General features: G+C 43.4%; 60 protein-coding genes and 1 other annotated feature (2 of these 61 only partly in view). Of the genes, 36 read left to right on the top strand and 24 right to left on the bottom strand.

Annotated elements, in window-relative coordinates:
- On the bottom strand, positions 1 to 383 hold the start of the coding sequence (locus R1T43_RS07860) for an MBL fold metallo-hydrolase (protein ID WP_317354665.1). Its footprint begins 565 nt before the window's first position; the window shows 383 of its 948 coding nt (coding positions 1–383); it begins with the start codon at positions 381 to 383; its stop codon lies beyond the left edge, outside the window.
- 237 nt (positions 384 to 620) lie between these two features.
- Entirely contained in the window at positions 621 to 1,103 is a 483-nt protein-coding gene (locus tag R1T43_RS07865) for a GNAT family N-acetyltransferase (RefSeq protein ID WP_317354668.1), read from the bottom strand.
- Between the two features lie 255 nt (positions 1,104 to 1,358).
- Here R1T43_RS07865 and R1T43_RS07870 point away from each other — a divergent pair, with 255 nt between their 5' ends.
- The 13 genes from R1T43_RS07870 to R1T43_RS07930 all read left to right on the top strand — a co-directional run bounded on the left by R1T43_RS07870 (position 1,359) and on the right by R1T43_RS07930 (position 13,025).
- Positions 1,359 to 2,024 (top strand): response regulator transcription factor, encoded by a 666-nt coding sequence (locus tag R1T43_RS07870; protein WP_317354670.1) that lies wholly within the window; start codon positions 1,359 to 1,361, stop codon positions 2,022 to 2,024.
- A gap of 1 nt (position 2,025) precedes the next feature.
- Complete coding sequence (locus tag R1T43_RS07875) at positions 2,026 to 3,315, top strand: ATP-binding protein (protein WP_317354673.1); 1,290 nt, start codon at positions 2,026 to 2,028, stop codon at positions 3,313 to 3,315.
- Complete coding sequence (locus R1T43_RS07880; RefSeq protein WP_317354675.1) at positions 3,299 to 3,652, top strand: cupredoxin domain-containing protein; 354 nt, start codon at positions 3,299 to 3,301, stop codon at positions 3,650 to 3,652. Before R1T43_RS07875 ends, R1T43_RS07880 begins: the two co-directional genes overlap by 17 nt.
- Positions 3,642 to 4,406 (top strand): FTR1 family iron permease, encoded by a 765-nt coding sequence (locus tag R1T43_RS07885; RefSeq protein ID WP_317354677.1) that lies wholly within the window; start codon positions 3,642 to 3,644, stop codon positions 4,404 to 4,406. Before R1T43_RS07880 ends, R1T43_RS07885 begins: the two co-directional genes overlap by 11 nt.
- The gene (locus R1T43_RS07890; protein ID WP_211072078.1) at positions 4,403 to 5,098 is read left to right on the top strand and encodes a hypothetical protein; all 696 of its coding nucleotides are present in this window, start codon (positions 4,403 to 4,405) and stop codon (positions 5,096 to 5,098) included. Before R1T43_RS07885 ends, R1T43_RS07890 begins: the two co-directional genes overlap by 4 nt.
- An 83-nt stretch (positions 5,099 to 5,181) precedes the next feature.
- Complete coding sequence (locus R1T43_RS07895; RefSeq protein ID WP_317354680.1) at positions 5,182 to 5,919, top strand: glycosyltransferase family 2 protein; 738 nt, start codon at positions 5,182 to 5,184, stop codon at positions 5,917 to 5,919.
- Entirely contained in the window at positions 5,909 to 6,598 is a 690-nt protein-coding gene (locus tag R1T43_RS07900; protein WP_317354683.1) for a VTT domain-containing protein, read from the top strand. Before R1T43_RS07895 ends, R1T43_RS07900 begins: the two co-directional genes overlap by 11 nt.
- Complete coding sequence (locus tag R1T43_RS07905) at positions 6,598 to 8,289, top strand: glycosyltransferase family 39 protein (RefSeq protein WP_317354685.1); 1,692 nt, start codon at positions 6,598 to 6,600, stop codon at positions 8,287 to 8,289. Before R1T43_RS07900 ends, R1T43_RS07905 begins: the two co-directional genes overlap by 1 nt.
- 195 nt (positions 8,290 to 8,484) lie before the next feature.
- Complete coding sequence (locus R1T43_RS07910) at positions 8,485 to 9,237, top strand: thermostable hemolysin (RefSeq protein WP_317354688.1); 753 nt, start codon at positions 8,485 to 8,487, stop codon at positions 9,235 to 9,237.
- Positions 9,227 to 10,735: an AMP-binding protein gene (locus R1T43_RS07915; protein WP_317354691.1), complete on the top strand. Its 1,509-nt coding sequence runs from the start codon at positions 9,227 to 9,229 to the stop codon at positions 10,733 to 10,735. Before R1T43_RS07910 ends, R1T43_RS07915 begins: the two co-directional genes overlap by 11 nt.
- Positions 10,735 to 11,415 (top strand): iron-containing redox enzyme family protein, encoded by a 681-nt coding sequence (locus tag R1T43_RS07920; protein WP_317354694.1) that lies wholly within the window; start codon positions 10,735 to 10,737, stop codon positions 11,413 to 11,415. The genes R1T43_RS07915 and R1T43_RS07920 overlap by 1 nt, the downstream gene beginning before the upstream one ends.
- 46 nt (positions 11,416 to 11,461) lie before the next feature.
- Positions 11,462 to 12,304 carry an SDR family oxidoreductase gene (locus R1T43_RS07925; protein WP_317354696.1) on the top strand — a complete coding sequence of 281 codons (843 nt, stop codon included), beginning with the start codon at positions 11,462 to 11,464 and terminating at the stop codon, positions 12,302 to 12,304.
- A 13-nt stretch (positions 12,305 to 12,317) separates the two neighbouring features.
- Positions 12,318 to 13,025: a tetratricopeptide repeat protein gene (locus R1T43_RS07930; RefSeq protein WP_317354697.1), complete on the top strand. Its 708-nt coding sequence runs from the start codon at positions 12,318 to 12,320 to the stop codon at positions 13,023 to 13,025.
- Positions 13,026 to 13,198: 173 nt separating this feature from the next.
- Here R1T43_RS07930 and hisIE read toward each other — a convergent pair whose 3' ends face one another.
- The 8 genes from hisIE to hisG are packed head-to-tail and all read right to left on the bottom strand — an operon-like array spanning position 13,199 to position 20,375.
- On the bottom strand, positions 13,199 to 13,816 hold the full coding sequence (gene hisIE / locus R1T43_RS07935; RefSeq protein WP_317354699.1) for a bifunctional phosphoribosyl-AMP cyclohydrolase/phosphoribosyl-ATP diphosphatase HisIE: 618 nt from the start codon (positions 13,814 to 13,816) through the stop codon (positions 13,199 to 13,201).
- Positions 13,813 to 14,622: an imidazole glycerol phosphate synthase subunit HisF gene (gene hisF / locus R1T43_RS07940; protein ID WP_211072087.1), complete on the bottom strand. Its 810-nt coding sequence runs from the start codon at positions 14,620 to 14,622 to the stop codon at positions 13,813 to 13,815. Before hisF ends, hisIE begins: the two co-directional genes overlap by 4 nt.
- Positions 14,604 to 15,341, bottom strand: coding sequence for a 1-(5-phosphoribosyl)-5-[(5-phosphoribosylamino)methylideneamino]imidazole-4-carboxamide isomerase (gene hisA / locus R1T43_RS07945; RefSeq protein ID WP_317354702.1), 738 nt, complete (start codon positions 15,339 to 15,341; stop codon positions 14,604 to 14,606). The genes hisF and hisA overlap by 19 nt, the downstream gene beginning before the upstream one ends.
- Complete coding sequence (gene hisH, locus R1T43_RS07950; protein ID WP_211072089.1) at positions 15,341 to 15,985, bottom strand: imidazole glycerol phosphate synthase subunit HisH; 645 nt, start codon at positions 15,983 to 15,985, stop codon at positions 15,341 to 15,343. The genes hisA and hisH overlap by 1 nt, the downstream gene beginning before the upstream one ends.
- The gene (hisB, locus tag R1T43_RS07955) at positions 15,985 to 17,055 is read right to left on the bottom strand and encodes a bifunctional histidinol-phosphatase/imidazoleglycerol-phosphate dehydratase HisB (protein WP_317354706.1); all 1,071 of its coding nucleotides are present in this window, start codon (positions 17,053 to 17,055) and stop codon (positions 15,985 to 15,987) included. The genes hisH and hisB overlap by 1 nt, the downstream gene beginning before the upstream one ends.
- Complete coding sequence (gene hisC / locus R1T43_RS07960) at positions 17,052 to 18,128, bottom strand: histidinol-phosphate transaminase (RefSeq protein WP_317354709.1); 1,077 nt, start codon at positions 18,126 to 18,128, stop codon at positions 17,052 to 17,054. Before hisC ends, hisB begins: the two co-directional genes overlap by 4 nt.
- Positions 18,128 to 19,459: a histidinol dehydrogenase gene (gene hisD, locus R1T43_RS07965; protein WP_317354712.1), complete on the bottom strand. Its 1,332-nt coding sequence runs from the start codon at positions 19,457 to 19,459 to the stop codon at positions 18,128 to 18,130. The genes hisC and hisD overlap by 1 nt, the downstream gene beginning before the upstream one ends.
- A 13-nt stretch (positions 19,460 to 19,472) precedes the next feature.
- On the bottom strand, positions 19,473 to 20,375 hold the full coding sequence (hisG, locus tag R1T43_RS07970; RefSeq protein WP_211072092.1) for an ATP phosphoribosyltransferase: 903 nt from the start codon (positions 20,373 to 20,375) through the stop codon (positions 19,473 to 19,475).
- Positions 20,376 to 20,434: 59 nt separating this feature from the next.
- Positions 20,435 to 20,553, bottom strand: a sequence feature (His leader region).
- Between the two features lie 231 nt (positions 20,554 to 20,784).
- On the opposite strand from hisG, the gene R1T43_RS07975 reads away from it, so the two are divergent.
- On the top strand, positions 20,785 to 21,210 hold the full coding sequence (locus tag R1T43_RS07975) for a hypothetical protein (protein ID WP_317354714.1): 426 nt from the start codon (positions 20,785 to 20,787) through the stop codon (positions 21,208 to 21,210).
- A gap of 93 nt (positions 21,211 to 21,303) precedes the next feature.
- Here R1T43_RS07975 and R1T43_RS07980 read toward each other — a convergent pair whose 3' ends face one another.
- From R1T43_RS07980 to R1T43_RS08015, 8 genes are all read right to left on the bottom strand, one after another.
- Entirely contained in the window at positions 21,304 to 21,435 is a 132-nt protein-coding gene (locus R1T43_RS07980; RefSeq protein ID WP_317354716.1) for a hypothetical protein, read from the bottom strand.
- Positions 21,436 to 21,564: 129 nt separating this feature from the next.
- Positions 21,565 to 21,858, bottom strand: a complete 294-nt coding sequence (locus tag R1T43_RS07985) for a hypothetical protein (RefSeq protein WP_211072094.1) — start codon at positions 21,856 to 21,858, stop codon at positions 21,565 to 21,567.
- A gap of 97 nt (positions 21,859 to 21,955) precedes the next feature.
- Positions 21,956 to 22,450: an arsinothricin resistance N-acetyltransferase ArsN1 family B gene (locus R1T43_RS07990; RefSeq protein WP_247670890.1), complete on the bottom strand. Its 495-nt coding sequence runs from the start codon at positions 22,448 to 22,450 to the stop codon at positions 21,956 to 21,958.
- Between the two features lie 55 nt (positions 22,451 to 22,505).
- Positions 22,506 to 23,105, bottom strand: coding sequence for a thiamine biosynthesis protein ThiC (locus tag R1T43_RS07995; protein ID WP_317354721.1), 600 nt, complete (start codon positions 23,103 to 23,105; stop codon positions 22,506 to 22,508).
- Between the two features lie 344 nt (positions 23,106 to 23,449).
- A complete protein-coding gene (locus R1T43_RS08000; protein WP_317354724.1) occupies positions 23,450 to 24,022 on the bottom strand; it encodes a YSC84-related protein in 573 nt (190 codons plus the stop codon).
- A 160-nt stretch (positions 24,023 to 24,182) separates the two neighbouring features.
- Positions 24,183 to 25,067: a TraB/GumN family protein gene (locus R1T43_RS08005; protein WP_317354727.1), complete on the bottom strand. Its 885-nt coding sequence runs from the start codon at positions 25,065 to 25,067 to the stop codon at positions 24,183 to 24,185.
- A 137-nt stretch (positions 25,068 to 25,204) separates the two neighbouring features.
- Positions 25,205 to 25,456 carry a DUF6482 family protein gene (locus R1T43_RS08010; RefSeq protein WP_129739312.1) on the bottom strand — a complete coding sequence of 84 codons (252 nt, stop codon included), beginning with the start codon at positions 25,454 to 25,456 and terminating at the stop codon, positions 25,205 to 25,207.
- Positions 25,457 to 25,615: 159 nt separating this feature from the next.
- Positions 25,616 to 26,101, bottom strand: a complete 486-nt coding sequence (locus R1T43_RS08015; RefSeq protein WP_317354735.1) for a DUF2244 domain-containing protein — start codon at positions 26,099 to 26,101, stop codon at positions 25,616 to 25,618.
- Between the two features lie 137 nt (positions 26,102 to 26,238).
- Here R1T43_RS08015 and R1T43_RS08020 point away from each other — a divergent pair, with 137 nt between their 5' ends.
- From R1T43_RS08020 to R1T43_RS08080, 13 genes are all read left to right on the top strand, one after another.
- Positions 26,239 to 27,147 (top strand): sulfite exporter TauE/SafE family protein, encoded by a 909-nt coding sequence (locus tag R1T43_RS08020; protein ID WP_317355743.1) that lies wholly within the window; start codon positions 26,239 to 26,241, stop codon positions 27,145 to 27,147.
- A gap of 104 nt (positions 27,148 to 27,251) precedes the next feature.
- On the top strand, positions 27,252 to 28,592 hold the full coding sequence (locus R1T43_RS08025; protein WP_317354738.1) for an alpha-amylase family glycosyl hydrolase: 1,341 nt from the start codon (positions 27,252 to 27,254) through the stop codon (positions 28,590 to 28,592).
- 213 nt (positions 28,593 to 28,805) lie between these two features.
- A complete protein-coding gene (locus tag R1T43_RS08030; RefSeq protein ID WP_317354741.1) occupies positions 28,806 to 30,725 on the top strand; it encodes an ATP-dependent DNA helicase in 1,920 nt (639 codons plus the stop codon).
- A gap of 3 nt (positions 30,726 to 30,728) precedes the next feature.
- On the top strand, positions 30,729 to 31,472 hold the full coding sequence (gene tsaB / locus R1T43_RS08035; RefSeq protein WP_317354743.1) for a tRNA (adenosine(37)-N6)-threonylcarbamoyltransferase complex dimerization subunit type 1 TsaB: 744 nt from the start codon (positions 30,729 to 30,731) through the stop codon (positions 31,470 to 31,472).
- Positions 31,473 to 31,755: 283 nt separating this feature from the next.
- Positions 31,756 to 32,058 carry a hypothetical protein gene (locus R1T43_RS08040; protein ID WP_211072103.1) on the top strand — a complete coding sequence of 101 codons (303 nt, stop codon included), beginning with the start codon at positions 31,756 to 31,758 and terminating at the stop codon, positions 32,056 to 32,058.
- A 404-nt stretch (positions 32,059 to 32,462) separates the two neighbouring features.
- Positions 32,463 to 33,113 (top strand): Slp family lipoprotein, encoded by a 651-nt coding sequence (locus tag R1T43_RS08045; protein WP_317354745.1) that lies wholly within the window; start codon positions 32,463 to 32,465, stop codon positions 33,111 to 33,113.
- A gap of 157 nt (positions 33,114 to 33,270) precedes the next feature.
- Positions 33,271 to 34,110, top strand: coding sequence for an alpha/beta fold hydrolase (locus tag R1T43_RS08050; protein ID WP_211072104.1), 840 nt, complete (start codon positions 33,271 to 33,273; stop codon positions 34,108 to 34,110).
- A gap of 119 nt (positions 34,111 to 34,229) precedes the next feature.
- Positions 34,230 to 35,882: a long-chain-fatty-acid--CoA ligase FadD gene (gene fadD, locus R1T43_RS08055; RefSeq protein WP_211072105.1), complete on the top strand. Its 1,653-nt coding sequence runs from the start codon at positions 34,230 to 34,232 to the stop codon at positions 35,880 to 35,882.
- A gap of 56 nt (positions 35,883 to 35,938) precedes the next feature.
- A complete protein-coding gene (gene rnd / locus R1T43_RS08060) occupies positions 35,939 to 37,096 on the top strand; it encodes a ribonuclease D (protein WP_211072106.1) in 1,158 nt (385 codons plus the stop codon).
- Between the two features lie 21 nt (positions 37,097 to 37,117).
- Positions 37,118 to 37,414: a YcgL domain-containing protein gene (locus R1T43_RS08065; RefSeq protein WP_211072133.1), complete on the top strand. Its 297-nt coding sequence runs from the start codon at positions 37,118 to 37,120 to the stop codon at positions 37,412 to 37,414.
- Positions 37,415 to 37,416: 2 nt separating this feature from the next.
- Positions 37,417 to 38,406, top strand: coding sequence for a lytic murein transglycosylase (locus R1T43_RS08070; protein ID WP_317354768.1), 990 nt, complete (start codon positions 37,417 to 37,419; stop codon positions 38,404 to 38,406).
- 1 nt (position 38,407) lies between these two features.
- Entirely contained in the window at positions 38,408 to 39,070 is a 663-nt protein-coding gene (locus R1T43_RS08075; protein WP_317354770.1) for a fumarylacetoacetate hydrolase family protein, read from the top strand.
- Positions 39,070 to 39,564, top strand: coding sequence for a YcgN family cysteine cluster protein (locus tag R1T43_RS08080; RefSeq protein WP_057790863.1), 495 nt, complete (start codon positions 39,070 to 39,072; stop codon positions 39,562 to 39,564). The genes R1T43_RS08075 and R1T43_RS08080 overlap by 1 nt, the downstream gene beginning before the upstream one ends.
- Here the strand turns inward: R1T43_RS08080 and R1T43_RS08085 are convergent.
- Genes R1T43_RS08085 through nhaB form a run of 3 tightly spaced genes read right to left on the bottom strand, consistent with a single transcriptional unit; the run spans position 39,561 to position 42,226 of the window.
- Positions 39,561 to 40,109, bottom strand: a complete 549-nt coding sequence (locus R1T43_RS08085; RefSeq protein WP_317354774.1) for a GNAT family protein — start codon at positions 40,107 to 40,109, stop codon at positions 39,561 to 39,563. The two genes, R1T43_RS08080 and R1T43_RS08085, sit on opposite strands and share 4 nt — an antisense overlap.
- A complete protein-coding gene (gene dsbB, locus R1T43_RS08090; RefSeq protein ID WP_317354776.1) occupies positions 40,106 to 40,633 on the bottom strand; it encodes a disulfide bond formation protein DsbB in 528 nt (175 codons plus the stop codon). Before dsbB ends, R1T43_RS08085 begins: the two co-directional genes overlap by 4 nt.
- A gap of 9 nt (positions 40,634 to 40,642) precedes the next feature.
- Positions 40,643 to 42,226, bottom strand: a complete 1,584-nt coding sequence (gene nhaB, locus R1T43_RS08095; RefSeq protein WP_057790870.1) for a sodium/proton antiporter NhaB — start codon at positions 42,224 to 42,226, stop codon at positions 40,643 to 40,645.
- 441 nt (positions 42,227 to 42,667) lie between these two features.
- Between nhaB and fadR the strand changes: the two genes are divergently transcribed.
- The 5 genes from fadR to R1T43_RS08120 all read left to right on the top strand — a co-directional run bounded on the left by fadR (position 42,668) and on the right by R1T43_RS08120 (position 47,660).
- On the top strand, positions 42,668 to 43,378 hold the full coding sequence (fadR, locus tag R1T43_RS08100; protein WP_061997782.1) for a fatty acid metabolism transcriptional regulator FadR: 711 nt from the start codon (positions 42,668 to 42,670) through the stop codon (positions 43,376 to 43,378).
- Positions 43,379 to 43,690: 312 nt separating this feature from the next.
- On the top strand, positions 43,691 to 45,796 hold the full coding sequence (locus R1T43_RS08105; protein ID WP_317355747.1) for a S9 family peptidase: 2,106 nt from the start codon (positions 43,691 to 43,693) through the stop codon (positions 45,794 to 45,796).
- A gap of 116 nt (positions 45,797 to 45,912) precedes the next feature.
- Positions 45,913 to 46,305: a VOC family protein gene (locus R1T43_RS08110; protein WP_317354783.1), complete on the top strand. Its 393-nt coding sequence runs from the start codon at positions 45,913 to 45,915 to the stop codon at positions 46,303 to 46,305.
- A gap of 90 nt (positions 46,306 to 46,395) precedes the next feature.
- A complete protein-coding gene (locus tag R1T43_RS08115) occupies positions 46,396 to 46,755 on the top strand; it encodes a phasin-related domain-containing protein (protein ID WP_057790879.1) in 360 nt (119 codons plus the stop codon).
- A 149-nt stretch (positions 46,756 to 46,904) separates the two neighbouring features.
- Positions 46,905 to 47,660, top strand: a complete 756-nt coding sequence (locus R1T43_RS08120) for a hypothetical protein (protein ID WP_317354788.1) — start codon at positions 46,905 to 46,907, stop codon at positions 47,658 to 47,660.
- Positions 47,661 to 47,802: 142 nt separating this feature from the next.
- Here R1T43_RS08120 and R1T43_RS08125 read toward each other — a convergent pair whose 3' ends face one another.
- Both R1T43_RS08125 and R1T43_RS08130 read right to left on the bottom strand, forming a co-directional pair.
- Positions 47,803 to 49,236 (bottom strand): hypothetical protein, encoded by a 1,434-nt coding sequence (locus tag R1T43_RS08125; protein ID WP_317354790.1) that lies wholly within the window; start codon positions 49,234 to 49,236, stop codon positions 47,803 to 47,805.
- Positions 49,237 to 49,298: 62 nt separating this feature from the next.
- Positions 49,299 to 50,756, bottom strand: a complete 1,458-nt coding sequence (locus R1T43_RS08130) for a DUF3336 domain-containing protein (protein ID WP_211072114.1) — start codon at positions 50,754 to 50,756, stop codon at positions 49,299 to 49,301.
- A gap of 215 nt (positions 50,757 to 50,971) precedes the next feature.
- Here R1T43_RS08130 and R1T43_RS08135 point away from each other — a divergent pair, with 215 nt between their 5' ends.
- From R1T43_RS08135 to R1T43_RS08145, 3 genes are read left to right on the top strand one after another with little or no spacing between them, the layout of a single operon-like run.
- On the top strand, positions 50,972 to 52,180 hold the full coding sequence (locus tag R1T43_RS08135) for a DUF445 domain-containing protein (protein ID WP_211072115.1): 1,209 nt from the start codon (positions 50,972 to 50,974) through the stop codon (positions 52,178 to 52,180).
- On the top strand, positions 52,181 to 52,855 hold the full coding sequence (locus R1T43_RS08140) for a TetR/AcrR family transcriptional regulator (protein WP_211072116.1): 675 nt from the start codon (positions 52,181 to 52,183) through the stop codon (positions 52,853 to 52,855).
- 3 nt (positions 52,856 to 52,858) lie between these two features.
- The gene (locus tag R1T43_RS08145) at positions 52,859 to 54,298 is read left to right on the top strand and encodes a wax ester/triacylglycerol synthase domain-containing protein (RefSeq protein ID WP_317354798.1); all 1,440 of its coding nucleotides are present in this window, start codon (positions 52,859 to 52,861) and stop codon (positions 54,296 to 54,298) included.
- Here the strand turns inward: R1T43_RS08145 and R1T43_RS08150 are convergent.
- On the bottom strand, positions 54,295 to 55,008 hold the full coding sequence (locus R1T43_RS08150) for a DUF1439 domain-containing protein (RefSeq protein WP_317354801.1): 714 nt from the start codon (positions 55,006 to 55,008) through the stop codon (positions 54,295 to 54,297). The genes R1T43_RS08145 and R1T43_RS08150 overlap by 4 nt on opposite strands.
- Positions 55,009 to 55,301: 293 nt before the next feature.
- Between R1T43_RS08150 and R1T43_RS08155 the strand changes: the two genes are divergently transcribed.
- Positions 55,302 to 56,868, top strand: partial view of a choline dehydrogenase gene (locus R1T43_RS08155; RefSeq protein WP_317354803.1) — the 5' portion only. It continues 80 nt past the right edge of the window; 1,567 of the gene's 1,647 nt are visible here — the first part of the coding sequence; its start codon is at positions 55,302 to 55,304; its stop codon lies beyond the right edge, outside the window.

Here is a 56,868-nt window from a genome sequence, read left to right on the forward strand (position 1 = left end):
TCGCTGTGACCATGAGTCACTATCACGGATTTGATATCTTCAGGGTCTAAGCCTAATTTTTTAAGACCTGGAACAATGACATGTTCGGCGTCGTGAGGAGTCCACATAGTATCAATTAAGATAATACCTTCTGGCGTGGTGACAACAAAGCTACCTACACTGACGTAACCTACAAAATAAAGATTATCAAACAGCTGAGTTGGTTCGAGAATGCTTGTATCAAACAAATCGCCAGAGGTAAGTGATGTCGGTAGTTTATCTAATCGCGTTTCAATTTCCTTGTCACTCAACCCCTTAACATTGCCTTCGTTTGATGCTGTGCAACCGGCCAATAAATAAATTAATACTGTGATAGAGGAAAAGCCTCTCAGCATTTTCTTCATATATTTCTCCTCAATAAATTAGTCCTATCGAAACTTTATACGACAAATTTCACTGTTGGCTTACATTCAATAATTAAAAGCGGCCTGTGAACTTATAATTGTTAATGATGGATTTTCCAGCACAACATAAGCTTGGGGAACTATTTCTTTAAACAATAGTGAATTGCATTTTTGAACGTACGCCATAACGACAGTCATCGTCATGCATGAAAAATAATGTGTGGAACGTCATTTACGTTATTTAATTTCAAGCTCCATCACAACACCATCCTCGTCGTCTTCCTCGGTTACGACAAAGCCGAACTGTGAATAGAACTTTCGCATCGCATGGTGTCCTGGCATATAGAGAATTGTTATTTTTTTACATTCAGGAATGGCGCTCATTTCCTTTATAACTTGTTCGGTCGCGACTCTTCCAATGCCTTGCCCCTGATGTTTGACGTCAACCATGAATTGCGCAATATAAAACTCGTCAGGTAGGTTTTCTTCTAACTCCTGATAATATTGGATAAAACCTACGGCCTCATCACCTCGATAAATGGCTCTATTCACGTAATGGGGATAGAAATTTGATTCGGCGATAGATTCCGAATTTAACGCTACATAGTTTTCTTGTTCTTCAGTAATTTCTAAATGAATGATATCCAGCCAATTGTCTTTAGTGACTTCCCGTAAACTAATGTCCATATAAACCTCAGTAATTTCGAAAAGAGATAACAACGTTTAGGCGTAATAATAAAGAACAACACGGCGAGGGGAGAAAAATAGATGATGAGAAGCAAGCTGTTCATTTTTCTATGCAAGGGTATTGCTGTTTTAGGTCATGGCAACCATGGCTTTATTTCTCGTGTATTTACTCAAGTTTCACACCGAACGTTGATTGTCTTATACTTCGAGCTTGATTATAAAAAAGCTTAAGGTTTTCTTAATATTGCTAATGTACCCTTAAATTTATTAGCTAATTATAGGAATGATATGCGCATACTGTTAGTAGAAGACGATAGGCCATTGTCCAGTGCGCTTAAGGTTTCATTGAGTAAAGCAAACTACGTCGTAGACTGTGTCTACGACGGTGCTAGCGCATTGAACACATTTAAGATGTCGCAAAGCGACATTGTCATTCTCGACCTAGGTCTACCAGATCAAGATGGATTGAACGTGCTTAAGCGTATTCGCAAAACCAACCCAGTACTGCCAGTCTTAATTCTTACAGCAAGAGACAAAACTACCGACAAAATCTCTGGGCTAGATGCGGGTGCAGATGATTACCTCCCAAAACCCTTTGAAATTGATGAGTTACTAGCACGCCTGCGGGTGTTGGAGCGTAGGCTAGGTACTGCATCCCAAAGTGTGATCACTGTAAAGAACGTCAGTCTTGATACCGCGCACCATACACTGACTATTGAGGGAGATAAGGTGCATCTTCCTCGAAGAGAGCTTATGCTTTTGAAGGCGCTAATTGAAAACGCTGGGCGTATACTGAGTAAGCATCAGCTTGAGAGTAAGCTCTATGAGTGGGGGGAGGAAGTAGCAAGTAACACGATAGAAGTCCACATCAGTCATTTGAGAAAAAAGGTGCCAGAAAACTTTATTCGAACAATTAGAGGCGTGGGGTATTGCATATCCAACTCTGGAGAATAACGTGACGTCGATTCGTCGCTTTCTTATTTTAACCCTTACCAGTGCCCTAGTACTTATTGTCTTCAGTGCGGCGCTGCACGGGTATCGTGCCACAATCGATATATCAACTACGTTACTTGATAATGAGCTAACAGCGTTGAGTCGCGCTATTGCTTCTTTTAATGGAGAGGCATCAAATAAAGACCACACTTTGTTATTTCAAATTTGGCAAGACGATAAGCTGATAAAAAGCTCAAGCGAAGTGTTAAAAGCGCCACTTTCTGACTTTAAAGAGGGGTTCTCAGAAAAAAATGTTTTAGGAACACGATGGCGTGTGAATACCTCTTATGTAAAAGGTGAAAGCTCTTGGTACATGGTGGCTCAACCATTGAGTCATCGCTTTACCTTAACAGATGCATTAACCGTTGCTTCCATAACACCTTTTATTATTAGTGTTCCCCTCCTTGCTGTAATTTTGTTCTTGGGAATAACGTGGGGACTTGCTCCTCTAAAACAGCTTTCCCAAAAGCTGGCTAAGCGAACAGGTAATGATCTTTCTACCATTTCACTTGATAGAGAACCCAGTGAGCTTGAACCTGTTGTTTCTACGCTCAACTCCATGTTTTCTCGTCTTAGTGCCGCGTTTGATAGAGAGCAGCAGTTTGCATCTAACGCAGCACATGAATTGCGTACACCGCTAAGTGTGATGAAAATCAATATCCATAATATCGCTGAGGATTTAGGTGATAGCGGTAAATTACTTGAAATACTTCAACGGGATACCGATAGGATGATTCACGCGGTGAATCAATTTTTATTACTAACACGCACCAGCCCAGAGACTTTTGTAGAGCAAAAGGAGGCAGTAAATCTGCACTATGTAGCCCAAGAAGTTATTAGTGACCTGTACGGGAAAATTGAAGCTAAACAGCAAGAAATATCCTTGGAAGGTGATGAGGTTTGGCTAAACAGTGTCCATTTTATGTTGTACACCTTGTTGCAGAACCTGATCACCAACGCGAGTAATTATTCTCAAGAGGGAGCACAAATTGTTGTTCGAATTGAAAAGCTAGCATCGAAAGTGATTTTAAGTGTTGCGGACTCAGGCCCTGGAATCCCCGCAAATGAAAGACCCAGTGTGCTAAAGCGATTTAACCGTGCAACACAAGCTAAGACCACGACGGGTAGTGGCCTTGGTTTGGCCATAGTGTCTCAAATTGCTGCTCTGCATGATGCTTATGTTGTGCTTGATGATGCTACATTGGGGGGCCTTGTTGTAAAGGTAGAGTTTAAAAATGAACTTCTACGTTAAAATTTCTCTGGCCCTTTTCTCATTTGCCTCTTTTCGAGTGTATGCGCTACCTGAAGTAGTGGTAGAAATTAAAGATCATCTTTTTTACCCTCAAAATGTAGTGGTTCCAGCAGGAAAAAAGGTACGTCTTACTTTTATCAATTTTGATGATACCCCTGAGGAAATAGACAGCTTTTCGCTTAACAGAGAAAAAGTGATTTTTGCCAACAGCAAAGGCATTATTTATATAGGGCCGCTGGCTCCAGGGGAGTACCCTTTTTTTGGAGAGTTCCACCCTAACAGTGCGGTAGGCAAAGTAGTTGTGCAATCGCAAAAGGAGGAGCCAGATGCTCATTAATACCGTGGTACTTTTCCTGAGAGATACATTGCCCATTTTTTTATTACTTAGTTTACTTATTGCGATACCTAGCGTGTCTCGCTTGTCACTAATGTGGCGAATAGTCTTATTGCTTGTAATCGCCGTAATTTCTTATTCATATTTAGGCGTTATCTCTGAATTGGCCGAAGGCGCTGGTTTTGAGTTACTAAAATCCTCGCTATTAGTAAGTGCGTGGATAGGCATCTGTGTACTTGTTATCTGTCCTTTTTCAAAACGTAGCGTAAACAGTATGGGTATTACGTTGCTTATGTTTGGGATAGGGCTACCTAACAGTCTGCACTTTATGGTGTACTTTGTATCAGAGTTCTCGCATAGCAGCGATAGTACGTTGCTTTTTCTTGGCACTACCATTGGGCTGGGTATCAGCATTAGCATCGCTATTTTGCTCAATATCGTACTAACTCATTTTGTAAGCCAAAAAGCGACGTTTCGTTTAACCACCATTTTTGTTGCCGCGCAAGTTGCAAACGTAGCGTTACTTCTGGAGCAAATAGATATATTTCCTACTCCCCAACAAGTTTGGGATAGTAGTCACATCATTAGCGACAAGAGCGAGTATGGGCATTTATTGAACGCATTAATTGGCTATGAAGCCACTCCTTCGATGAGTTACATATTGTTATTTCTATTTACCCTAGCTGTGCCCAACGCCATCGCTGCAATAAGGAAGCGCATACCTGCACTGTGGCAACAGGTGGAGGTTATACAATGACGCGTATAGTTATATTGCTATTTGTCCTTCTTACCACTTTTTCCGTAAGTGCTGACAACTTTACCGTAGACCGTGTCTACCAACCCTATGTATTACCTTTTGAACGGGAAGTTGAGTGGCGTCTAACCTCACGCCAAAATGATAACGGTAATGTCCTAATGCAACGCTTCTCGTTTGGGTACGCCCTTTCTGAGTTTGTGATCTTAGAAACTTACCTAGTGGGAGCTCGCGATGAAAATCAGGATTTTGGACTAGATTCTTATGAGCTTGAGCTTCGCTGGATGGTCACTGAACGTGGAAAGTATTGGGCTGATTGGGGAACCCTGTTTGAGTTAGAGAAACAACACAATACCGATGACTGGGCAGCAAAGGCGGGCATACTCACTGAGAAAGAGTTTGGCCAGTTTAGCCTGACCACCAACGTAAGTTTGGTATACGAATGGGGAGAAACTGTTACCAACGAATGGGAGGGGGAATTCAAAGCAAAGTATCGCTACCGGTGGATCCCTGAAGTTCAGCCGGGTATTGAACTATATGTAGCTGAGGACTATGTCGGCGTTGGACCAGCTTTTATGGGTATTAAACGCTTTGAAAGGCAAAAGCAATTAAAATGGGAGCTTGGCTTTATCGCGGGACTTAATGGAGACAGTAAGGATCATACTTTGAGAATGTCACTAGAATTCGAGTTTTAATTAACAAAAATGAATTACCTTAAGATTTTCTTAAGGTTTCTTTTTTACCGTATTGTGCATAGTTACTTTTAGACATCAACCTTATGCACCAGATTGAAGTTAGTGTGGTAATACCCGCAAAAAACGAAGCGAAAAACCTTCCTTTCTTATTAAAAGAAATTGCAAATTCATTAACGCCTGAACTCACCGAAATCATCGTAGTCGATGACGGTAGTGATGATGACACGTCGGCATTACTTGTTTCCTTGATGGACTCACTTTCCCCTGCTTGCAAGATAATCACGCACCCTAGTAGCTGTGGACAAAGTACATCTGTTTATCACGGTGTACTCTCGGCTCGTGGAAAGTGGGTGGTTACATTAGATGCTGATGGTCAAAACGATCCTGCGGATATCCCTAAATTAATAGCAACAGCTAAACAAGAAAGTGGCGTGCATTTTTGCATCATCGGTCATCGTCAAAAAAGGAAAGATACGAAATGGAAACGTATTCAATCCAAAGTGGCAAATCGAATACGACAGTGGATTTTAAAAGATGATACATCTGATTCTGGGTGCGGGTTAAAGCTGCTTCCACGAAGCACATTTTTACTGCTCCCTTATTTTGATCATATGCACCGGTATATACCTGCGCTTACTAAGCGTCTAGGTGGCAATATAGTTTGTGTGCCAGTGAATCACCGAGCGCGGCTTGAAGGTCAGTCAAATTACAATGCCTGGAATAGAGGTTTAGCCGGTGTTATAGATATGCTCGGCGTGAGATGGCTGATGTATCGCAATAGACTCGATACCATTAACAAGACAATGACGTATGAAAAGTAATGGCTTTCCTTTTAGAAGTACTCTCAGTTTCTTGGTGGGTACATTGATGATGGGGGGTGCTTGTTATCTATCACTTCAAGTAACCAGTGAAGTTTTCATACACAGCACCGATCCAAACTGGTTAACATCATATATAACGGAGCGTGAAACAGAAGAAGTACTCTTAGTATTGTTTGCTTTTGTTGTATTGATGACATTAGGTGTCCCCCGGCAAGCAGTTAGCTTTATTTGTGGTGTTGGCTTCGGCGCTTTTGAGGGGGGCTTAATAGCGCTATTCCTTACCTGCGTCTCTGCAAGTACAGCCTATCTATTAGTTCGCCGTTTTCTGAGAAAGCGCATAGCCAAACTTATTAAATCAGATGCTTACGCGAGCCGTTTTTCACAACTGCGTGAGAAACTCGTTCGAAACAGCTTTCGAACAGTACTCATGGTTCGATTGTTTCCAATAGGTTCCAATGTTGCAACCAATGCTATTGCAGGCGCGTTTCGAGTACCTTTTACCTCCTTTATTACGGCCAGCGCATTAGGTTTTATCCCGCAAACCTTACTTTTTTCAATGCTCGGAAGTGGCTCACGGTATATTAATGCTTTCGAGCAATCTGTCCATATAGCAGGTCTAGTGGTTAGCGTTATGCTAATACTTTCTATGATGCGCTTTACTCGTAAGGATAATGCGTAGTGACAAACATATTTCGTCACGAGCGTACCGCTTTCGTACTTTTCGTTGTTGCGGCTATCATTATTTTCAGTGGTATGGGCCTTCGCGATGCTTGGCCGCCCGACGAGCCTCGTTTTGCTTTAGTTGCCAAGGAGATGGTAACAAGCGGTCAATGGCTTATTCCAATGCGTGGGGGCGAAATTTATCCTGATAAGCCTCCTTTTTTTATGTGGAGTATCGCACTTTTCTACCTTTTGACTGGTAGTTTAAGCGTTGCCATGCTTCTACCAAATGCCATCGCAAGTCTCGTAACGCTGACAGTCACTTATCGATTATCACGAGCTCTTGCTGATGAGAATGCAGCGATACTGAGCATGGTACTACTATTAATAAGCCCACAATTTCTAATTCAAGCTAAGTTTGCTCAAATAGATGCGTTGGTTGCTTGTTTTGTTTGGGTTGGCGTTTATGGCTTTGTTCGCCATTTTTGTGTAGCAGAAAGTTGGCGTTGCTATTTTATCGCTTGGGTTGCAATGGGGTTGGGAATTATTACTAAAGGTGTGGGTTTCTTACCGCTTTTTCTCCTAGTCCCTCTTTCTTTTTTTGCCATTAAAAAGCAACTCCCCACCACAAGATGGAGAAAACGCGCATTACTCGGGCCGTTGATAATGCTGAGTGTAGTTTTGGCTTGGTTAGGACCTGTACTTTATCTAGGCGCATATAAGCAAGATCCAATAATTCAACAGTACTTATCTAATATTCTGTTGAAGCAAACTGCTCAGCGATACGCAAATGCTTGGCACCATATTGAGCCATGGTATTACTACGCCATCGAGGTTATTCCACTGTTTTGGTTTCCCCCTCTTATGGTGATGGTAGTCAAGAGAAAGCAAATTAAACGGGTTTTGATGAAGAGCCCAGCCTACTTTTCGCTAGCGATATGGGTGGTGTTAGTGGTAGCGTTTTTCAGTTTTAGCCCAGGGAAACGAGGTGTTTATATACTTCCTGCACTGCCTGCTGTTGCTATGATTGCAGGGCTTCTACTGTCTCGTGACGGTGTTTCAAAAACTATTAGTATTTTGGCGCGTTCAGTGACGCTTCTGATTTCGCTAGGGGCAATCGCAGCTGCCGCTGTACTTATATTTAACGAGCAAACAGTAAACGCATTAATGTTACGCTTTCACTGCACATTAAGCATGATAACCACATTAGGTGCTATTTTCTTCTTAGTCGGAATAATGGGTGTGAGCACGCAGTTTATAAATTTCACTAAACATCTTATTTTGTGGTTAGTGATAACAACTGTTGTTCCGTCGACAATTGGCGTATGGGTGCTCAATGATTTGCGCACGCCAACGCAGTTGCTAATGCGTGTTCAAACCCAAAGTAATATTATTTCACCCGACATCGATATTTTGGATGTAGGTATTGTCAGTTTTAAAGAGCAATACCTACTTTTTGCTCCGTTTTCCGTCACTCACTTTGGTTATCATACTGAAAAAGATAGAGAGAATGGCACTGCATGGGCATGGCTCAAAGCCCAGCCCATTCGCTATTTGTTAGCGCCTAAAGACTACCTATTTCAGTGTGTCAATTTAGACAAGGCAGTATCGTTGGGCTTTGCACATCGAGAAGAGTGGTTACTTATACCTTCAACAGCCGCTGATGTGGAATGTAAACTGCTTTCAGATGGCCCTATTTACCGTTCATAAAATGGGAACAACATTAGACTATTATTGTTCGATATGATGGTCGTAAACGTTAGTGTAGCGCGCTGCGTTACACCGCCACTGTATTTTAGCGTGATAATTTCTTTATCTAGCCTTACTAAAAACAATGATTAACTTAAGGTTCTCTTAAGCTAGCACGTCAATACTCATACTATCGAAGAGCACAAGAGTGTATGTATGAGCCTTAATTTATCGGTAGCACCTAATCTAAGCAATGATGGGTTTACTTCCCAGCAGAGAAGATTGCACTCACCGCTTACTTTTGTTGCTGCAAATGTCACTCACTCAGCAAGACAGTCAATCGAAACCTTTATTACTAATGGCTTTGCTGCGCGCTATAACGCGCGAATCACTTCATTCATGCCTATGTTGTTTGCACTTGAAGTTAATGGAATTAAGGCTGCAGTCGGTGCGAGATGTGGTGCTACTGGAAGTATGAACCACGTACTCTTCATTGAGCAATACCTCGTTATCACTATTGAAAGCGTACTGCTGCACCACGGAATTAGTGCGAAAAGACACGAAATTGTGGAAGTGGGTAACTTATTTAGTAGTTCATCGAGATACACGCTAACTCTTTTACTTTCACTGTGTTTTTTATTCTCTCAAGTCGGTAAAAAGCACCTTGTTTTTAGCGCAACCAAACAACTAAAAGAACTTCTACAAGGCGCCGGTATTTCGCTTACTGCCTTGGCTAACGCGGATGCTAAAAAGCTGGAGTCCAATCATGACGATTGGGGGACGTATTACGACACGGCACCGCAAGTAATGACTCTATCTCTTAGAAATGTGACTCATCATGTAATGCGCAGTGCACCGCTTCGTAAATATTATCTACAAGCGATTGGGCTCATCGCTGGTTCTGATAACGAACAGCAGTTAAGCGATACCTTAGTTTGTAACCAAAAAGGAGCATCCCATGTTGCTTAATCACTATTTAAACGGTGACGACAACGCCATTGCACTGAAGCATAAAGGTAAATCGTTAACGTACTCGGCACTTAAAGAAGCAGTCGCAAAACTTGCCAATTGGATTATAAACAACAATGTTAGTCGGATAGGCATCGCTATGGACAATAGTTTTGCTTGGGTGGTAAGTGATCTTGCGTGCCAGCAAGCACAAGTTTGCTGTGTACCTATTCCACTTTTTTTCAGCGAAACACAGCAGCGACATGTTATCGAAGAAAGTCAGTGTGAATACCTACTCACAAGCGAAGCATTAACGTTATTTCCTTCTTCGAAGAGGGAGATTTTAAGTGATAGCTTAAACATTATTGGCTATGCCCTTGTTTCAAACTCTACGGCAGTTTTTATGCCGACGGGTACCAATAAAATCACCTTCACATCGGGGTCAACAGGCACGCCAAAAGGTGTATGCCTTTCTAGTGAATCCCAGTGGCGGGTTGCAAAGTCTATTGATAGCGCTTTTGATCAAGATGATGTCCACCATTTGTGCTTACTGCCTTTATCTACATTGCTCGAAAACATAGCGGGTATTTACGCACCACTATTTCATGGCGGTACTGTGCAGCTTGCGTCAGCGAGTGCCAGAGGGTTTGAGGGGAGTCGTCTTGTGAATCCACAGGCATTATTAGATCTCATAGACAGTGTCCAGCCAACCTCAATTATCTTAGTACCAGAATTACTTATGATGCTTCTACAAGCCTGCTTAAAAGGCTGGCTTCCACCGGTGTCGTTGACTTTTATCGCTGTGGGCGGTGCGCATGTTTCACCTATTATACTGGCTCAAGCAAGAGCGAAAGGTCTACCTGTCTATGAAGGATACGGCCTGTCTGAGGCTGTTTCTGTCTCTACGTTGAATACGCCACAGTGCAATATGGTGGGGTCTGCAGGTAAAGCGCTAGGCCATAATACACTTAGTATCGACAACGGCGAAATTGTCGTGACCGGCAACCACTTTTTAGGGTATTTGAATCAACCAGAAAGTTTTTATCCTACACAGGTGAGAACCGGAGACCTTGGCACAATTACCGACGGGGTACTGACTCTAAGCGGGCGTAAGAAAAATATTATGGTTAACAGCGCAGGCAGAAACGTATCGCCTGAATGGATTGAGTCCTTACTAATGGGGAGTGGGGTATTGCGACAGGTACTTATATTCTGTGAGGCACGTCCTTATTGTATTGCCCTGCTAGTACCGACGTCCCCGGATATTTCAATTGATGAATTACACAAAGCCACAGCATCAATTAATCAGCATCTACCAGATTATGCACAAGTAGAGGACTTTGTGGTCGTTGCGCCCTTCACATTAGAAAATGGGTTACTTACTCAAACGGGTAAGATCAAACGAGACAGCGTGCTCGCTTATTACAGTAGCAATATAAGTGCGCTGTATGCGACATCTAGTTTTTCTCACACGCTTAAAAAAGTGCGATTCAACACATTACCCCTGGAGAGTAAATAATGTCTTTTTATCAACAACTGCAAGATAGTACCGAGCAAGCTAGAAGCAATTTTCTACAAGCGCCAATAATTCAGCGCTGTTTTAGTGGCGACTTTTCGGTTGATGATTATATCGCTTTCCTGCAGCAGGCCTATCACCACGTTAAATTTACGGTGCCACTACTTATGTCAACCGGCGCTAAATTAGATGAAGACAAAGAGTGGCTTCGTGAAGCTATTGGTGAGTACATCGAAGAGGAAATGGGTCACCAAGAGTGGATTCTAAACGATCTAGCTGCATGTGGAGTAGACAAAGAACAAGCACGTCATGGCCATCCCGCTCCGGCGACCGAGCTTATGGTTGCCTATGCGTTTGACGCAATTGCACGTAAAAACCCACTTTATTTCTTTGGAATGGTATTCGTACTTGAAGGCACAAGCATTGCGTTGGCTGATGCTGCGGCTCAACAAATAAAGGATAAGCTATCGCTACCAATATCTGCTTTCAGATACCTGACCTCACACGGCAGCCTCGACCAAGAACATATCGTTTTCTTTGAGGGTTTGATGAACAAAATATCAGATCCCCAAGAGCAAGCCTTGATAATACGTAGCGCCAATATGTTTTATCGCTTATATGGTGATATTTTTCGCGAACTTACCCCTCATCATGGCTTACATCCCATTGCGCAAATTGCATGATTCGTTCAGCGCGGTTTTAGTTTAGGTTAATTCAAGGCAAATCATTATGAATATTGAATGGCACAATCAAGTGATACTGATCACAGGTGCAAGTGGTGGCATTGGGCAGGCCTTTGCCAAAGTGCTTGATGAAAAAGGCGCACACCTTATTTTGACTGGCAGAAATGAAGCAAAGTTGAAACAGCTAAAAAAGTCCCTCAAGCATCATCATACTTTTTTAGCTGCGGATATTTCGCTTCACGAAGGGCGAGAGAAACTTATTCACGCATGTGAGCGACTACCGATAAGTATGTTGGTAAACAATGCAGGTACAACTCATGTCGGTGAATTTACAAGTGCGCCAGTGGAGTCAGTGGTAACAACGAATCTATTGTCTCCGATGTTACTTACCCAAAGGTTAATTCCATTTTTAGCGTTGCGAGCCAACGCACATGTGGTCAATGTAGGATCTGCATTTGGCAGTATTGGTTTTGCTGCTCACAGCACCTATTGCGCGACTAAGTTTGCACTTAAAGGCTGGACCGAATCACTGCATCGTGAATATCACGACAGTAATATTCGGTTTCACTATTTAGCCCCCCGAGCCACATCTACGGCTATTAATGACGAAAGAGTAGTGGCGCTTAATCAAGCTTTGGACAATCAAGTTGATACACCTGACATTGTTGCTCAAGCACTCATTAAGTTGCTAGAACAAGATAAAGCGCGGCTTAGCATTGGCTTTGCTGAGCGATGCTTTGCCAAATTAAATGCCATTTTTCCAAACGTAGTAGATAAGGCGTTGGCAAAACAGCTGTCCACTATTAAACGTCACACTTTCAGCAAAAGTGAATCGAACCAGCACATAGATAGTGTCCAACACAATGACTTATCCCACAAGTTGGTTTAATACCGGAGTGATCATGATGAAAAATATAACCCCCGTAACCCAAGTCGCTTTACTTATAATATCTTTAGGCGTTATGAGTGACACACTTGCACAAGATGATGTAAATCAATCCTCAAGCGATACATTGAAATCGTCATTCCAGCAGGCGGTTCAATCTCCGCTTTCCGAGCTTCAACATGAATGGGCGCATATCAATTATGCGTTGGCGGACAAGCAAAAAGAAAACGCCTTTTCTCCGCTTATTGAAAAAGCGAAGCTTTTTATTCAGCAAGATCCTAGCAACCCTGAATTGATCATTTGGCTGGGAATTATTCAATCAAGCGCAGCAGGGGCTAAAGGTGGATTAGATGCGCTTAGCTACGCTAAAGCCGCGCGTAAGAATTTTGAGCATGCAATGCGACTAGATGAAAAAGCCTTGGCAGGGTCGGCCATGACCAGTTTAGGAGTGCTTTATCACAAGTTACCGAGTTGGCCTATTAGTTTTGGGAATGATAAAAAAGCGAAAAAGCTGTTGGAGCACGCTTTGGAAATAAACCCTGATGGTATTGACCCAAACTATTTCTACGCCGAATTTTTGTATGATAACGGAGAGTACGATAAAGCTCGAGCGTATGTTAAAAAAGCGAGTCAAGCCCCTGCTAGAACAGATCGTCCACTTGCCGATTTAGGTAGAAGACAAGAAATTTCTCGACTTGAAGATAAATTGCTACAAAAGAGTTAACGTTTCCATTGGCCAAACAACACGGCGAGGGGAAATAACTATTGGTACTGTGCTTGAGTAGAAAGCGCGGTTGATTAAAATAAAAAGAGCAAATTACGAGAGTAATTTGCTCTTTTCTTTAGTGCGTTATATTACAGTACGTCGAACTAAACGAAGGCGGATAGCCTTAACACTTATTTTTGACGTTCACGTAATACCGATAAGGCATCATCAAGGGACATATCGCTAGCTTGTAGCAATACCGTTAGGTGATACAACAAATCAGCAGCTTCGTTTTTAAGCTCTTCTTTGTCGTGTACCGTAGCAGCAAGTGCGGTTTCCACCCCTTCTTCACCCACCTTCTGTGCAATACGCTTAATGCCTTTATTGTACAAGCTGGCGGTGTAGCTGCTTTTCGGATCTGCGCCTTTTCGGGCAGCTAATAAGCGCTCTAAATCAGCTAGAAAAGTAAAGCTTGGGGTATTACCCTTGAACCAGCAGCTTTCAACGCCAGTGTGGCACGTTGGGCCGTTAGGATGTGCTAATACTAATAGCGAGTCGAAATCGCAATCAGCGGCTACGCTCACCAAATCTAGCGTATTGCCTGATGTTTCACCTTTTTGCCATAAACGCAGCTTAGAGCGACTGAAAAAGGTCACTTTACCGCTCTCTAATGTGGTAGCTAGGGCGTCTTGGTTCATGTAACCCTGCATCAGTACTTTGCCTGAAAGGGCATCCTGTACAATGGCGGGAAGCAAGTTGTCCATTTTTTCCCATGCTAGGGTGTTACTATTTTCGGTAGTGACAATCATGGCTTTATTCCTTGTGCGTTTGGTAGGGCGTGACGCTTACGCATAGGTACGCCATTAGCGGTTAAGTTGGCTTTTAGGTCATCAATGTTAATAATGCCTTTATGGAATACAGAAGCGGCTAATGCGCCATCAACATCGGCTTGCTGAAATACGTCATTGAAGTGTGAAATTTCACCCGCACCGCCAGAGGCAATAAGGGGTACTTCGCATACTTCACGAACCGCGCTTAACTGTGCTATGTCATAGCCTTTTCGTACACCGTCTTGGTTCATGCAGTTAAGCACAATTTCGCCAGCCCCACGCGACTGTACTTCTTTAATCCAGTCTAAGGTTTGCCATTGACTCTTTTGGGTACGGTTTTCATCGCCAGTAAACTTATATACTTCGTATTGGCCAGTGGCCTCGTTGTAAAAGCTGTCTACCCCAATGACAACACATTGCTGGCCGTAAACGTCGTGCATGGCATTAATTAATGCTGGGTTATTAAGGGCAGGGGAGTTAATTGAAATTTTATCTGCGCCCATCTCTAATATACGCCCAGCATCTTCAATACTTTTAATGCCGCCAGCTACACAAAATGGAATATCGATAACTTGTGCTATGCGACTTACCCAGCTTTTATCTACCACGCGCTCATCTGAGCTTGCAGTAATATCGTAAAATACCAGTTCGTCAGCGCCCGCTTTTGCGTATTGCTCTGCTAAGGGGACAATGTCGCCAATAATCTCGTGGTTTCTGAATTGAACGCCTTTAACCACTTTGCCATCGCGAACATCCAAACAAGGAATTATGCGTTTTGCCAACATGCGATAGCCTCCTTCACGGTGAATTTACCTTCAAGTAAGGCACGGCCTAAAATAACGCCGCCAACGTTAGTAGGTTTCAACGCTGAAATGTCATTTAAGCTGCCAATGCCGCCAGACGCTTGCCAGCTAACATTAGGGAAGCGTGCACTCATCTCTTCGTAAAGCTCTACGTTAGCACCTTGTAGCGTACCGTCACGGCTAATGTCGGTGCAAAGCACATGTTTAGCGCCTACCGATGCAAAGTCGTTTAGCAAGTCTTCCAGGGCTACCCCTGAATTCTCCTGCCATCCGTGAGTGGCAATTAACTTTTCGCCATTTTCACTAATGTTAATATCTAAGGCCAATACGATATGCTCGGCACCGTATTTGGTCACCCAGGATTTCACCAGTTCAGGCTGTTTAACGGCCAGTGAACCAATTACCACACGGCTTACACCGATATCGAGTAATTGGGCTACTTCTTCTTCGCTACGAATACCGCCGCCCGCTTGAAACTGCATGCGCTTGGTATCTACCATTGATTTAATCAAGGTAAGTTGGCGTTTACTAGTATCTTTCGCGCCAGTTAAATCAACAATGTGTAACCAAGTAGCGCCTTGGTCTGCGTAGTCGTTTACCACGTCTACTGGGTCAAATTCGTATTTTGTTTTTTGCTCGTAGTCGCCCTGATACAAACGCACTACGCTGCCATCGATAAGATCAATTGCTGGAATAATCATTATAGGTTCACAAAGTTAGTCAGTAGTTGCGCACCAGCATCGCTGGAACGTTCAGGGTGAAATTGCACGCCAAAGAAGTTGTCTTTGTTAATGGCCGCTGAAAACGGGTTTCCGTAATTACAGCTAGCTAGCGTATGGGCGTACTCTGGTACGGCAAAGCTGTGCACAAAATAGAAATAGGTATCTTGCGGAATGCCTTTAAACAAGGTGTCGTCGTTATGAGAAACCGTGTTCCAACCCATGTGCGGTAAACGCAAGCCATTCGCTTCCATACGCGCCACACGACCAGGCATGAGTGACAAGCAAGGAATATCATCCTGCGTGTCTCCTAGGCGGTTCTCTAAGCTACCTTCAGCACTACTTTCTACCATCAATTGCATACCTAAGCACACGCCTAATACAGGCTGGGTAAGGCTTTGCAATGTGCTTGATAAGTCTTTTTGCGTAATGCTTGCCATGGCAGCAGCGGCAGTACCTACACCAGGTAAAAAGACTTTGTCAGCGCGGGTGATCACATCTTTGTCGTCAGATACTTCAACGGTTACACCTAAACGCTCTAGCGCAAAGCGAACCGATGAAATATTTGCGCAGCCTGTGTTCACAATGACAATTTTCTGTCTTTGCGATTTTTGTATGTCAGGCATTAAAGCGCTCCTTTACTGCTAGGTAATGCATCGCCTTGTCGCGTAATGGCTTGACGTAACGCACGGCCAAATACTTTGAATAAACTTTCTACCTGGTGGTGAGCATTCCCTTCGCTGGTGGAAAGATGAAGCGACAGCCCCATGCTTTGCGCCAATGAGTAGAAAAAATGCGGCACCATTTCAGTGGCCATTTCGCCCACTTGGTCGCGACTAAAATCGGCCTCGAATTTAAGGTGAGGGCGGTTTGAGATATCCATGATACATTCAGCGCGGCACTCATCCATAGGCAGAGCAAAGCCAAAACGGCCAATACCACGTTTATCACCTAGGGCTTTCTTAAGGGCTTCACCTAATGCCAGTGCGGTGTCTTCCACACTGTGGTGGTCATCTATGTGCAAATCGCCATCTACGGTCACGTTTAATTCAAAACCACCGTGGGTCGCAATTTGGTCTAGCATGTGATCGAAGAAACCTAAGCCAGTGTGAATGTGTGACTTTTCGGTAGAGTCTAAATCTACGCGCACTTTAATATCGGTTTCCGAGGTAGTGCGGATAACTTCAGCAATACGTGAAGACGACAATAAGATTTTTTGAATGTGGTCCCAGTTCAAGGTTTCAGGGTTATATTGCAACCCTTTAATACCCATGTTCTCGGCAAGTTGCATGTCAGTCATGCGATCGCCAATAACGTATGAGCGAGTGAAATCCACTTTACCTTGTTGAAGGTAGTCTTTTACTAGCCCTAATTTAGGCTTACGGCACGTGCAGTTATCTTCTTCAAAATGCGGGCAAATAAGCACGTCGTCAAACGTAATGCCTTGGCTTTTGAATATGGCCATCATAGCATTGTGAGGCGCATCAAAATCTGCCTGAGGAAAGCTATCTGTGCCTAAACCGTCTTGGTTGGTGACCATCACAAACTTAAAGCCTGCTGCTTTTAGTTTTAATAGCACAGGAATAACATTTGGCTCGAAAACCAGCTTCTCTAAACTGTCTAGCTGTTTATCTACTGGCGGCTCTTCTACTAACGTGCCGTCGCGGTCGATAAATAAAATGGCTTGCTGACTCATGCCGCTAGCTCCTTTTTAAATTCGTTGATCAGTTGCAATAAACGCTGGTTTTGTTCTTCAGTACCAATGCTTACTCGCAAGCAATTTGTAAGGTTAAGCTGTTTAGATTGGTCGCGTATTAATAACCCTTTGCTCACTAAATATTGCATTAGCTCGCTGGCTTTCTCGTAGCGAAATAGCACAAAGTTAGCTTTTCTATCGCCTACTAATTCAAAGCCGTCGATATCAGCAAGGGCCGCTGCCAATAGGTCTTTCTCTCTATTGATGGTATCTACCTGCAACTGAATTAATGTCAGTGAATCAGTAGATAACGCTTGTGCAGCAATTTGTGCAACAGGCTCTGCAATAGGATAGGGTGCAATCACTTTTAGTAGGGCTTGAATAACTGGCGCTTGGGCTAACGTGAACCCGCAGCGAAGTCCCGCTAGCGCAAAGGCTTTTGAAAGTGTACGCAATACTACTAGGTTAGGGTAATCCGCTATTTCATTTGCCCACGTATTATCAGCGTCAAACTCAATATAGGCTTCGTCTACCACCACTAAAGCTTTGTCGGTAAAGTGTGTGAGGACCTTACGAATGTCTTCTCTGGCAACCTGTGTACCCGTTGGGTTGTTCGGTGCACAAATAAAGATAACATTAGCGTTATCAATTGCGCATACTCCATCAACGTCTAGGCTAAAATCGCTGTTAAGTGGCACCGTTGTAATACCGACATCACAGGTTTCTGCGCTAATTGCGTACATGCCGTAGGTAGGCGGGCAAATCACTATATTATCTTTGCCTGGGGTGCAGAAAGTACGAATTAGTAATTCAATACCTTCGTCTGCACCACGGGTAACAATCAATTGTGAAGTATCGATGCCTGCGTAAGCTGCATAGCTTTCTACTACCGATGAAGGCTGACATGACGGGTAACGATTAAAGTTACTTGCATCTATTTCATACTCATTGGCATAGGGTGATTCGTTTGCATTTAGCCAATCTTGGCCGCCTGAATATAAACGCCTTGCCGACTCGTAGGGCTTCAATGGCACCAAGTTATCGTTAATGAGATTATTGATAAGAGTAGACATTATGAATCTCCCTTATCGCTAACGTTTGCTTGTTTTTGCATACCTAATTTTTGCATACGCAGTGCTACGGCTTGTTCGTGTGCATCTAGGCCTTCAGCGCTGGCTAAGGCCATAATAGCGGGGCCTAAATTGCGCATGCCATCGGCTGATAATTCTTGAATGGTGTAACGGCGCATAAAGTCGAGCAAACCCAAGCTAGAATAGTTCTTCGCATAACCGTAAGTAGGTAATACGTGGTTTGTACCCGAGGCATAATCACCGGCTGATTCGGGTGACCAAGGGCCTAAGAATATTGAACCTGCGTATTTGATTTTCGGCAGTAAGCTGCGAGCATCTTCAATTTGTACAATTAAGTGTTCAGGCGCATAGGCATTGCTTACTAAAATGGCGTCGTCTACTGAGTCAGCCAAAATATAGCGGGCATTCTCCATTGCAGGGCGAGCAATATCAGCACGTGAAAGCGTAGACAATTGACGTTCAACCGCTGCTTTTGCTGCCTCAATTAACGTTTCGCTGTTAGACACTAAAATGGCTTGAGAATCTGGGCCATGCTCTGCTTGAGAAAGTAAGTCTGAGGCAACAAATTCAGCATCGGCAAATTCATCTGCTAATACCAATACTTCAGATGGGCCTGCTGGCATATCAATTGCCGCACCATCAGCACGTAAACTTACCTGCTGTTTGGCTTCAGTCACAAAACTATTACCTGGGCCAAATATTTTATCGACTTGCGGTATAGAGTCTGTACCTAGTGCCATGGCTGCAATGGCCTGTGCACCGCCACAAAGATATATGGCTTCAATGCCGCATTTTCTTGCGGCATACGCAATTTCAGGGGCAATTAAGCCTTGCTTGTTTGGTGGCGTACAAAGCAGTTTGTTTTCACAACCTGCTACTAGTGCAGGCACACCTAACATCAATACCGTAGAAGGCAAAGGAGCACTGCCACCTGGAATATACAAACCTACTGCATCTAGCGGCGTGAAGCGCAATTCGCAGTTCACACCAGGTGTAGTAGTTAGGGCAATATCACTTGGCAACTGCGCATCGTGAAACGCTTTAATATTGTTAAATGCAATATCAATAGCGCCAGCCACTTCTGCGGTAACCGAGCTTGCTAACGTGTCGATGTTTTCTTGCGATAACACCAGCGATTGCAAATCAGGGCAATCAAACTTACGAGTGAAGTTGATAACGGCTGCATCGCCTTCACTTTCTACGCTAGCGATAATCTCGCCCACGGTTTGTTTTAACTGTTGGCTATTGGCCATAGCCGGGCGCGAAAGCGCTGTTTTTTTCTCAAGCTTTGATAGAGATGACCAGATAATCATAATCTTTTGCCTTTTAGCCCATCATTTTTTCGATAGGCATTACTAATATTGAAGAGCAGCCTAATGCTTTTAGTTTTTCCATCGTTTCCCAAAATAGGGTCTCAGTAGAAACAACATGAATAGCCACATGCTCTTCATTGCCAGACAAAGGCAATACGGTTGGGTTTTCCGCGCCCGGTAACAAGCTTTTCACTTGTTCTAGGTAAGCTTTTGGTGCGTGAAGCATGATGTACTTGCTTTCTTTCGCTAGCAATACACCGTCTACACGAGGCATTAGTCGGTTGATAAGGGTTTGCTTTTCATCGCTCATGTTGCCGTCGGCGCGTTGAATTAACACTGCTTTAGAGCGGAAGATGACATCTTCTTCAACCAAGCCGTTAGCTTCAAGGGTTGCGCCTGTGGATACCAAATCACAAATTGCATCGGCAACACCTGCACGAGGTGCAACTTCAACCGAACCGGTAAGCATGACTGCTTTGGCGTTAATTTTTTGCTCTGCAAAATAACGCTCTAAAAGGAATGGGTAAGTGGTAGCCACTTTCTTGCCTTCCAAAGACTGAATGTTGGTGTAATCCATTTCAGTAGGAACGGCGATAGACAAGCGACAACCGCCGTAGTCTAAACGACGCAATACTTCATAATCAGAAGGCTTGTTAGCCGCTTTGCGTTCTAACATTTTTTCTTCAAGCTCGTTTTCGCCAATGAAGCCAAGGTCGGCTACGCCGTCCATCACTAATCCTGGAATGTCGTCATCGCGAACACGTAACAAATCGATAGGCTCGTTGGTAGAATGCGCAATCAGCAGGCGATCACGAATGTTCAATTTTATGCCAATAGCCTTAAGTAGTGCGATGCTGTCATCGCTTAAACGGCCTGATTTCTGTATGGCAATTCGAAGTCTTTTGCTGTTACTCATTGAAACGTTCCTTACACGTTGTACTACTTTTTACTGTCTTAACGATTACGCCTAAAACGAAAAACCCCCGGAAGTTTCCTTCCGGGGGTCGAGAATTTTTTCTATCTGCGCCACTGAAAGGAATAATAGACCTTCCAGCACGAACCTGAAAGGCTATGCTTTATGATGGTGGTGATGTTTTACAGCGCAGTTAATCATTTAATTTATTTAAACCTATTTTTGAACGGCTGAAACATTAACGGTTTGCCCCCAGATTTGCAAGGCGAAAGTGAACTCTTTTTGCAGTTTGAGTCTAAATAAATATGTATATAGTAAAACTTTTTGATCTGAGCCAATGTGATCGTTTTCCCTATTAGTTAATGTACGGGATGAAATATCACAGAATTGACCCTAACGGGTTGGGGTAGCCATGAGTAATGACCTAATTTTTTCCATTTTACCGCGCAACACCAAAGTGCCCATCGAAACTGATAACCGGGTAAAAAAAGTGGCGCGCAGCGAAAAGTCAGAAGCGCTCAATCACGATGAAAAAGAGCAGCACGATGAAGTGCATATCGTTGATGAAATGGAACAGCGTGAACGGCACGAGCAAAACAACGAAAAGAATGAACACCCGAGCGAACAAGAGAGTCGCCAACAAGGGGATCGTCAACAAGAGAGTCTTCAACAAGAAGACAGTCAAGCTAATACACAAGAACTCAAGCAAAAAAACAAGCAAGACGACAAATCAATAGGGCAGCAATTGGGCGAAACTGAAAGCCGCGAATTAAATACCGCAGATGCAACGGGCACTAAATTACCGCGGGGCATTAAGCATGTGGATATTACTATTTAACTGTGCAAGTGGCTTTCGGGTTCCTTCCCGTTACTTCTTATATGTTGCCTCAAAGTAACTCTGCAGAACAAAATTACATTCAGTAAACTTATATTATTTTCTGCCGCTGCTTTTAATTGCGCGCTTTAGTTCAGTTGGCAGTAAAAACGCATAACTGATAAACATAAGCGCAATACCCGTAACGATAAATAAATCATCTGCACTTAAAGAAAGTAGCGTTGTCATAGTAATACCTATAAGCGGTTGAGAAGGAATGTCATAATTCACAACCAAATATTATCATTTCGGTGGCTACAAAATAGGGGCTGGGCACTCAACTTTAGTTTAAAAATCAAGCGTTTTTAGACTAATTGATTAATCGCAGGTTATTGGTGGTAAGCGAGGTGGTTGAGGTGGTAATTTAACGTCGTCACTAAGCAGTAAATCTAGAGCAAGGTTAACTTTCCCATTAGAACCCTTATATCGATCTGGATCGTCGGTCTCTAAAAATAAGTCGTTCTCATACACTTGCTCATCAACAACCTGTTGACGCATTTCAAAGACTCGCGCTGAGCAATCATCCATGTCATTAATTGAATGACAGCCGCTAGATAGCAGGCTGAACCCGGCAAGCACAAACAAATGAGAGCTTTTTGAACGCTTCTTCATAAAATACCATTCCCTTTTTTATGTAACCTTTAACTTCTAGGTTTGTACACAATTTACTTAATAGCGAACTTGAACATTAAGAAAGCTTCTTAAATCCCTAATTGTGAAGGCTCAACTGCCAATACCCAACATCTAACCATTCACCAAATTTAAACCCGACCTTAGGGAAATGTGCCACTTTTTTCATACCTAATTTTTCGTGTAAACCAACGCTGGCTGAGTTAGGTAACGTTATACCACCGATTACACTGTTGATACCCAGAAGTTTGAGTTTATCTAAAAGTACTTCATATAGTTCAGTGCCTAACCCTTTTCCTTGGGCTTCGTTAGAAAGGTAAATCGTAGACTCTACAGAAAAACGATAAGCCGTCCTTTCTTTCCATTTAGTCGCATATGCATACCCTATAACTGCTTCGTCTTCGACTGCAACTATCCATGGTAAGGTAGATTCTGACACTTTCCTCAATCTCTTAGACATTTCTTCGCTTGAAACTTCAGTTTCTTCGAAAGTTATACAGGTATTAGCAACATAGAAATTATAGATTTCAGCTATTTTGGGCGAGTCTTCTAAAACCGCATCTCTAATAATCATGAAGTCTCCAAGCAGTAAAAGCACATTAAAAGAACAACAATAGGGCGTATTTCACTTAATCTTCGCGAGCAACATTCATCAGACAGAAGGCTAGAAGCAAGGTTGCGAGTACACCAAACCCACCAGCAACCGCCGAAGGTAAGAAGGCGTTACGGCCAAATACAATTAATATCCCATTGGCGAGCATAGCAACAATACCCACTAGCGCAGTAACTCCACCTAAAGGCTTAGCACCATCTTGCATTTTTGCGATGCCAAAAATAAGTGCCGCAAAACCTAGCAAGAGCTTTGCTGCGTAATAGATCATGAAAGACAAGGCCACTACTGCACCCGCTAATGGCCCTAGGCTTTCGTTTTGCGTTGCAGCTTCGCGAAATGGTGTAAACAGAGTAAGACCGACACTCACTTGTACCAAGTTAAGCGCTGCACTAAATGCAATGGCAGACCATCCTACGTGGTAATGTTTTGCGCGCACCATCGCGGCGCCAGCAAATGCCATAAGGAAGGTAAAAAGAATACTTTCCGTTCCCCAGAATAGCTGGCGTGGAAAATCGATGTCGGCCACGCGAAGTAGGGTGTAAATCGCCTGCGTAGCGGCCAGTAAAAAGAGTAAATACGACGTAACCCTAACCGTGTGTTTATTTGTAAAATCCATGGTTTCCCTTTGTGTGTTTGTCTAAGACTGCTCAAGGTCAATTATTGATGTTTTAAAAGACGTTAACCTAGTTCAACGCTTCAAATAAGGTGTCGCGTGCGTGTTGATCTATAATCGCTGAATGGTGATGCGAAGGCAGAGCCTGAAATTTTCTCAGTACTAATATGTTGTATTTTGGTAATGAAATCAACGTTCGAGATTGGTAGCAGAGTATAAGCGTAATATTGCGATATGAAGCTTGCTACATACAGGTAGGTTGGGGGGGCGATTTTTAAAAACTGGCGCTGAACTTTTAAAAATTTAAAAGGGTCAGCACCAGGTTATTATTGTTAACTCAGTTTCAATTAGTTAAGTTCTTTATCTACCCAAAACTTGGTACCTTTCACGGTAGCTTGTAGGGCTAAACCACTTTCAGTCATGGTGTACACAGTAACATTGCCTAAATAGCCTTCGCCTTCTGCTGACATGCCTTTGTTACCCGCTTTAGCCGCAGCATCAGCGTTGCCACCTACTGTCCAACCATTTTCGATAAAGTAGTTCATGGCTTTTTGCGTGTGGAAAACCATCACAACGCGGTAGTCTTTCGCACCTAGTCCAAGACCAACACCGCCTTCGGCCATATTCATGTAAGTTTTCGTGCCAGTAACTTGGTTGTTCACTACACCGTAACCCGTACCGGCCGCAAAGAAAATGACGTTAATATTTGCATTCGTGAATACCGCGTAGCCTGCTGCATCTCGCACTTGAGAGCGGGTATCTGGCTTTTCAGTGTATAGCCTTGCTAAGGCGTTTTGCTGCATATCTAATATAGCTTGTCGCTTTTCCGCAACACTACCGTCACCCATTGAGGCGCAGCCAGTTACAGCCAGTAAAACTAAACCTACCAACGAAAATGAAGTTAAGCTTTTGAAATTCATATTTTTTCCTTTGATTCAATTTTAAAACGTACTATCTAAACTTTGGGCTCAGGTATTAAAGAAACCTAAGCGGGTCGGTTTAATCGTTTATTGCGTGTCATTACAATCCTAGTACGCAAAAAATGTGCTCAAAGGTTAGTTTTGAATGTAAATGTAATTGCTATTGCACCTTCTCAACGCTGAAACCTTGCTGTTCTAGCATGTTCAATACACCCAATTCACCTGGCAAATGCAATGCGCCTACTAGCACAAATTCAGTGGACTTAGTTGCCAACGCTTCTACTAAAAATTGCATCCAGGATTTGTTTCTAGATGATAAAAGTGTATCGAATATATCAGGGTATTCGGACTTGAAATCGGCCATGCTTTCTTCGTACATTTTATCGATGTCGCCTGCTTTCCAACTCGATTTCATTTTTGGTAAAACCTGTGGGAGTGTTTCAATGTCTTCAAGGGTGTATTGAATAAACGCATCTTCATCGCCATTACCCATTTTCTGAATAAACGAAAGTTGCTGTTCGGGGCTTTCTAACCAAAGAATGGTTTTATTGTCATTTTTGCCACGATTAAAGAAATGTTTATCTACGCCTTCACTGGTTAGCCCCATGATTTGAAGTTCAATCATGCTTAAGGTAATACTCAAAAATGCAGGCTTATACATCATAAAGTTAGACAGTGATAAACCACGCGCTTCCATGTGTGCTGATAAATTGGCTATGGTTTTTTCTGAAAGATCATCAGCAAGGCTGTTACCTTGGGTATAAGTTAGCTTTTTCATCATAGACTGCGCAAATTCTTGTGTTTCTAAGGCGTCTAAGTCTGTTTCAAACACTAACGTTTCTGAATGTTGGTAAGCCGTGTCGTAGGCATTTGGAAGAGGGTAATCACTTTCGCTAAGTAGGTGAAGTGTACCGCCAATATAGAGAGTGTTTTCGCCGTTACTCACCTTGAAAACCGAAGCTGAAAAGGCAGGCGTGGTGAGCCCTACTACACAAGTTGTAAGTAAAAGCGCTAAGCTAAAAGCACGGGGGCTGAACTTCATCATATTGTCCTGTTAGATGATAATCAGCCACTTTACCGAGTAAGTTACATCTATTCAACTGGGACTATTTACCCAGTACAGCTCACAACAAAGCCGTTGATCGATGGACAGTTAAATAGAGAGCTATTAAAAAGAGCTAACTATCGATGCCAATCAATTTCGAGTTCCAACGCATCTGGAATCTGTGACTGACCTACCATTTCCTCGTAAGGGGTGGATTGACGCAGCCATACATGTTCAAACTCCTCAGAATTAAAGTGGTCTTTAATCTCATTTAGACAATGAAAAGTTTTTGGCCGAGACGTTTTGTCTCTTACTAACGTGCGAGATGCACCTAGTCCTGTTGCCGCTAAATAACTACCGCCTTCAATTGACTCTATGTACAGATTCATAGTTGTTCTCCGATATAACACGAGTAGACATTACTATTTGTAGTTCATAGGCAGAAAAACGGATATTAAATTTAATTTAAACTTTGCTTCAATTCACTAAAGCTAGCGCTAAACGAAAGCAGCACGCACAAGCTAGACTGCAAAAAGTAAGAACCAAGGCTACGTTTTCCACCAATGATTACGGCATACCATGATGCCTTCGTTATCGAGTGTTTCTTTCAGTAATGCGCGATCTTCAAGATTAAGGAACGCTCCCAAGACAATACGTTGTTCATCATCCACCAAGGTGACGATGGGAAGGTGCCAATCGTTTTCAGATTCGGTAAATACAATATGCGCTGACGGACGAGTGAAAGAGAGTGTGCGGTGGCGGGTACAAAAGTGAATCTTGTGGGGCTCAATATCAAGGGTTTCCCACCGGTACGTACTGCGGGAAACCTGGTACATGATAAAAATAAGCAATACGACTTCTATGCCAGCAAAGGGTAAAATCACCCACACTCCCACCACCGCCCAACCAATAGCGATAGTGAATACAGCAACGGCAAATATCAACATCAGCCATTTAGTATCTTGCCAGCTGGCTGAACGGTTAGGCGTAAGCCTTAACCTCCTCTTACCTTGGAGTGAAATGGTTTCTAACATAAAGTTCAAAGGATAAAACGGTGACTACCTAGTAATATTAGTAGGCATTGGGCATTTTGCCGTCGTGATTTGTTTAAATAAAAGCACTAGCCGTACACGAGAGTTTCATCTCTATGCGCCATTTGAGGGGGAATGTGTTGAATCGCTTATTGCAGTGGGTAATAAAAAGCCCATTTAAAATTCTTTTGCTTGTACTGTGGATAGTGGTGATTTTTTCTCAGTCCACGCCGCTAGTGCTCATCGCCGAGAATAGCCTTTTTAGTTTGCTTGGCATCATTGGCGCTATTTTCGCAAACGCTACCGGTGCGGGTGGGGGCGTGGTGTTTGTTCCTTTCTTTAACCACTTACAGTTTTCATCTCAAAGCGTGGTGGCTACCAGTTTCGCTATTCAATGCTGCGGCATGACCGCGGGCGCTATTACGTGGTGGCGTTACAAATGCCGTCATCATCAAACCGATAGTCAATGGTGCGCGTTACCTACAAGCTTATTGCTAAGCGTACCAGCGTCACTGTGCGGCGTCTGGCTTGCGCAGTTTGGGCCAGATACGTTTACTGCTCTTTCACCTTTTAAAGGGGGAATAGAACAAATTCACTTGGGGTTTGGCGCGTTTTCTATATTGCTTGCCGTGGCTATTTTTGCCTCTATTCCTTTTTTAAAACGGGTTGCCTTAAAACAAGACGCTAATCAATTTGATATTGTGGCGCTGCCATTGGTATCTTTTTTTGGTGGAATTGTTACCGCTTGGCTTTCGGTGGGGGTGGGTGAGCTGGTGGCTGTCTATCTCATTATCAGAGGGTTCAATGTCACTATGGCCATCGCCGCTGCTGTCATCTTATCAGCCTTCACCGTATGGGGCGCTGTGATTTATCACGTGTTAGTAACCCATGCCGTAGTTTGGGACGTAGTGATATTTGCAGGCGCAGGCGCAATAATTGGTGGCATGCTAGCCAAGTTTGTTGTGTTGGCTTTTTCACCCCAAAAACTTAAGCTTTTCTTTGGCACTTGGGTGCTCTTGCTCGGCGTATCTGGTTTGCCTATTTTCTAACTGCTCAGTTTAAAGAGTCCGTTTTTAAAGATCTCAGTTTTAAAGAGCTAACTTTTTGAATGCATAGTTTTAAACAGGAATCGTTTGTCAAAAAGGAAGTATGGATGACATATCAGACAACCCCTAAGAAAATTTATCGTGTAACGCAGCCTGAATGGTCGAAACATGCCGTTATATACCAGGTAAATACTCGCCAGTTTTCTGTATCTGGTACATTCAAAGAAGTGACAAATAGCTTAAGTCACATTTGTGATTTAGGTGCCGATATTCTCTGGCTTATGCCTATCCATCCTATTGGTGAAAAAAATCGCAAAGGTGAGCTTGGTAGCCCCTATGCGGTGAAAGACTACTTAGGCATAAACCCTGAATTTGGTAATGCAGACGACTTTAAAGAGTTGGTAAAAGAGGCGCACAAACGGAATTTGAAAGTTATTTTAGACTGGGTGCCTAATCATAGTGCTTGGGACAACCCTTTAGTCGACACGCATCCGCATTGGTATGCAAGAGATCATCACGGTGAATTTCGCCCGTCTCCTTGGTGGGATTGGTCAGATATTATCGAGTTTGATTACGACGAGCCTGCGCTACGTGAGTATATGATTAACGCCATGCGCTATTGGGTAGAACGCTTTGATATTGACGGTTTTCGATGTGATGTCGCGGGTTATGTTCCAAACGACTTTTGGCATCAAGCGCGTGTTGCCTTGGATGCGATAAAGCCGGTATTTATGTTAGCCGAGTGGGAAAATCGCGATTTACACGAAACTGCTTTTAACATGACCTATGCATGGAGCTGGAATGAAACCATGCACGAGCTCGCCCATGGACGATGTTCTCTCGACAGGTTAAGAAAATACTATTCATGGAATGAGCGAGCGTGGCCGCACAGTGCTTATCGAATGACCTTTGTAAGCAACCACGATAAAAATGCGTGGGATGGTACCCAACGTGAACAGTTTGGTAATGCCCTAGAAGGCGCTATCGTGTTATCTGTTTTAGGTGAAGGTATGCCACTAATTCATAATGGCCAAGAGGCAGGGGAAACAAAGCGTTTAGCGTTTTTTGAACGTGACCCTATTGAATGGCAACCTCACTGTATCGGTGATTTGTACAAAGCCTTAATTAAGATAAAAAAATCCATCCCTGCTTTAGGCAATGGCGAATTTGGTGCCCGTATGATTCAGGTACCTAGTAACTGTATGTCACAGGTATTTAGCTTTGTGAGAATGGATGAACACAATAAAGTATTAGTTATCATCAATTTTTCCAGCTCCCAATGCAACGTTACTTTTAACGACCCCATACTGAATGGCACTTATTCTAAGTGTACGCTTGATTCAAATACCTCCCATCACGAGCCAATAAGCGAACCAGAACACTTACATATCGAGAAGCCTGTGCAAATTGGCTCGTGGGGTTATCAGGTATGGATTAGTGCTCGTTAATCGGTATGAGTATGGCTAACACGCTATTACTTCTTGATGGATGTGACAATAAGTATGAATTGCGAGTGTTTGAACCGTCGGCTTCAGAGGGGCATTAAATCTGTCATTCGGTATGGAATTTTCGCGAATACTAACCATTTTTCGAAAAACTTTGGCATAATGCACCGCTTTGTGGCCTAGCGGCCAAATCTTCACTTTTACGTTAAGTACACTATGCCAACTATCGATGACATCTTTTCTTCCACGGGTTTACTTGCTAAAACCATCAATGGCTTTGTTCCCCGAGAAGCGCAGACTGAAATGGCGCAAGCGGTAAAAGAAGCCATTGATGAAACCGGCAGCCTAGTGGTGGAAGCCGGTACAGGTACAGGGAAAACCTTCGCTTATCTTGCCCCAGCGCTGTTAGCGGAAGGCAAAGCGATAGTGTCGACGGGAACCAAAAACCTGCAAGAGCAGCTATTTCATCGCGATTTACCTTTGGTGAAAAAAGCCCTTAGCAGTAGGCGTAAAACGGCGTTGTTGAAAGGCCGTGCTAATTACCTTTGCCTACACCGGCTAGAACAACATGGCGGTAACTCCACGTTAGTGGAAAAAGAGGTGTTAGGGCAACTCTCAGAAGTGAAGCTGTGGTCTACCACCACAAAAACTGGCGACATGGGCGAGTTAAAAAGTTTGCCTGAGGATGCGCGAGTGTTGCCATTGGTTACATCTACGGTAGATAACTGCCTTGGGCGCGACTGCCCCGATTATGAAGAGTGTTATTTGGTTAAGGCACGGCGTAAAGCGTTGGATGCCGATATTATCGTGGTAAATCACCACTTGTTTTTCGCTGACATGGCACTAAAAGATACCGGGTTCGGTGAGCTTATCCCAGAAGCTGACGCCATTATATTCGATGAAGCCCATCAAATTCCCGATATTGCCGCAGACTACTTTGGTGAATCGCTTTCTACTCGCCAAATTCAAGATTTAGCCAAAGATATTACCCTCATTTTTAGAACCGTTTTAAAAGACGCGGCACAATTAGACAAAGCAGCAGATAAATGCCGCATGATTGCTGCCGATTTACGCTTGTTGTTCCCCGATACTACCCAACGAGGAAACTGGGCTGAAGCCTTGATGCGTGACGAAGTGCGCTTAGAAGTAGGTAAACTAGCAGAGGCGCTAGGGGTACTGCATGAAGTGTGTAAGCTGCATATTGGTCGCGATAAAGATTTAGATAATCTGTACGAGAGAATTGTGTCGGTGAGGGAACAACTCGACTCGTTAAGTGATGAGAAGCAAGAAAATGTGAGCTTGTGGTATGAAACCACCACTCGCCACTTAATTATGCATTTAACGCCGTTATCGATTGCTGCTAAGTTCCGCCGTTTTGTGGCATCGCCTCCTCGCGGTTGGGTTTTTACCTCTGCAACACTAATGGTTAACGGTGGCTTTGAGCATTTTCAGCGCCGAATGGGATTAGAAGACTCAAGAACATTAGGCTTAGATAGCCCTTTTAACTACCCCGAACAAGCCATGTTGTGTGTACCTCGTTATTTGCCCGAGCCGAACAGTTTTTCTATGCGGGAAACCTTGTTGAATACGGCCAAAAGATTGATTAAAGCCAGTAAAGGCCGGTGCTTTTTGTTGTTTACCAGCCACGCCATGCTGCGTGAAATTGCTGGTAAGCTGGAAGATGAAATCGACAACCCATTATTAGTACAAGGCACGACCACCAAGCAGGCACTATTAGATGCCTACTTGGCTGACGAAAAAGCGGTATTAATGGGCACGGGCGCTTTTTGGGAAGGGGTGGATGTGCGAGGGAATGACTTGGTGTGCGTCATGATAGATAAACTGCCATTCGCATCACCAGATGATCCGCTATTACAAGCCCGAATGGACGACGTTAAAAAGCGCGGCGCAAACCCCTTTGGCGTTATTCAAATACCCCAAGCCGTCATTGCTTTAAAGCAAGGTGCTGGGCGCTTAATTCGCGACCCTACCGATAAAGGAGTATTGGTTATTTGCGATAATCGTTTAGTGACCAAACCCTATGCGAAAACTTTTATAGGTAGCTTGCCGAATATGCGCAGAACCCGCAGTTTAGACGAAGTAGAGTCTTTCCTTGCAAAAATTGATGAAGAGTAAAGAATGAAAATTTTAGCCATAGACACGGCAACAGAGGCCTGTTCAGTAGCACTTAATACAGGCAACGGTATTGTATCTCGTTTTGAAATTTGCCCACAGCAACATAGTCAGCGTTTACTGCCTATGTTGGATGAAGTGTTAAAAGACGCAGAGCTTGTACTGGCCGATTTAGACTTACTGGCATTTGGTCGAGGCCCAGGCAGCTTTACCGGCGTGCGTATTGCCACTGGTATGATTCAAGGTTTAGCCCTTGGCAGTGGTTTAAAGGTAGCTGGCGTAAGCACCTTAGCCGCCATGGCGCAACAAGCGCTAACAGCTAAGCCGACGAAAACTAGGCAAACGGAAACCAAGCAAGCTTCATGGGTTGTGTGTGCTACCGATGCTCGCATGGGCGAGGTTTATTTTGCCATCTACAAATCTGAAAATGGCTCATTGGGGGAAGTGGTTGCTGAGCAAGTGTGCCCTCCTGAAATAGCCGTAGCGCATATCAATGACACAATAGTTTCTAATGAAGGTGAGGCTACGGGTGAATTTGAGCCTGTTGGTACAGGCTGGCTGGCTTATCCGGCACTTGAGGCATTGCTGCCTGAAGATCATGAGGTGTCTATTCAATTTCCTGACGCGGTTTATATGTTGCCTCTTGCTGAGCAACGAGCGCAGGAAGGCGATGTACAAGTGGCTAGTGATGTAAAACCTGTTTATTTGCGTGACAAAGTGACGTGGAAAAAGTTACCTGGCCGCGAATAAGAGTATAAACCTCAGGCCTGAACACCTTTTTAAGCGCCTGCTGCGCCATTAACTGCAGAATATAGTGTGACATGTAAATCAAGATTTAGAGCTAGGCTCTCGAGTGAGCAGGTAAGCGTTGCAGTATCTGGGCGCGATTCTTGCAATATTCTTTAAATATAGAATGCAATTTAGCGCTTTGTATCGTTAAGGAGATGGCGCTTACAACATAAACATTCGTTGTAGTCATCTCATTACGTATTTACCTATTTGGTTTCATTTAAAAGACTGACACGTTTTTGGTATGCATATAACTAACAATTTTTCGATACCTTCATCGCATCAATCAGAGCCCTCACAAGGGCGCGTTGCTAAAGTTAATAAAGATGCGCAGCAGCAAAGCAATGGTGAAGGTAAGCAACAGAATAATCATATTGTGGTGGCCCCAGACGCACAGGGCACCGACAATGCACAGGCTTATCAACGTTTCGTACGTGAAGATAGTGCGGGCTATTCTCAGCAAGCTATTGCCTCGTATACCAGTTTTGAAAAACAGCAAGAACGTGAGTCGGTACAAAGCATGTTTGGTGTAGATATTTACGCTTAATGCTTAAACTAATATAGCGTGTTGTTAGTGTTATCTTTGCGTTGTATTCGCCTGTTATAAGCAGTGAAATCTGTACCACAATGCGTTAATTACGCGCCTTCCAATCACGTGTTATCAATCTCAACTAAACTTTTTGCCTAAAATCCCGTCTAAAGATTAACAATCGTTTAAATCAATGTTCTTTATGGTATTTATTAATTATCAGTGCTAACTTTTAGGGCAAAGTATCCCACTAGTAATGTCACTTTTAATGATTATCTCTGGTGAATGTGCGGGTTAACAGTGTTACACCGTTACTCAGCGCAATATGGTTTGATTCATTACTATTTGTAGTACTATATATTTTCTCGGCGCTTAGTATCAGCTCCAAGTTAAAAGTGCTTAGGCGGCCAAAAGGAGGCTTCATGCTGGTTAGAATGTTAGTGATAGTAAGTGTGGTACTTTTCGCAGGTTGCGCGATTGTGCCAGAAAGCGTAGAAGTGCCTAAAGGTACTGAGCTAGTTTCTTATTCTAAAGCCGTTACTTCGGGTGCCAATGCACAAGGTAAAATGGCTCGGTGGGGCGGCGTTATTGTTGGGGTTGAAAATAAGCCAAACAAAACGTTCATCGAACTTGTTCATTTTCCACTAAATAATTACGGCAAGCCTAATAGTGGTGGCGAAACCATCGGGCGCTTTAAAGTGCAAATAGACGGTTTTGTTGATCCTATTGTTTTTGAAGAAGGTCGTTCTGCCACGTTTGTGGGTAAATTAGTTCCACCTACATCGGGCATGGTTGGCGAACAACCCTATATGTATCCTACGATATTGGCTGACGACTACCACATGTGGCGTAAACAAGAGGTTTACGACGTGAACATGTACTATTTTGATTATGGTACAGGTTGGTATTCACCGTTTATGCGACACAGACCTTGGGGCTACCCAAGCTACAGAAGAGTGCGGGTAACACGCTACGATAATTCTCCGTCTAGTCCTAAACCTTCAAAAAATAGGTCGAACGTTAATACCATTTCAAGTCCGAATGAAAAAATGCGCAAGGATAAAGCGAAATAAGTACGCTAACAGATGAAAATGTTCGTAAAGATAATCGTATTTGAATAAAAATATGTATTTACTAGGGAGGCAAGATTTTGCCTCCCTATTTTTTTATCAGGCAGTATTTAGTTCTTTATGGGCAAATAATTGCCGCCGTATTGTGTGAGGGAGCGACATGATAGAAACTGAATTTACAGCAGGAAATTTACACTTAGCCGCGCTAGAAAACCAGGGCGCTGGTACTGTAGTGATAGGGCTACATGGGTATTTAGATAACGCAGAAAGCTTACGGTTACTGGCTCCATACCTGCAATCTCAACGCTTTATTGCTCTTGATCTTGCCGGCCATGGTCGTTCATCCCATCGACCGATAGGCATGCACTATAATCAAGCTGATTATTTACAAGACTTGCATGCGTTGATAGAAGATCAAGAGTGGGAACAGGTTATACTGCTCGGGCATTCTATGGGCGGTATTTTAGCGTCATTGTATGCTGGGTTATTCCCTGAAAAAGTGAAGGGGGTTATTAGCCTTGATGCATGCGGCCCGTTAACGTTAGAGGCGAACACCAGCCAAGCGCAGATGCGGGAAGCCATTCTTAGCAGGAAGAAAAAACAGCGTAATAAGTTAACCTTGGTTAATTTAGATGATGCGGTGAAAGCCCGCTGTAAGGTCTCTGATATTCCAGCTGATCATGCGCGCGCAATTCTAGAAAGGAATCTTACGCAAGATGCCGGTGGCCATTGCTTTTGGTCGAGCGACCCGCGTCTTCGCACCAAGTCTGTCCTTCGATTAACCGAAGAACAGGCAGAAAACATTATGAGTGCGATAGTTTGTCCTATACTTTTTGTAGGCGCGTCAAGCAGCTTTAAAACCTTGGACAGTGTTTATGACAAAAGGCGATCTTGGTTTAAAAACGCTCGGTTTGAGCAATTAACAGGCGGCCATCATATTCACATGGAAAAAACTGATGAAGTTGGCATGTTAATCCGTCAGTTTGTTGAGCAAATGTAAACTGTATAGTTTATTTTTTTTTACACTTCCTATACTATTCGCAAGTTATTAGACCAGTTGCTCAAACGCGCGTGATACCTCATGCGCCTTTGTGTTAAAAATAAGTGAAGGAGGTTTTGGTGGAAAAAACCTGGCTCAAGTTTTACGACCCTCGTGTATCTGCAGAAATTGATGCAGATCGTTACGCATCCGTTGTCGATATATTCGAACAATCAGTAAAAAAGTTTAAAGACAAAGTTGCGTTTATCAACATGGGTCAGTCGATGACCTTTGGCGAACTCGACAAATTATCTGCACAATACGCTGCTTACCTACAAAATAGTGGGTTGAAGCGCGGCGATGCCGTGGCAATCATGATGCCGAACTTGCTTCAGTACCCTGTAGCCATGTTTGGTGTACTTCGTGCTGGTATGGTTGTGGTTAATGTTAACCCGCTGTACACAGCAAGAGAGTTGAAGCACCAGTTAAACGATGCGAATGCTAAGGCAATTGTTATTGTTGAAAACTTTGCGTGCACCCTTGAAGAAGTGATCAGTGAAACAAACATTCAAGAAGTGTTTCTTACTTCGCTAGGCGACATGCTGCCTGTACCAAAACGTTGGGTAGTGAATGCGGTAGTTAAGTATGTGAAGAAAATGGTGCCGGCTTTTAATTTGCCAGCGACCACGTCTTTCACCAGCGCAATAAAGCAAGGGCAATCGTTAACCTATACACGTCCAGATTTAACCAACGATGAACTGGCCTTCTTGCAGTACACCGGTGGTACCACGGGTGTATCTAAAGGCGCTATGCTGACACATCGCAATATGATTGCGAATCTTGAGCAAGTTTCTGGCATTCTGGAAACCGTAATAGATGAAGGCGAAGACTTTGTGGTAACTGCGTTGCCGCTTTATCATATATTCGCCTTGCTTGCGAACTGCCTGATGTTCCTTAAATACGGTTGCCAAAACTTACTGATTACTAACCCGCGTGATATGCCAGGGTTTGTAAACGAATTGAGCAAATACCCTTTCACTATTCTTCCAGGTGTAAATACCTTGTTTAACGGCTTGTTAAACACACCAGGGTTTAGTGAGCTTGATTTTAAAAACTTCAAGTTTGGCTTAGGCGGCGGCATGGCCGTTCAACGACCTGTGGCTGAAAAGTGGGAAAAGGTTACCGGTACTGTACTGCTTGAAGGTTATGGCCTTACGGAATGCTCGCCTGTTGTAACAGTAAACCCACCACAAATTGACGCGTACAAAGGCGCCATTGGTATGCCAGTGCCTTCTACCGACATCAAGCTTCTTGATGATGACGGTAACGAGGTAGAAAAAGGTGAACCAGGTGAGCTTTGGGTGAAAGGCCCGCAAGTGATGAAAGGGTATTTAAATCGCCCAGAAGCCACTGACGAAATTCTTAAAGATGGTTGGCTTGCCACCGGAGACATCGCCACGGTAGACGATGAAGGTTATTTCTATATTGTTGACCGTAAAAAGGATATGATCCTCGTCTCTGGATTCAATGTGTTTCCAAACGAAATTGAAGAAGTGGCTGCTATGCATGACAACATTGTTGAATCAGCAGCAGTTGGTGTACCAAATGAAGCCAGTGGTGAAGTGGTGAAGTTATTTGTTGTTCGCAACAACGACTCGCTAACTGCTGAAGCGGTCATTGCACACTGTAGAGAACACTTAACGGGCTATAAAGTGCCCAAGCAGGTAGTCTTCAAAGAAGATCTACCTAAAACCAATGTAGGTAAAATTCTGCGTCGGGAACTACGAGATTAATTCGGAAAGTGAATTAGGAAAACTGTAGAGCCGGCGTAAGCCGGCTTTTTATTATTATGCAATATGAATTAGTAACCACCTTTGAAAAACTCGATAGCGTGTGCACGCTTGCTCAACAACAAAAAGCGGTAGCGCTGGACACTGAATTTGTTCGTACCCGAACACTGTCACCGCATCTTGGTTTAATCCAGTTGTATGACGGGCATCAGTTAGTACTTATCGATCCTCTTGCAATTGATGATCTCTCGCCATTTATTGCCTTAATGGAAAATACCAGTGTGGTAAAAGTGCTGCACTCATGCTCAGAAGATCTTGAAACTTTCCTGACTGCATTTAATACCGTACCAACACCCGTATTCGATAGTCAATTTGCTGCCAGTATTCTAGGCTTAGGCGCATCGCTAGGCTACGCAAAGCTGGTTGAGTTATTGTGCGATGTAAGCCTAGATAAAGGCGAGTCTCGTACCGACTGGATAGCCCGTCCTTTAAGGGAAGCACAGCTTAGCTATGCGGCCAACGATGTACTGTATCTATTACCTTGCTATGAACATTTAGTCGAAAAAATAAATGATGTAGGCAAGTTAGATTGGGTATATCAAGAGATTGCCCAATTAGCCGATAAAAAGCGCAGTCAAATGCCGGAAGAATTTGCCTATATGCAGATTAAAAACAACTGGCGTTTATCAAAAGAGCAGCTTACCGTGCTTCAAGCACTTGCCGCGTGGCGACTCGCTACCGCGCGTAAAAAAGACATGGCATTGAATTTTGTATTTAAAGAAATACATCTTTATGAAGCTGCGCGTCTTATGCCTTCAAGCAAATCGGGGTTGTCTCAATTTGAAGGAATGAATCCACAGTCGGTAAGGCGTTATGGTGACACCATTGTGACACTCATAAGCCAAGCACGAGAAAAGTACGCGGCGACTTCTGAGTCTCTTAGGTTGCCGAAAGTCAGTCGTTTGATTGACGTAGCAAGCTACAAACAAACATTAGCAGCGCTAAAAGCCGTGAGCGATAAAATTGCCAGCGAAAATGATGTATCGCCAGAAGTTATTGCATCTAAAAAGCAGTTGAACCAAGTGCTAAAATGGTACTGGTTCGACAGTGACGAAACCCGAGTGCTAGGCCTCAAACCAGATGTTTTATCTGGCTGGAGAGCGCCATTGTTTGAGCCCCATTTAGAAAAGTTACTAGGCAATAAACCTAGTCTCTAACGTTAAAGAGTTTACAAAATGATGTTGTGCGCGATTTATAAATCACGAAAACGCCCAGGTACGTATTTATATGTGCCTAACAAAGACAAATTTGATGATGTGCCTGAGGTGCTAAAAGACATGTTTGGCAAGCCGGAGTTGGTCACTGTGCTATCGCTAGATAAGCATGAAAAGCTGGCAGGTGTGGACAAGCAAAAGCTTATTGCTGAGCTTGAAGAAAAAGGCTTTTACCTTCAAATGCCACCTAAAGAAGACGATTTATTGATGGCCCACCGTAAGTCTTTGGGGTTACAAGCCACGCCAGATAAAAAGTTTTAAGCATGGCTAAATGGTTAACAACATCGCTACTTGCAGTAGCGGGGTTTGTGGCAAGCATTGCTCTTGCCCAAGCCGAAGAAAAAACAGCACAAGGGTTTGCCGAATACGTAACAGCGTTAAAAGCCGAAGCCAAACAGAAAGGCTTTGATGAATCATTACTTAACGACGCCTTTAACGATATTAGTTTTCGCCCAACGGTTATCAAATCAGATAAAAACCAACCTGAAAAGAAAATTACACTCGATAGTTACTTAGCCAGTCGTGTGCCTGACTGGAAAGTGCAGCAAGCGGTTGAAATGTACAACAAGCACAAGTCATTGCTTGAAGAAATAGGCCAGAAGTTTAAGGTTCAACCTCGATTTATTGTTGCGCTATGGGGTAATGAATCAAATTTTGGACGCATTCAAGGTAATTACAGCGTGCTGTCTGCCTTGGCCTCACTTGCCTATGAAGGCCGCCGAGAAAAACTGTTTAAAGATAACCTCTTTGCCGCGCTGACTATTCTTGATGAAGGCCATACTAGCGTTGATGCATTAAAGGGGTCTTGGGCTGGTGCCATGGGGCAAAGCCAATTTATGCCAATCTCGTTTTTAAATTACGCGGTAGATTATGATGGTGATGGCAGAAAAGATATTTGGCAAACCGAAGCCGATGTATTTGCCTCTATTGCAAACTACCTTTCATCAGAAGGGTGGGATAACAACGGCACCTGGGGTAGGCAAGTGTCTTTAACCCAGCCTATTAAAGCCTTCGGCCTTTCAAAAAGCCTTTATAAGCCCTTAGCCGAATGGCAGCAAGCAGGCGTTAGACGCTTCGACGGTAGCGATTTGCCTACCGCTGATATCCAAGCTTCTCTTATTATGCCTGATGGCAGCGAAGGGCGGGTTTATCTTGTCTATAATAACTTTCATACCTTAATGAAATGGAACCGCTCCAGTTACTTTGGCGTGTCCGTAGGTTACCTTTCAGAACGCATCAAGCGAGGGTACTAATATGTATCAACATCAAGAATATCAAGGTGGGCCAATTTCACTGCCAGTAGGTAAAGTGGCATGTATTGGTCGCAACTATCTTGATCATATCGAAGAAATGAAATCGGTTGTATCAGAGTCGCCCTTGTTGTTTTTAAAGCCTAAAGCGGCATTGTGCGATATGGCCACACCGCTTGTTATTCCTACCAATCAAGGTGAATGTCATAACGAGCTTGAAGTCGCTGTATTGCTTAAATACGCGTTATGCAAAGCCACAGAAGCTGAAGTGTTAGCGGCCATTTGGGGTATAGGGCTTGGTTTGGATTTAACCCTGCGTGATGTTCAGCGCGAGCTTAAGGCGCAAGGCCAACCTTGGGAGCGAGCTAAGTCCTTTGACTTAAGTTGTCCAGTGTCAGGCTTTGTTCCAATAGATAGCACCACAGACTTACAAGATTTACATTTCACGCTGAGTATAAACGGTGAAATACGTCAGTCTGGGCATACTGCGATGATGCTGCACAAAATAGTGCCGTTAATTGCGCATATGTCTCAAACCTTTACCCTAGATGCGGGTGATGTGGTGTTAACGGGCACCCCTAAAGGGGTAGGGCCGTTACTTGCGGGTGACACCATTGAAGCCACCTTACATGATAAAATTACTGTTAATACAAAGGTTGTTCGCTAATGACTGCTCCTTTTTGGGAAACCAAAACCCTTGAAGAAATGACCCAAAAGGAATGGGAGTCATTATGCGATGGCTGTGCAAAGTGTTGCTTACATAAGTTTATTGATGATGAAAACGAAGAAGCGCAAGCGCCTACGGATTACATCAATGCCAATGAACAAATTCATTACACCAATATTGTCTGTTCGCTGCTTAATACGAAAAAATGTGAATGTACCCAGTATGCAAAGCGAACTGAGCTTGTGCCAGATTGCGTTCAGCTAACAAAAGCCAACTTAAAAGACATTTTCTTTATGCCCACAAGCTGCGCTTATCGCCGTCTTCATGAAGGACGAGGGTTACCGTCTTGGCATCCACTGCTAAATAAGGGCAAGAAACATGTGATGCACAAAAACGGCATGTCTGTACGCAATAAAACGGTGTTTGAAACCGATGTGGATTTAGATGCTTTTGAAGACTATATTGCGATTTGGCCGTTGGAAGATTTAGATTAAGCGGTAATACTGTAAAGCAGCGCATCTCGTCCGAAAATACGCTTGCGGCAAAGCCCTTCCTTTTCAGCACCAATACGTTCGGCCACGCGCAAACTGGCTTTGTTGTTAGGCTCGATTAGGCATTCTAGTCGGTGTAGATTCATTTGCGTAAAGGCTAGCTTCTTTAGTGCTTCACAAATGGCAGTGGCAAGACCTTTTCCACATGAGTCTGAACGAAGCCAATAACCCAAATTCGCGGTTAAATGGGTGTGGTGGATATAATTGATAATTCCCATGCCCAAACAGCGCTCATCGTGCATTAGCAAGTAGGTTAACCCATAACCTGACTCTCGTGCAGCCTCCATCGATTGAATACATTGTTTCGCCAATGCTGGCGTAACGGGGCACAGTGCGCTGCCTAGCCAAGGTTTAACATGATGAATAGATTGCTGTGAAGCCTCACATAAGGCTTCAACATGCTTCAGGGCTATACGCTGTATTGACACAGGCCCTTGCTCTGTATGAATAGAAGGGAGCCTAGATGGCAAAATAGAAAGGTCTATCAAAAGGGTTTCTTATCTAACAATCGACATGCAAATACTATTGCGAACACCACAAAATAAGCGGCAAAGATAATTTGCATCCAATGTGCCATTCCCATTGAAAGGAACTGCCAACTATCTGCTAAGCAATCGCCCTCGGCGGCAAATATAGCAGGTATCCACTCATGTAATTGAAGCCATGTTGGAAAGTTCGGTACTATTTCACAGCTAGCGAAAAAGGGGTTGGGTGCATTGATAATACCAAGGTGTTCTTTGGCAATTAAAAAGCCCCAGCCAGCAGATACTGCCCAGCCGGCAAAACCTACCATGCGAGTAAGGCCGTTATTTTTAATCAAAACAAGCAGTGCGGACAACACAATGCCGTACATGGCAGTACGTTGGTAAATACACATAATGCAGGGTTTTAAGCCCATGCCATATTGAAAGTAAAGCGCGGCTAATTCTAGCCCTAATGACGTGGCGAAAAGCACAAGCCATGAAGACTTGTGCTCTGCCCAGCGACTAATGCGATGTACTACTGAACGCATGTCTAATTCCTAGTGTGAAACAGCACCGCCAACAGCTTCTGTCGCGGTATGATGTTCAATTAAATGCATGTCGTACAACCATTGGGTTGCATCGGCTAAGCCTACATAGGTAGCCACCAAACCCACAATAGTAAGTACGATGGTGTATGGCAGTGCCATCATTACCATGCGCCCGTACGACAAGCGTAGTAAAGGTGCAATCGCAGAGGTTAACATGAACAAGAATGCAGCTTGACCGTTAGGTGTCGCAACACTAGGCAAGTTAGTTCCTGTGTTAATTGCAACTGCTAGCATATCGTATTGGTCACGTGTGATTTGGCCGGCTTGCAGGGCTGCGGTAACTTCTGTGATATACACAGAGCCTACAAACACGTTATCACTCACCATAGATAACACACCATTGGCGAGGTAAAACATCACCATCTGAGTTTCACCTTCAAAGCTTAGTACCCAATGAATAACGGGTTGGAATAAGCCTTGGTCGATAATCACTGCCACAACACCAAAGAATACGCAAAGCAAAGCAGTAAAAGGCAGCGCTTCTTCAAACGCTTTACCTAACGCATGCTCTTCAATAATGCCGCTCATCGATGTTGCCAATACAATAACAGAAAGGCCGATTAAGCCCACTGATGCCATGTGCGTGGCCAAGCCAACCACTAACCATACGCCAATTAGAGCTTGAACTACTAGCTTAGCCTTTTCACGTTTGCTGCGGCTTTTATCCATATGTTCGCTGTAGTCGGTAAGAATTTTTCTCACTGAATTTGGCAGTTTTGCACCATAGGTAAACCAACCTGTTTTCTCTAAAACCATGGTGGTTAATAAACCAAATACAAAAACTGGTAAGCTAACAGGCGCCATGCGGATAAAAAATTCAACGAAATCCCAGCCAGCTTTATCAGCAATAATTAGGTTTTGTGGTTCACCTACCATTGTCATTACGCCGCCCAGTGCAGTACCAACCGCAGAGTGCATCATTAGGTTACGAAGGAATGCACGGAAGTTTTCTAGGTCATTACTGCCTAGTGAATCTACGCCGTCATCACTTGTGTGGTCATGATCTGAGTGAAACTCTTTACCCGAAGCTACTTTGTGGTAAATGGAATAGAAACCCAAACCTACACTGATGATTACTGCGACCACGGTCAGAGCATCAAGGAATGCCGACAAAAAGGCTGAGGCAAAGATAAACGACAATGACAAGACCATTTTGTTCTTAACCCCAATAACTAACTTGGTGAATAAAAACATAAGTAGGTCTTTCATAAAGTAGATACCGGCAACCATGAAGACCAGAAGTAATAGCACTTCAAGGTTAACCTCAATTTCGTGCATCATGTGTCCGGGCGTTGTCATCCCAATGAACATGGCCTCAATGAGTAGTAAGCCACCTGGCTGCAGCGGGTAGCACTTTAACGCCATTGCGAGAGTAAAAATAAATTGGATCACTAATGTCCAACCCGCCAAGTAGGGGTCAACCATAAACAATACTGGGTTTATAATGAGGAAGGCGATGATGGTTTGCTTATACCAATTGGGTGCGTGTCCCAGAAAGTTACTAAAGACCGCCGAGATCATTGAGGTTTGCATGAGTTCCTATTCCTTTTACAACAAAGGCGCTAACGTTGCGTCTTTACGTTTTGAATTTCTGGTTATTGCAAACATAAACTGACTTTCATCGAGGGCAAGTGATTGCAAGTTGTCGATAATCGGGCAGTTTTGTTGCTTTCATTATAATAGTCCGAAATTAAGCGTACATGATATTACAACCTTGAGAAAGCAATTCACAGACCCCATAAAAGGAAAGTTAGCGGAATTACTCAAGTTAGGTTGATAATCAACCTAACAATGTAGTTTATTGCGTTGAGTAAGTCTGCTTTTGTGTGATAAAAAACCATTAATGCAAAGGTTTTGGGATTATTTTAATGAAATGTTAACAAATGTTGTTGGCAGGGGATTTTTCATTGTGATAATAAAAGCGCATCTGGTACAATCAGTCGCAGAATAACAATAACGTGCAGGCGATTAGTTATGATTTATAAGGCGCAGAGTCCCGCTGGATTTGCCGAAGAATACATTGTTGAATCGATTTGGAGTGGACGCTTCCCGCCGGGTACAATTTTGCCTGCCGAAAGAGAGCTTTCAGAACTTATTGGTGTAACACGCACAACCTTGCGTGAAGTTTTGCAACGTTTGGCTCGTGACGGTTGGTTAACCATTCAACATGGTAAACCTACAAAAGTGAATAACTTTTGGGAAAGCTGTGGCTTGAACATTCTAGAAACCTTAGCGCGTCTCGATCAAGAAGGCATTCCTGAGCTAGTGGACAACCTCTTAGCGGCCCGTACTAATCTAAGTGCCGTGTTTATTCGAGGTGCAATTCGTAACAACCCCAAGGAATCCGCTGAGATTATTGCACGTTATAAAGACGTGGAAGAAGATGGCGCTGCTTTTGCGCAATTCGATTACCAAATGACCCATGATTTAGCATTGGCATCAAATAATAATGTGTTTGTGTTAATGATGAATGGCTTTAGGGGCATGTACTCACGTATTGGTGGTTTCTACTTCGATCATCAGCAAGCGCGAGACGTGGCCAAAGCGTATTACGCTAAATTGCTCGATGCTGCAGAAAACGAAAGACACGACAAAGTACCTGTAGTGGTAAGAGACTATGGTATTGAAAGTGGCAAAGTTTGGCAGCAAGTGCGAGACAGCATGCCTAAAGATATTGTCGATTAATACAAAGGCGATTGGGAGAAGCGAATTCCCCCTCAAGCTAAATACGAAAGTTATTTCAGTATTATCAAAAACGTCCTATTCAGGGCGTTTTTTTGTTTTTGACACAGCTTGTAACTATTTAGTCCCAAATTCGATCTGGTTAGTGCTTTTTAGCCCTATATTAACGTTAGAAATTACCTATACTTTGGGGTTAAGTTTTATCACTTATCATCTTCCGCAAAAGGACCTATCATGAAATCTCTATGGATAGCATCGTGCATAACGTTAACGGCGAGTCTTTCGCTAGGCGCGTGCAGCGATAATAGCACTAGCATGGAACAAACCTCACAAGTAGAAAAACAACAAGGCGTTAAATTGATTACTGATATTCCAGCACCTGTTGCACAGAAAATTCCTTATGAGCTAGCGGCTCACGGTACCGTCCGCAATGATGACTATTACTGGATGCGAGATGATAGTCGTGAAGACGAGAAAGTGTTGGCGCACTTAGAAAAAGAAAATGCGTATTTAGAAACTGTTATGGCGCCATTGAAAGATAACAGAGAAACCTTGTACGAAGAATTGATTGCCCGAATAGAGAAAGATGACACGACGGTTCCTTATTTAAAAAATGATTATTGGTATTTCACCGAATACTCAGGGGAAAATGAATACCCAATTTATCTGCGCAAACCATCAATGGATGCAGAGGAAGAGGTTTTACTAAATATGAATGTGATGGCCGAAGGTCATGACTATTATAATATTGGTGACTACTCAGTAAGCAGTGATAATAATTTACTCGCGTATTCTGAAGATACGTTGAGCCGCCGCGTTTATACCATTTTTGTGAAAAATTTAGCCACGGGTGAGTTACTGTCAGATGAACTGACAGGAACCTCTGGCGCTGTAGAGTGGGCTAACGACAATAAACACCTTTTCTATGTGAAAAAAGATCTGCAAACCTTGCTAGGATTTCAGGTTTATCGTCATGTGCTTGGTACACCTCAAGCAGACGATACGCTAGTGTTCGAGGAAACTGATCCAACGTTTTATACCTACATTAGTAAAAGCAAAGATGATGACATGATTTACATTCATCATAGTCACACAGACAAAAGCGCAGTGACCTTAATAGATGCGAACCAACCTACTAAGGCGCCAGTCCCATTCTTGCCGATTAGAGAAGATGAGGAATACAGCATTGAAAAGTCGGGTGATAGTTATTTTGTTTTAACCAACAATAAAGCAACTAACTTTCGCGTCATGAAAGCGCCAGCTTCTGCAACCGATGACATGTCCAAATGGGAAGAGGTGATTGCCCATAATCCTGACGTATTCATTCAAGATATAGAAGTGCTGGGCGACTTTTTGGTGGTAAAAGAGAAGCAAGAGGGTGTTTTACGTCTTGTTGCGCACAATCTTAAAGCTGATAAAGCCACAGTAATACCTACTGATGATCCTATTTACGGTGCTTACTTCACAGGTAACACTCAGCAAAATACCAATACCTTACGTATTTACTATAGTTCGTTAACTACGCCCGCCAGCATTGTAGATATCGATTTAAACACCTTTGATAAAGCGGTTCTTAAACAAACTAAGGTCTCTGACTCGTTTTCATCAGCGGCGTATACCTCTGAACGTGTCATGATTAAAGCACAAGATGGAGCGAATATTCCTGTTTCGTTGGTGTATCGTAACGATATGTTTAATAAAGATGGCACCAACCCACTGTATCAATATGCGTATGGTTCTTACGGTGCCACGATTGAGCCAACATTTAGAAGCAGCTGGTTATCGTTAGTCGATAGGGGCTTTGTCGTGGCGATTGCTCATATTCGTGGCGGCCAAATGTTAGGCCGACAGTGGTATGAAGACGGTAAAATGCACAGCAAAATTAATACATTTACCGACTTTATCGACGTATCAAAAGGCTTAATTGAAAAGCAATATGCCGATCCTAACCGTGTGTTCGCCATGGGCGGCAGTGCGGGGGGGCTGTTGATGGGCGCAATTGCAAATATGGCTCCTGAGCTTTATTTGGGGATTTCTGCACATGTGCCCTTCGTAGATGTTGTTACTACAATGAGCGACGACACTATTCCTTTAACCACTGGGGAATATACAGAATGGGGTAACCCTGCGAATAAAGACGAATTCGACTATATTTTATCTTATTCACCTTACGATCAAGTGAGTGCCCAAGATTACCCTCACATGTTAGTGACCACAGGGCTTCACGACTCACAAGTACAATACTTTGAGCCGATGAAATGGGTAGCTAAGCTACGTGACTATAAAACGAATGATAATTTGTTGTTGTTTCAAACGGATATGGAAGCAGGCCACGGTGGTGCATCTGGTCGGTTCAAACGTTTTGAGTCTACAGCGCTAGAATATGCATTCGTGTTTTACCTGGCAGGTATAGAAATCTAGCTATCGAGATTTAAGCTAGCATCACTATGTTTTACTGACATAACGAACAGGCAAGTGCTTCAGCATTTGCCTGTTTTTTACATTTAGCATTTGTTAACACTAAAAGGAAACATGCTATGAACAGTAATCCCGTTGGTTGGTTTGAAATTTATGTTGAAGATATGCCACGCGCGCAGGCTTTCTACGAAAGCGTACTGAAGGTCTCTTTAGAAGCACTAGAAGACCCTTCTGCCGATAAATCACAAGGCGCGTTCAGTATGATGACGTTCCCTTCTGACATGGAGCATTATGGCGCCAGTGGCGCACTAGTTCACATGGAGGGCGCACCAGTAGGTAAAAATAGCACCTTAGTCTATTTTGCATGTGAGGACTGCGACGTTGAAGCGGGTAGGGTAGTTGACGCAGGGGGCGTTCTTGAGAAAGAAAAAATGTCGATTGGTGAATATGGGTTTATTGCGTTAGCGATTGATACTGAAGGGAATATGATTGGGTTTCATTCCCAAGCGTAAACTTTTTGTGGTTTTGTTTTTTATTAGTATGCGGTTTCTAATTGTACTTTGTATAGTGATTCTGTAATCGAACATTCACAGGAGCTGACGATGACAACCACTGATACCATTAAAGGTAAAATTAACGAAGCAGAAGACATGGCTCGCAAAATTTGGCTAGCAGGGCTTGGCGCGTACGGAAAAAGCGTAGAAGAAGCGCAAGGTCGTTACGAAAAGCTAAGTGAAGACGCGAACAAAATGTTTGATGACTTAGTCACCAAAGGTGAAACGCTAGAAGACGATGCGCGTAGTAAGTTTAAGTCGACCACTAATGATGTTGAAAACCGTGTGGCAGATGTACGTAAAAAACTGGGCCTAGATACCGACCCCGCCGATCATCGTATTGAAGAGCTTTCAGCAAAAATTGACGCGTTGACGGAAGCCGTAGCTAAGTTAGCGGCGAATAAATAGCACACGCGTTTTATTGTTGCTATTTTTCAGCAAGGTAGTTGTTGTCGTTTTTTGTAGTACGGTTACTGACAAAGGCGTTAGTGCAAATGCTAGCGCCGATGCGACTGTAAAACTACCTTGCCCTATTCGTTTTCGAAGCGGGAGGTTACATGCCTAATAATCACAAATCATCACCCTTATTTGGATGGCTTACAGCAGGTTCTGATTTAATATCAGCGCAACTTGATAGTACAGCTACTACAGTAAGTAAAAAAATTGATGATACTCACTCCTCAATTGAGGCTATGCAGCGCAAGGGCGCTGAAGTCGAAGGTGAGTTGAAACGTCGACTGAACCCAGTTTCACTCGTTGATAGTGCGCAACAGTTGGTGAGGTCTACGCCTCTGTTTAGCTTAATTTCTGGTGGAAAAGCTCGGGTTAAGCGTGAGCAGCAGATAGAATTACTTTCCGCTAAAGTTGATTTATTGGTAGAGCAAGTAGCATTGCTTGCCGCGAAACGAGCAGCAGAGAAAGCCCAAACGCCAACAAAAGCCCCGGTAAAAGCGGCGCCAAAGTCGACAGCTAAGACTGCTTCAAAAACTGCACCTAAAACAGTCTCAAAATCCACGGTGAAAGCCACACCTAAAACAGTTTCAAAACCCACGGCGAAAGCTACACCTAAAGCAGCCTCAAAACCTGCCACCAAAACAACCTCTACGGCTAGTAAAACCACTACGGCAAAAACTCCTGCCGCCGCGAAATCAACCACTACGACTTCCGCTGCATCGAAGCCAGCAGCGACTAAAACGACTGCCGCCAAGGCTTCAGAAACTAAGCCCCAGGCAACGAAGTCTTCAACATCAAGTAGCGGCACGTCAACTGCGACGAAAGCCAACGGTGACAGCAAGACCGATGGCGCCTCGTAAGCCTGTAGCACCTTACGGGCTAAACCGTTAGGCGCAAAAAGAGAGTAGGGCACTCTCTTTTTTTATAGTCGCGTTTGATAGCGTTGTTAATGCTTAGCCACGGGCGTTGCATCGCCTCAGGCGTTAAGACTTAGCTACAGGCCTAGTTTGTTTTGCTCCACAGATTTTGGTGCTTCTTAAAACTAAAATAGTCGTGAGGCTCCCAAAAGCTGGGGATTAAGTCATCTACTGCGTCTGGGGTGAAATTACTGGAAAGCTGGCTCATAATTTCTTTTAAGCGCGCTTTATCGACATTCATCAGCTTCTTTCTGCTAACAGGGAAATAAAGATTTCTGCCTTTCTCAATAACTTCAATATGACCGCTACTGATATGCTTTTGATTGCGGGTGGTCACTTTGCAAATTGGCTCGCCAGGTTTGGTTGGATTTAATCCTATCACCACCGCACATTCATATTGGTCTTTTTCTTGGCCGTTTTCATTAACGGGAATGAAAGTAATGCCGAAGCCTTGCGGGAAGTAACCGACCAAATCAATAAAGTCCTCCGCAAGCTTTTTATTTAACGCGCCTTTTTTAGATAGCTGCTCTATAAGCAAATAGCCTTTAGGTAGGTTTTTACGGCTATAGTCATTTTTAGTGGAAAAAATAACAGACGCATAAATTTGCGGTATTTTAATTAGCTCACCTAAACCAGTTTTAGACACAAAGGCATCTTTTACCAACTGGCTAACAAACTCATTGGCCTCATTGTGGGTCTGCACAAATCGGTCACGTTCTTCCTTCACGTTTCCCACATAGGCTGGAATGCCTAACCCTTCAGTAAGGTATTTCATGGTGAAGTGATAGTTAAGCTTCAACAAGTCTTTTCGCTGAGATTCTTCTAGTAATCGGAATTCATCTAATTTGTTGTCTGCACCGCGTAATATCGTTAATGCGGCGGGGCTTTGTAAGCCTACATCTTGTAGCAAAGAGGCAGTAATTAATGGGCGGCCTAATTCTATACGCCACTTTTCACGCCAATAGCGGTTACCACGCATACGAGAGATCGCGTCACGATATTTTGAAAGGTACTTGTGCGCAATGGTGTCGTGATCGAGTAATTTATCAGTAAGTCTTAACACCAACACGGCTTTGTAAAGCGGCTTAAAGCGCTGGTGAATGCGGGCAAACTTACCCTCGGGGCCTTGAGTGAGTAACATTAAGGTGCCAAGAAACTTTGCACTTAGCTGCTGAGTTTCTTGCCAGCTATCTCCTTCGCACAGCTTGATAAGCTTAATGCTCACCTCATCAATACGCGCAAGGCGCGCCAAGCGTTCCTCTTCAAGCTTTTGGCTAGAGTTTTTAATTTGCTTTTTGAGCTGATCTACAAGGACTTCTTTCTTAGTTGAAGCTTCCGCTTTTTTTAGCTGTACCTTCAACTCCTCAACATGCGCTTCTAGCTCAGGTGTTAAAGCAAAAAAATGTTTCGCATCTTCAAAGATTGAGCCATAGCCAACCTCTTGTGGGTACACCATGTTTATTAATTGTTTAACTTGCTGCGTGTAGATGCTGTCTGGGCTTTGAATTTGTGCGCTCACCGATATCCTTCGTATATGTTTTCAACCCCAGTGTCAGTTAGATTTCTGCTTGGGGTGGGTTATTAGGCACTGTGTCCTAATTCAACCGCTTCTCTTTGTTTCAATTTGCCAAGATAATACCGCAAACTTTCGCTAATTTTGGTATTTTTTTCAATAACATCGAGCTGTGGCCAAGTTGATTTTTCTCCACTCACAATGAGCGCATTTATACTTTCAAGACTTGGATTAGCAATAACTTGTGTCAAATTACGAATTTGTTGTTTGGGGAGAATATTTATGTTCCCTACATATTGCTGATCGATAATAGACTTCACTTTATGAATAGCAAGTTTAGCGCCCTTATTGTCTATCATATTTTCAATAATATCGATGGCAAAAATACTGTTACTTTTTAATAGCTGCCCCACGTGTCTGCTCGATAGCCCCCACAGTGATTGAGGGTTAATTCGCGCAGATTGAATAAAGGGCACGGCGAGTGGGTTGGTTTGGCTAACAATACTGTGGTTAACGCCGTACAACCTAGCAAGTCTATCGAAAGGTAAATCGGCCATTAGTGAGCCATCGGCGAAACGTCGGTTAGGAATATAGGGGACGATATCACCCGCTGGTGTTTTAGCGCGAAGTTGTACGGGGCTAAATACTACCGGTACGGCACATGACGCTCTTACCGCTTGGGTGATAATAGCATTTGGCGATGTTTTAGCGTTTAGTAGCCTAGAATGTTGGTGTAAATCTGCAGGCGATACGGTTACGGTTACATGCCGCCGGGTTTTTTTATAGGCTTCTTCAAAGGTCGTTAAATCGAATAGGCTGATTAAAGCATTCTCTAACACCGTGCTATCAAACAAACTATTTTTACCAAAGCCCGCCCAGCTTCGCCATTTTTTGAATGTTTCATAGATACTTTCAGCGCTTAATGCATCAAGCAGTTCGTCATGCGTACGTGTGCCTACCAAGGCAGCAATAATGGAACCGGCGCTTGCGCCTGACACAACAGAAGGCAACAGCTCTTTCTCATTTAGCGACTTTACAACCCCGCAATGAAAGAAGCCCAATCCAGCGCCGCCAGACAACATAAGGCAGCTGCGCCCGAATGCATGGGCAGTTTCTTCAAAAAATGACAGCTTCTCGTAAAAGTCTACGTCGTCTTCATTTGCTTGGTAAATCTGGTCAAGTGCCAGCTTGACCTCATCAATGAATTGCACGATGAGATACTTAGTGCCCATCTTGCATTTACGGCGCATAGCAGGGTTAGCAATATTGCCTAAATTCCCATGCAAGCCTTCATGAATAATTGACATAAGCGCATGCATATCACCATTGCCTCTGGCAATTTTTAAGCGCTGTACCCGTTTTTGAATAAGTATGTAGTCGTAATCATCTGATGCATCATCGGCTTTCCATGCTTCTGCACCGGAAATTTCATCATGCGCTAAGCAAGCTTCTTGGTACGCTTGATAGCTTGAAGCATGGGCAATGTCTTGGTCTAATTTTTTTAAACGTAAGTCAAATAAAGCCATATTATCAGTGTCACGAATGAGCATACAAAAAGTGTACAAAGGAAATTTAGAATGCGCTACCTAACAAAAAGTAGCCAAAATTAAGCGGGTTTTTTTTGATGTATTTTAATAAAACTTGGAAACCTTGATGCATTTACAGATAAAACATTGACCAATTCGTAAGCACTCAGTAGCCTGAAAGAGAAGAAAAATAATTCGAGCAAGTTATTCGCCATATGGAATGGAATTTAGAAACACTGAGTTTGCTGTCAATTCCGCTGACAAGCGCTCTGGTTGGCTGGTTAACGAATTACCTCGCGGTAAAGATGATGTTTTATCCCATCGAGTTTGTCGGGATAAAGCCCATATTTGGATGGCAGGGGTTAATTCCAGCTAAACGCCGACAAATGGCGGAGATTGAGGTTGAGCTTGTTTTAGGCAAGTTGCTGAGTGTTGAAGAGCTCGCGCAACGCATCGACCCTAGCGATCTTACCAAAGCAATTGAACGTCGACTTGGGCAAGTTACCCGAAAAGTCGTTAACGACGTTATGTCTGAGTCTGCCCCTCAATTGTGGGCAGCGCTTCCCGTGCAAGGAAAAAACCTTGTCTATCAGCGTATTGAAAATGATATTCCCAATGTCGTCCACAAGATGGTGGATGACTTTCAGCATAATGTGGCTGAAATTCTCGACATAAAAGAGCTTGTGGTTGAGCAGCTGGTAAATTCACCTTCGTTAATAAATGAAATTTTTCTTAACGCTGGTAGCAAAGAGTTTCCTTTTATTGTGCGTTCAGGCTTTTATTTTGGTTTCCTGTTCGGGTTACCCACCATGATTTTGTGGTACTTCTTCCAAAATTGGTGGATTTTACCCCTCGGCGGACTTTTGGTGGGCTATGCAACAAATTGGATTGCGATAAAAATTATTTTTGAGCCTAAGCGACCCTTTAAGTTTGGGCCAGTCACCATACAAGGTATGTTTTTAAAACGGCAAAAAGAAGTGTCTGAGGTGTACGCTGAAATTATTGAGCAGAAGCTGGTCACGCCTAAAAATATTACCCACGTAATAATGCATGGCTCTGGTTCAGCTCAATTTTTGGAGCTAATTGAGCTACACGTTAACGATGCTATAGAGCGCTATGTCGCCATTACTCAGCCATACTTTGCCCTAGGTGTGGGCTCAGAAAATTATCATAAAATGAAAGCGTTGGCGGTGAAGCAGATATTCGATAATTCCGATAAATACCTGTTGTATGCCTACGATTACGCAAACGATGCTATGCACGTAGGTCAAGATTTATGCGAACGAATGAAAGCCCTTAGCCCTGAAGAGTTTGAAGGGGTGTTGCGCCCGGCTTATCAACAGGACGAATGGAAGCTCATTGTTACAGGTGCCTTATTAGGCCTACTAGCTGGCTTTGCTCAGTTATATTTGGTGTTTCTATAAATGAAAACATCACAGCGAATTTTACTTACTGCGCTCACCCTGTTTAATCGCCATGGCGAGAACGGCGTTACCAGTGTGGACATTGCCATGGAGTTAGATATTAGCCCTGGCAATTTGTATTACCATTTCAAGGGTAAAGAAAGCATGGTGAGTGCGCTTATGCGTATGCATGAAAAGCAAATGCAGCGCGTATTGGTCCCCAACGCGTTAGATTCTCTTACCGCAGAAGAGGTAATGTATTACTTATATCTGTTGGTAGACAGCTTGCACGTATTTCGGTTTATTTATCGAAGCCCCGCGGATATTGTTGAAAAATATCCGTTAATTGAAAAGCCGCGGAAGAATATTCTTTCAAGTTTACATAAGCAACTTTCTCAATTACTGACTACGTTAAACAATAAGAATGTGTTGGTTGCATCGCGTTCAGATCTGACGTTGCTGGTTGATCTGCTTAGCCTCATCATTACTCAGTCTTGTCAATTTGATGAAACTAACAGCCATATGGATGAAACATCTCAACGTTATCATGCGCTGTCGCTCATGATGGTTAGCTTACTTCCACGATTAGTACTCAGTGATGCTCAGCAAAACAGTATTGTAGATGCGTTGCGTTCACATGCATTAGCCAATGTCACTGAGCATGTGCCACAGGATATGTTTAATACAAAGGAATAGTCGATGAGTAAAACACTAAGTTTTCTTGATAAGTCCTTTTGGATAACGGAATCTGATGACAACCCAAAGCATGTTGGATGCCTTCAATTACTAGAGATGCCAGAAGGGGCGCAAAGCCCTGAATATGTGCCTGCTATTTATAATGAAATCAAAGGTTTTGCAAAAGGGACTTCACCGTTTAATTGCGTTGTAAAAACCGTGCTAGGCTATCCGGTCGGTCTTTCGCCAGTAAAACATTTGAATATGGATTACCATGTTCAATTGCATCATATTGACGATGTGAGTGACCGACAGAATCTAGATGATTTTGTAGCCCAGCTGCACGCCGCACGATTAGACCCTGATAAACCGCTGTGGCAGTACCATTTCATCTTCGATAGCAATAGTAATACTTATGCTATTTACGCCAAGGTACATCATATGTATGGCGATGGCGCGACCTTAGTGAGGTGGTTTCAATCTTGCTATGTTTCTGCTTCCAATAATGCTGAATTCACGCCTATCTGGGCGGTAAAACGACTACGACACAAACGCAACGACTCACCGAGTTTTTACAAACGCTTAGTGAGTGTGGGAAGCGCCATAAAAACGGGCTTCGATTTGCTGGTTATCTTGATTCGCATTTTTTTAAAACTGTTGAGAGTGAACCCCCATTACATGCCTGTGCCTTTTTCGGGCACTAAAACCGTGTTGACGGGGCAAGTTGAAGCGGGAAGGGTGGTCACTACCACAGATATCGATTTTAAACGGGTAAAAGCCTTGGCTCGACGTACCCGTGCATCAGCCAATGAGATACTTCTGTGTGCCTTTGATATTGGGGTTCATCGGTTACTGCAAGATCATGGTCAGGTTTTCAAAAAAGCATTGTTTACCAATATGCCTATTAATCTTAGAAAGCCTGGAGAGAAAACCACAGGAAATAAAATTGCTATTGTGCCGGTACAGTTGGCGCATGGCGATCAGGACCCTTACCTTCGTTTACGCCAAATAATCATTAACCACAGAATTGTAAAACATGCTGCTATGCGAGCCCGACCAGCTTCCTTTAGCGGCTACACCATTGTGATCCAATCTCTTGCCTTGGTTTTTGAATGGCTTAAAATTTCCAATGTGGTTAAACCTATCGCTAATATTCTGGTATCGAACATACCTGGTCCACGAGATACGCGATATTTAAAAGACAGTAAGCTACTTGCCTGTTACCCCATCTCCACCATGACACCAGGTGGCGGAATAAATATCACCTTGATGACCTACGCAGGTGTGGCCAATGTAGGTATTGTTTGTTGCAATAAAAATATAAGTACATTGAAGCCATTAGCAGGTTATGTGCAAGAAGCGTTCGAGATGTTAGAGGCTTGCATCGATAACCCTCGGCTGCGCATTACTGATATTGGGGAGCATGAAGAGTCGGTGCCTGTGTCGATTGTAAGCGAACACTAAAAATAGAACCGAAGAGAGTCTTGTTCAACTCTAACGCTTTTACCATAGCGAGCAAAAAGCACTTCCCGCCATTGGTCTTCGCGCATGATATGGTGAAGAGGGAGTGTGGCCATTTTATCCAATATGGCTTTTTCAATTTGTGGCTTATGGAAATCAAGCACGGCCTGTTTCGAGCCACTTAAATAGAGCTTTAAATATTCTACTGCTTGGTCGGACGTGCCGACGGTTACCAGTGAAAATATGCTTTTAAGCGAGCGCCCAAACAAGGCATCCAAATTACCGGGTACAAAGCGGGAAAGCAAAAATTGGGTGTCCTTTAACAAGGCGTAGTCATCGTTCACCATAGTAATATTGTCTACCTGCTTATCGATAAAATAAAGGGTAGATTCATTTACGTTGTAATCCGGTGAGGCACTTAGTGTAATAATTAAGTGAGCCCGATAAATGGTCGTGTCGGCAACGTTAATGGTGATTGACGCTAATAATTGAATGCATAAGCGGTTGTCGGGGGCATTCAAGGTTAGTTTGCCACTGGTTACCACTACATTGGCTTGGCCTGCCGGTATGGCTAAGGGGAACGATTGAGGCAGATTTTCAGACAACAAAGTATTGAGTTCATCAGCTGAAAACTGATCGTAGCGAAGCCTTCCTAGCTTGATTAAAAGTTGGGAAATAAGAAGCATACCTCTATCGCGTAAACCTAGTTTCATTTTTTCATGCTATACGTTTAGTAGCTGGAACATGCTGCAATCGACTTAACTCGTTATACATAAAACAGTTTTTAAAATATATAACATATCACTTTTAGATGGGCTGATTATTTTGATAGTCTGGTCTTACCACAATGCTGCATATCATTTTATTTTTGATAATAAGTGACTAATACTAAGCATCTAATAATAAGAGTCGGCACAGCTCAGTCATGCGTCTACAATTCGTAATTGCATAGTAATACAGGCATTAACTGAGTATTTCACCGCGTAAAAGTGTTTTGGAGCAATGCATGAATGAGATTCAGGGTAAGTATGACTATATCATCGTAGGCGGGGGGTCTGCAGGTGCGGTATTAGCGGCGCGATTATCTGAAAACCCAGCCCTGAAAATACTGATGCTTGAAGCCGGTACTAAAGACACCAATCCGCTTATTCATATTCCTTTTGGTTTATCGCTATTAAGCCGTTTTGAAGGCATAGGGTGGGGGTATCATACCGCACCACAAAAAGAACTGTACGATCGTGAGCTATTTTGGCCTAGAGGAAAAACACTAGGCGGCAGCAGTTCGGTTAATGCTATGTGTTATATTCGTGGCCAAAAAGAAGACTACGATTATTGGGTAGAGCAGGGCGCAGTTGGCTGGGGTTTTGAGGACGTGCTGCCCTACTTCAAACGCTCTGAAAACTTCTTCAGAGGTGAAGATGAATTCCATGGAGAAGGTGGGCCGCTGCATGTTTCTCAACTTAAGCACACCAGCGTGCTTTCTGAGGCTTTCGTTGAAGCCGCAAGCCACGCAAATTTTAATGTTGTAGATGATTTTAACCGCGATATACGTGAAGGCATTGGCTATTATCATGTTACACAAGTTAACGGACAGCGTTGCTCAACCGCAAAAGGCTATTTAAGCCAAGCACTTCACCGTAATAATCTTACCGTGCTAACCGGTGTGGCTGCGGAGAAAGTATTATTTGACGACACCAGAGCCATTGGCGTGCAAGTGCGTGAAAAAGGCAAAATTGCGCGGTATTTTATTAATAGGGACGCGGCTAATAGTGAAGTAATACTCTGCGGTGGGGCTATTAATTCTCCGCAACTACTTATGCTTTCAGGTATAGGGCCAAGAAGCGAGTTGGAAGATAAAGGCATTTATGTCATGAATGACCTTCCAGGGGTGGGGCAAAACTTACAAGACCACCTAGACGCCATTGTTCAATTTACCTGTAAAGCACGAGAAGGTTATGCGATTGCTGCTGGTGCATTACCTTCGTACATAAAGGCCTCATACGATTACCTTTTTCACCGTAAGGGAATTTATTCTTCTAATGTGGCTGAAGCGGGCGGTTTTGTAAGTTCAAGCCTTGCTACCCGAGGGCCAGACATTCAATTTCATTTCTTGCCCGCGATATTAGATGATCACGGGCGAAAGTTTGCCTTTGGTTACGGATACGGCGTGCATGTATGTTGTTTGTATCCTAAAAGCAGGGGCAGTATTACACTGCAAAGCAGCCATCCTGCCGATCACCCCCTTATCGACCCTGGTTACCTTACGGAACCTGAAGATAGGCAAGTGATGATTGAAGGCATACGAATGGCAAGAAAGCTTTTATCCGCTCCTGTATTTGATAAATTTGAAGGCAGTGAACTGCATCCAGGCACTGATGCTGAGTCTGATGAAGCGCTTCTTGAGTTCCTAAGGGAGCGAGCTGAAACCATTTATCACCCTATTGGCACCTGTAAAATGGGTAGCGATGATGATCCTATGGCAGTGGTCGATAACCAGCTTAGAGTCAGGGGCGTTAAGGGCCTACGTGTGGTAGATGCTTCTGTCATGCCAAGCCTTATTGGCGGAAATACCA

Origin of the sequence: Alteromonas sp. CI.11.F.A3 (genome assembly GCF_032925565.1) — a bacterium.
Taxonomy (GTDB): Bacteria; Pseudomonadota; Gammaproteobacteria; order Enterobacterales; family Alteromonadaceae; genus Alteromonas.

Excerpts from the sequence above, each read along its gene's own strand:
- R1T43_RS07870 (WP_317354670.1), top strand. The coding sequence starts at position 1,359 with ATGCGCATACTGTTAGTAGAAGACGATAGGCCATTGTCCAGTGCGCTT.
- R1T43_RS07880 (WP_317354675.1), top strand. The coding sequence starts at position 3,299 with ATGAACTTCTACGTTAAAATTTCTCTGGCCCTTTTCTCATTTGCCTCT.
- R1T43_RS07885 (WP_317354677.1), top strand. The coding sequence starts at position 3,642 with ATGCTCATTAATACCGTGGTACTTTTCCTGAGAGATACATTGCCCATT.
- R1T43_RS07890 (WP_211072078.1), top strand. The coding sequence starts at position 4,403 with ATGACGCGTATAGTTATATTGCTATTTGTCCTTCTTACCACTTTTTCC.
- R1T43_RS07895 (WP_317354680.1), top strand. The coding sequence starts at position 5,182 with ATGCACCAGATTGAAGTTAGTGTGGTAATACCCGCAAAAAACGAAGCG.
- R1T43_RS07900 (WP_317354683.1), top strand. The coding sequence starts at position 5,909 with ATGAAAAGTAATGGCTTTCCTTTTAGAAGTACTCTCAGTTTCTTGGTG.
- R1T43_RS07910 (WP_317354688.1), top strand. The coding sequence starts at position 8,485 with ATGAGCCTTAATTTATCGGTAGCACCTAATCTAAGCAATGATGGGTTT.
- R1T43_RS07915 (WP_317354691.1), top strand. The coding sequence starts at position 9,227 with ATGTTGCTTAATCACTATTTAAACGGTGACGACAACGCCATTGCACTG.
- R1T43_RS07920 (WP_317354694.1), top strand. The coding sequence starts at position 10,735 with ATGTCTTTTTATCAACAACTGCAAGATAGTACCGAGCAAGCTAGAAGC.
- R1T43_RS07925 (WP_317354696.1), top strand. The coding sequence starts at position 11,462 with ATGAATATTGAATGGCACAATCAAGTGATACTGATCACAGGTGCAAGT.
- R1T43_RS07930 (WP_317354697.1), top strand. The coding sequence starts at position 12,318 with ATGATGAAAAATATAACCCCCGTAACCCAAGTCGCTTTACTTATAATA.
- hisIE (WP_317354699.1), bottom strand. The coding sequence starts at position 13,816 with ATGATTGTCACTACCGAAAATAGTAACACCCTAGCATGGGAAAAAATG.
- hisF (WP_211072087.1), bottom strand. The coding sequence starts at position 14,622 with ATGTTGGCAAAACGCATAATTCCTTGTTTGGATGTTCGCGATGGCAAA.
- hisA (WP_317354702.1), bottom strand. The coding sequence starts at position 15,341 with ATGATTATTCCAGCAATTGATCTTATCGATGGCAGCGTAGTGCGTTTG.
- hisH (WP_211072089.1), bottom strand. The coding sequence starts at position 15,985 with ATGCCTGACATACAAAAATCGCAAAGACAGAAAATTGTCATTGTGAAC.
- hisB (WP_317354706.1), bottom strand. The coding sequence starts at position 17,055 with ATGAGTCAGCAAGCCATTTTATTTATCGACCGCGACGGCACGTTAGTA.
- hisC (WP_317354709.1), bottom strand. The coding sequence starts at position 18,128 with ATGTCTACTCTTATCAATAATCTCATTAACGATAACTTGGTGCCATTG.
- hisD (WP_317354712.1), bottom strand. The coding sequence starts at position 19,459 with ATGATTATCTGGTCATCTCTATCAAAGCTTGAGAAAAAAACAGCGCTT.
- hisG (WP_211072092.1), bottom strand. The coding sequence starts at position 20,375 with ATGAGTAACAGCAAAAGACTTCGAATTGCCATACAGAAATCAGGCCGT.
- R1T43_RS07975 (WP_317354714.1), top strand. The coding sequence starts at position 20,785 with ATGAGTAATGACCTAATTTTTTCCATTTTACCGCGCAACACCAAAGTG.
- R1T43_RS07980 (WP_317354716.1), bottom strand. The coding sequence starts at position 21,435 with ATGACAACGCTACTTTCTTTAAGTGCAGATGATTTATTTATCGTTACG.
- R1T43_RS07985 (WP_211072094.1), bottom strand. The coding sequence starts at position 21,858 with ATGAAGAAGCGTTCAAAAAGCTCTCATTTGTTTGTGCTTGCCGGGTTC.
- R1T43_RS07990 (WP_247670890.1), bottom strand. The coding sequence starts at position 22,450 with ATGATTATTAGAGATGCGGTTTTAGAAGACTCGCCCAAAATAGCTGAA.
- R1T43_RS07995 (WP_317354721.1), bottom strand. The coding sequence starts at position 23,105 with ATGGATTTTACAAATAAACACACGGTTAGGGTTACGTCGTATTTACTC.
- R1T43_RS08000 (WP_317354724.1), bottom strand. The coding sequence starts at position 24,022 with ATGAATTTCAAAAGCTTAACTTCATTTTCGTTGGTAGGTTTAGTTTTA.
- R1T43_RS08005 (WP_317354727.1), bottom strand. The coding sequence starts at position 25,067 with ATGATGAAGTTCAGCCCCCGTGCTTTTAGCTTAGCGCTTTTACTTACA.
- R1T43_RS08010 (WP_129739312.1), bottom strand. The coding sequence starts at position 25,456 with ATGAATCTGTACATAGAGTCAATTGAAGGCGGTAGTTATTTAGCGGCA.
- R1T43_RS08015 (WP_317354735.1), bottom strand. The coding sequence starts at position 26,101 with ATGTTAGAAACCATTTCACTCCAAGGTAAGAGGAGGTTAAGGCTTACG.
- R1T43_RS08025 (WP_317354738.1), top strand. The coding sequence starts at position 27,252 with ATGACATATCAGACAACCCCTAAGAAAATTTATCGTGTAACGCAGCCT.
- R1T43_RS08030 (WP_317354741.1), top strand. The coding sequence starts at position 28,806 with ATGCCAACTATCGATGACATCTTTTCTTCCACGGGTTTACTTGCTAAA.
- tsaB (WP_317354743.1), top strand. The coding sequence starts at position 30,729 with ATGAAAATTTTAGCCATAGACACGGCAACAGAGGCCTGTTCAGTAGCA.
- R1T43_RS08040 (WP_211072103.1), top strand. The coding sequence starts at position 31,756 with ATGCATATAACTAACAATTTTTCGATACCTTCATCGCATCAATCAGAG.
- R1T43_RS08045 (WP_317354745.1), top strand. The coding sequence starts at position 32,463 with ATGCTGGTTAGAATGTTAGTGATAGTAAGTGTGGTACTTTTCGCAGGT.
- R1T43_RS08050 (WP_211072104.1), top strand. The coding sequence starts at position 33,271 with ATGATAGAAACTGAATTTACAGCAGGAAATTTACACTTAGCCGCGCTA.
- rnd (WP_211072106.1), top strand. The coding sequence starts at position 35,939 with ATGCAATATGAATTAGTAACCACCTTTGAAAAACTCGATAGCGTGTGC.
- R1T43_RS08065 (WP_211072133.1), top strand. The coding sequence starts at position 37,118 with ATGTTGTGCGCGATTTATAAATCACGAAAACGCCCAGGTACGTATTTA.
- R1T43_RS08070 (WP_317354768.1), top strand. The coding sequence starts at position 37,417 with ATGGCTAAATGGTTAACAACATCGCTACTTGCAGTAGCGGGGTTTGTG.
- R1T43_RS08075 (WP_317354770.1), top strand. The coding sequence starts at position 38,408 with ATGTATCAACATCAAGAATATCAAGGTGGGCCAATTTCACTGCCAGTA.
- R1T43_RS08080 (WP_057790863.1), top strand. The coding sequence starts at position 39,070 with ATGACTGCTCCTTTTTGGGAAACCAAAACCCTTGAAGAAATGACCCAA.
- dsbB (WP_317354776.1), bottom strand. The coding sequence starts at position 40,633 with ATGCGTTCAGTAGTACATCGCATTAGTCGCTGGGCAGAGCACAAGTCT.
- nhaB (WP_057790870.1), bottom strand. The coding sequence starts at position 42,226 with ATGCAAACCTCAATGATCTCGGCGGTCTTTAGTAACTTTCTGGGACAC.
- fadR (WP_061997782.1), top strand. The coding sequence starts at position 42,668 with ATGATTTATAAGGCGCAGAGTCCCGCTGGATTTGCCGAAGAATACATT.
- R1T43_RS08105 (WP_317355747.1), top strand. The coding sequence starts at position 43,691 with ATGGAACAAACCTCACAAGTAGAAAAACAACAAGGCGTTAAATTGATT.
- R1T43_RS08110 (WP_317354783.1), top strand. The coding sequence starts at position 45,913 with ATGAACAGTAATCCCGTTGGTTGGTTTGAAATTTATGTTGAAGATATG.
- R1T43_RS08115 (WP_057790879.1), top strand. The coding sequence starts at position 46,396 with ATGACAACCACTGATACCATTAAAGGTAAAATTAACGAAGCAGAAGAC.
- R1T43_RS08120 (WP_317354788.1), top strand. The coding sequence starts at position 46,905 with ATGCCTAATAATCACAAATCATCACCCTTATTTGGATGGCTTACAGCA.
- R1T43_RS08130 (WP_211072114.1), bottom strand. The coding sequence starts at position 50,756 with ATGGCTTTATTTGACTTACGTTTAAAAAAATTAGACCAAGACATTGCC.
- R1T43_RS08135 (WP_211072115.1), top strand. The coding sequence starts at position 50,972 with ATGGAATGGAATTTAGAAACACTGAGTTTGCTGTCAATTCCGCTGACA.
- R1T43_RS08140 (WP_211072116.1), top strand. The coding sequence starts at position 52,181 with ATGAAAACATCACAGCGAATTTTACTTACTGCGCTCACCCTGTTTAAT.
- R1T43_RS08145 (WP_317354798.1), top strand. The coding sequence starts at position 52,859 with ATGAGTAAAACACTAAGTTTTCTTGATAAGTCCTTTTGGATAACGGAA.
- R1T43_RS08150 (WP_317354801.1), bottom strand. The coding sequence starts at position 55,008 with ATGAAACTAGGTTTACGCGATAGAGGTATGCTTCTTATTTCCCAACTT.